Below are 57671 nucleotides of genomic sequence, written 5' to 3' on the forward strand. Positions count from 1 at the left end.
GCGATGAAACGGAACGCCGCCCGCTTCCCCTCCGATGGATGCATCGCCATGGATCAGGCAAATCGTGCGAACAGTGCAGCAGACTAAACCGAAAAGTCGGGCACGACGTCATCGAATGCCCTCTCAGGACACCAACCGTAAGGTCCGCGATGTGGCCGAAGCCCTTGTCAACCAGGCGGTGCGGAGAACTCGGGCGTGAGCACCGGACCAGCCGATCAAGAGAATGAGACGTTGCCGGCCCTTCCGGACCAGCGGTCCCAGAAACTGCGGGAGGCGCTACTCGGCCTCGCCGGCCTGCCCGACGATTCTCCGGCACTGCCGGACCAGCTGAGCACGATCGTCCGGCTGAGCTCGGAGGTGGTGGATCCGGTCGACTTCGCCTCGATCACCATGCTCGCGGTGGAGGGCCACCGTACCCACGCCTCCAGCAGTGAGGAGGCCGAGGCCGTCGACCTGGCCCAGTACGCGGAGGACGCCGGCCCCTGTCTGCTGGCACTGCGCTCGGGCGAGACGGTCGGCGTACCCGACATCGGCGGAGCGGTGGTCTGGCCCGGCTTCCGAGACGTGGCCTGGCGGCACGGGGTCCGGGCCTCGCTGTCCGTTCCGCTCTTCGCCGGCAGCGGCGTCCCGGTGGCCGGGCTGAACCTCTACGCCCGGGACGCCGCCAGCATGCGGCTTCTGATCCAGCGGGTCCAGTCCTGCTATCACGCCGGACCGACCCAGGTGCTGCCCCGGATGGACGCCGGTAGCGAGCAGTTTCTCGCGGGGCTCGCGGGCGCGCTGCTCAGCCGTGATCTCGTGCAACGGGCGCTCGGCCTGCTGATGGACCGGGACAACATCGCTCTTGGGTCGGCCTACCGGCGGCTGGTCGAGGCGACCGAAGCCGGCGCGCGTGTGACCGACACGGCGACCGCCATCCTGCGCCAGTACGCGAGCTGACGCGGACGGGCCGCCCCGCGGCGACGCGCGGGCTGCCGGTGGCATGGTGGGCGCGCGGTTACCCGCCTACGGCGGTGGCCCCGGTACGCAGCCCGAGACGGTCCACTGCGGCCGACACGAGCTGCTCCGGAGGCAGCGAGACGTCGAGCACCAGACCCGGCGGCTCGCCCGGTTCGAACCGTTCCAGGATGGCCAGCTGAGAGTCCAGGAGGCTCGCCGGCATGTAGTGCCCCGCGCGTCGGGCCATCCGCTCCCGGATGACCTCCGCCGTCCCGTCCAGGTGGACGAAGTCCACGCTCGGAGGTCCCTGCCGGAGCACGTCCCGGTAGGACCGCTTCAACGCCGAGCAGGCAAGCACCGTCGACACGCCCTCGGCGTCACGGGTGGCCATCCAGTCGGCGAGGGCGCGGAGCCAGGGCCAGCGGGCGGCGTCGTCGAGGGGTACCCCGGAGCGCATCCTCGCCACGTTGGCCTCGGAGTGGAACTCGTCGGCCTCGGCGAAGGTCAGCCCGGCGAGGTCGCTGATGCCCCGCGCCACCGTCGTCTTGCCCGCACCGGACACACCCATCACGACGACATGCCGGGGCGGCTGCCGGCGGCCGGACCCGGCGGCGGCACCCTGCTCACCAGTCATGGACGGTCCCGTCCTTGAGCCGGTTGAACGGCAGGTAGGCCGGCACGTACGGGAACCGCTCGGCGGCCTCCTCGTCGAGTTCGACGCCCAGGCCCGGCTGCTCGCCCGGGTGGAGGTAGCCGTCGGCGAACGTGAAGGACTGCCGGAACACCTCGTCGGTCAGGGCGCCGTGCTGCATGTACTCCTGGATGCCGAAGTTGTGGATGGCCAGGTCGAGGTGCAGGGCGGCGGCCATGCCGACCGGTGAGATGTCGGTCGGGCCGTGGATGCCGGACTTGATCTGGTACTGCGCGGCGAAGTCGAGCAGCTTGCGCATCGCGGTGATGCCGCCGGTGTGGGTGACGGCGGACCGGACGTAGTCGATCAGCTGTTCGCGGATGAGCGTCTGGTAGTCCCACACGGTGTTGAAGACCTCGCCGATCGCCAGCGGCGTGGTCGTGTGCTGGCGGACCAGGCGCAGGGCCTCCTGGTTCTCGGCGGGAGTGCAGTCCTCGAGCCAGAACAGGTCGTACGGCTCGAGGTCCTTGCCGAGCCGGGCGGCCTGGATCGGGGTCATCCGGTGGTGACCGTCGTGCAGCAGCGGAAGCTCGGCCCCGAACTCGTTGCGTACCGCCTCGAAGACGCCGGGCAGGTGACGCATGTAGGAACGGGTGTCCCAGTCCTCCTCGGCCGGCAGCGGCGTGCGCTGCGCCGGTTCGTAGTCGTACCGCTTGCCGTCGGCGCTGGGCTGCGCGGCGACCCCGTAGACGGCGTTGATGCCCGGCACGGACGTCTGGACCCGGATCGATCGGAACCCGAGTTCGAGATGGTGGCGGATCGAGTCGAACAGTTCCGGGACATCGCGCCCCGATGCGTGGCCGTACGCCATGATGCCGGTCCGCGACGCGCCGCCCAGCAGCTGGTAGAGCGGCATGCCGACGGCCTTGGCCTTGATGTCCCAGAGCGCGACGTCCACGGCCGCGATCGCCGCCATGGTCACCGGGCCGCGCCGCCAGTACGCGGAGCGGTACAGGAACTGCCAGGTGTCCTCGATGCGGTGCGGATCGCGACCGATCAACAGCGGCACGACATGGTCGCGCAGGTACGAGGCGACCGACAGTTCCCGCCCGTTGAGGGTGCCGTCGCCCAGGCCGGTGACCCCGTCGTCGGTGGTGATCTTCAGGGTGACGAAGTTGCGGTCCGGGCTGGAGACGATGACGTCCGCTGCGACGATCTTCACGGGGTGCCTTTCTCAGGTGCCGCGCTGGGCGGGTTTAGCGGATGGTGCTTCCGGTCTCGTGTCCGTCGAGAAGGGACAGTTCGGCACGGCGCGGCAGGCCCTCCCAGTCGCCGTGGCCGGCGACGGCGAAGGCGCCCACGGTGACCGCCCGGCGCAGGCGGCCGTCGAGGTCGAGCCCGTCGAGATGCCCGGAGAGGTAGCCGGCGCTGAACGCGTCACCGGCCCCGACCGTGTCCACAGCGGTCACCGGCACCGCCGCGACGTGCCGGACGCCCTCGCGGGTGTGGGCCCGGGCGCCGTCGGCCCCGAGCTTCACCAGGACGGTCCGCACGCCGCGCGCCAGCAGGCGCGCGACGGCGGTGGATTCGTCCGCCCCCGGCTCGTCGACGAGGTCCAGCTCGTCGGCGGAGGCGATGACCAGCGAGGCGTACGCGGCCAGTGGAGTGAGCGCCGTGCGGGCCGCTTCCCGGGTCCAGAGCCGGGCGCGGTAGTTGACGTCGAGGCAGACCAGCGTCCCGGACCGGGACGCGGCCTCGGCCGCCCAGGTGGTGGCCTCGCGTGCGGTGCCGGACAGCGCCGCGGTGATCCCGGTCAGATGCAGCACCCGGGCGCCCTCGGCGATCGGTGTGCGCACGTCGTCGACGCTCAGGGCGGACCCGGCCGAGCCGGCCCGGTGGTACCGCACCCGGGTCACGTCGGCGGTGCGCCGTTCCAGAAACATCAGCCCTGCGGGCCGGGCGGGGTCGGTGGTCACGCCGTCGACGCGTACGCCTTCGGCGCGCAGTTGCCGCAGCACGTACTCGCCCAGCTCGTCGTCGCTGACCCGACCGACCCAGGCGGCCCGGTGGCCGAGCCGGGCCAGACCGATCGCGACGTTCGACTCCGCGCCGGCCAGGTGCATGGTCAGGGCGCCCCCGGCTGCCAGCGGTCCCGCCGCCCGCAGCGACACCAGTGACTCGCCGAAGGTGAGCAGGTCGACTGCGGTCATGAGGCCGTCCGGCCGGTCGCCGCCGCCAGGTAGGCGCGCGCCCGGACCCGCAGCGCGTCGAGGTCGCCGCCGGACGCGGCATCGCCCACCAGCGGGCCGCCGACGCCGACGGCGATGGCCCCGGCAGCCAGGTAGGCGGGCATCTCGGCCAGGCCCACCCCGCCGACCGCGACGAGGGGAAGCTCCGGGAACGGGTCGCGCAGCGCCCTGAGGTACGCCGGGCCGCCGACCGAGGCGGGGAAGAGCTTCACCGCGGACGCCCCCATCCGGACCGCGGTGTACGCCTCGGTCGGGGTGAGCGCGCCGGCCGCGACCGGTAGCCCGCGGCGAACGGCCTCGGGGATCGACTCGACGACGGCCGGGGTGACGACGAAGTGCGCTCCGGCGGCGGCCACGTCGGCGACGTCGGCGGCGGTGAGCACCGTTCCCGCGCCGATCACGGCCCCGACGGGCGCGGCCGTCCGGATGGCCTCGATGGCGCGCAACGCTCCCGGCGTGGTCAGGGCCACCTCGACGATGCGTACGCCCTCCTGGAGCAGCGCCACGCCGGTGGCGATCGCGGCGGCCGTGTCGGTGCCGCGGATGATCCCCAGTACGCGGGCCGCGGCGAGTTCGCCGGTCAGGTCGAGGGTCATGCTCACCATTCCGCGTAGGAGCCGTCGGGGTGCCGGAAGGTGGGGCTGCGCCACACGTGCCCGCGCTTGTCCGCCGCCCGTACCGCCTGCTCGTCGATCTCGATGCCGAGCCCCGGCGCGGTGAGCCGCTCGATGTGCCCGTCGACGAAGAGCAGCGGCGTGGTCTCCACGACGTAGTCGAGCACCTCGGCGCCGAGGTTGTAGTGGATGCCGATGCTCTGTTCCTGGATCAGGTAGTTGGGTGTGGCGAAACCGATCTGCAGGCACGCCGCGAGGGCGATCGGCCCGAGCGGGCAGTGCGGGGCGAGCTGCACGTCGTAGACCTCGGCGAGCGCGGCGATCCGGCGTACCTCGGAGATCCCGCCGGCGTGCGAGAGGTCCGGCTGGGCGACCGCGATGCCGGCCTGGAAGACGGGCAGGAACTCCTGCCGGCTGTAGAGCCGCTCTCCGGTCGACACGGGCGTGGTCGTGGACCGCACGAAGTCGCCGATGAGGTGGGAGTTCTCCGGTACGACCGGCTCTTCGAGAAAGAGCGGCCGATACGGCTCGAGCAGCGGGGCGACGCGGCGGGCGTTGGCGAGGGTGAACCGGCCGTGGAAGTCGACGGCGACGTCACGCTCGTCGCCCAGCACCTCCCGGGCGGCGGCGACCCGCTGGACCACCCCGTCCAGCTCGGCGACCGACGCGATCGGGCTCATCCGCCCCGAGGCGTTCATCTTGACGGCGGTCAGCCCGGCCGCCACCTGCGCCGCGATGTGGTCGCGGACCTCGCTGGGCTCGTCGCCGCCGACCCAGCCGTAGACCCGGATGCGGTCCCGGACCGGGCCGCCGAGCAGCTGGTGCACCGGTGCCCCGTACCGCTTGCCGGCGATGTCCCACAGCGCCTGGTCCAGGCCGGACACGGCGCTGGCCAGGATCGGGCCGCCCCGGTAGAAGGAGCCCTTCGTCATGGTCTGCCAGTGGTCCTCGATCCGCAGCGCGTCCCGGCCAATCAGGAGTTCGCTGAGCTGCTCCACGGCCGTGCGGACGGTTTCGGAGCGGCCCTCGCAGGTCGCCTCGCCCCAGCCGACGATCCCGGATTCGGTCTCGACGCGGACGAAGAGCCAGCGGGGGGCGACCAGGAAGGTCTCGACCCGAGCGATTGTCGTCACGGTGTCCTCAGCCCTTCGTCGCGCCGGCGGTGAGGCCGGAGACGACGTACTTCTGCACGAACAGGGCGATCAGCATGATGGGCAGGGTGACGACGCTGGCCGCCGCCATGAGGCCACCCCAGTCGATGCTGGCGTAGCCGACGAAGTCGAAGATCGCGACGGGCAGGGTCTTGGTGTCGGCCCCGGAGAGCACGAGGGCGAACATGAAGTTGTTCCAGGAGAAGATGAAGGACAGGATGCCGGCGGTGGCCACGCCGGGTATCGACAGTGGCAGCGTGATCCGGCGGAACGCGCCGATGTGGGTCAACCCGTCGACGAGCGCCGCTTCCTCGAGTTCGATGGGGAGGCTGTCGAAGTAGCCCATCATGATGTAGACCACCAGCGGCAGCGACACGAACATGTGGCTCAGGATGAGCACGCTGAAGCCGCCGACCATCTTCAGGTTCGAGAAGACGTAGTACCAGGGCACCAGCAGGGAGACGCCGGGGATGACCCGCGCCATCAGCACCACGAGCGCGGACTTGCGCATGTTGAAGCGGCTCATCGAGTACGCCGCGGGCACGCCGAGGACGATGGAGAGCACGGTGGCCGCGAAGGCCACCCAGAGGCTGTTGCCGATGAACTGGACGTAGTTCGCCTGCTCCAGGACGTTCGCGTAGTTGTCCAGGGTGGGCGAGAAGACGAGCGCCTTGCCCGTGTCGTAGATGTCGACGTTCGTCTTGAACGACGCGGCGACCATCCAGATCAGCGGTGCGAGCAGCGCGATCACCACGACGGTGAGCGCCACCACGCGGAACGCCCGGTAGGCGGGGCGGGACTTCATCGCTGCGCCTCCTTCCTACGCGACGTCAGGGCCCACATCGATCCGATGATGATCAAGAAGAAGATGATGAGAACCGTCGATGAGATGCCGTACTCGTTGTAGTCGAAGCTCAGGCCGTAGGCGTACACGTTGAGTGTCTCGACCTCGTGGAACGAGCCGCCGCCGCGGCCCTTCGTGGCGTAGAGGATGTCGAAGGTCTTCAGCGCGTCGATGCCGCGCAGCAGGATCGCGACGATCACGGTCGGCATCACCAGCGGCAGGGTGACGTGCCGGAACCGCTGCCAGGTGCTGGCGCCGTCGATGCGCGCCGCCTCCTGGGGCTCGTCGGAGAGCGAGGTCAGGCCGGCGAGCAGGATCAGGACCACCATCGGCGTCCACTGCCAGACGTCGATGAAGATCGTCGTGGGCAGCGCCGAGTGCTGGCCGGCCAGCCACGGTTGGGGTCCGATGCCGACCCAGCCGAGGACCTGGTTCGCCAGGCCGATGTTCGGGTCGAAGATGAGCCGCCACATCATGCCGACCGCGACCGGGGTGGCGACCAGCGGCATCAGGATGGCGACCCGGACCCATTTCTGACCCCGGAACGGTCGCCACAGCAGCAGCGCGATCGCCATGCCGAGGACGACCTCGAACAGCAGCGCGACCACGGTGAACGCGGCGGTGCGGCCGACGGCGGGCCAGAACCGGTCGGTGTCCGAGAGCACCTCGACGTAGTTCTGGAAGCCCACGAACTCGGATTCCGCCCGGACCGAGCCTTCGGCGTCGGTGAGGCTGAGGTATCCGGTCCAGGCCAGCGGAAAGACGATCAGCGCGGCGACGAAGATCATGGCCGGCGCCGCGAAGAGCCACTTGCGATGGTCGTTGGCCCAGCGTGCCCACGCCGGCGTGTCCGGCGTCTCCGAGGCTCTGCGGGGCGATCGGGTGGGGGTGGTCACTGCTGCCATGAGATCTCCGGGGTGGGCGGACCGGGCGGGGGTGGCGGAGCCGGACGGTTCCGCCACCCCCGCGCCAGGCTTACTTGGCCTCGTCGTCCAGGAACTTCTGGAACGCCTCGTTGGCGGTGTCGGCCGCCGCCGCCGCGTCCTTGCCGGCGATGGCGTCGACGATCGGCTGGCCGACGATCTCCCGGGCCTGGGCGACCTTGTTGACCAGCGGGCGGTCGTGACCCACGCCGTCCTTGGTGCTGGCCGCGATGGCCTCGACGAGGTCCTTCGGGTACGTGGCGGTGCCCTCCGGGTTGGCCCAGACCGAGGTACGCGCGCCCGGCACGCCGGACTTCTGCTGCGCGAGCGTCTGCTCCTTGCTGGTCGCCCACTCGACGAACTTCCAGGCGTTGCTCTGGTTCTCGGAGTTGTCGTTGATGCCCAGCGCCCAGGAGGGGATGTTGTAGGGCTTCGAACCGGCGGGACCGGCCGGGAAGGGCGCGAAGCCGACAGTCTCGGAGACCTTCGACTTGGCCGGGTCGGTGGCGTTCTTGTAGAGCGAGTTGGCCTCGGTGTAGAACGCCGCCTTGCCCTGGGTGAAGATGGCCATCGCCTCGGGCCAGCTCATGTCGGTGCTGACGTTCGCCGGGCCGTGGTCCTTGAGGAGCCCGCCGTAGTAGGCGTACGCCTGCTTGGCCTGCTCGCTGTTGACGGCGGCCTTGCCGCTGCTGTCGACGAAGTCACCGCCGAAGCTGTAGAGGAAGCTGGAGAACTGGGTGACCGCCGGCGACTTGCCGGTACGCGCCACGAAGCCCGCGACGCTCGGGTCGGCGGCCTTGATCTTGGCGGCGGCGGCCTTGAGCTCGTCGAGGGTCTTCGGTGGGGCGGTCAGACCGGCCTTGCCCAGCAGGTCCTTGCGGTAGTAGAGGACCTCCTGCTCGGTGATGATCGGGACACCGACCGCCTTGCCCTCGTACGAGGTGGCCTCCACCGGGCCGGCCTGGAAGTCGCTGACGTCCCAGTCCTTGTTGGACTTCACCTCGTCGGACAGGTCGGCGAGGTACTTGTTCTTGGCGAACAGCTTCCCCTCCTGCAGGGGCCGATACATCATCACGTCGATGTCGCTGGAGCCGGCGTTCAGCTTGACGTTGTACTGGTCGGAGAGCTGGTCCTCGCCGAGTTGCGTGATCTCGACCTTCAGGCCGGTCTGCTTCTCGAACTCGGGCAGGGCCTGCTTGATGTTCTCCGTCCACACGTGGTTGGCCAGGGTCACCCGCACGGTCTTCGACGAGGCGCTGTCGTCCCCGCCGCCGCCGCACGCCGACAGGCCCATGGCGGCAACCACGGCCAGAGAAGTTCCCAATATCGATCGACGCCGCACGTCCATCTCTCCTTCTGTCGTGGTCGCCGCTTCAGGGGTGGAGCGCGACCTCGCTGTTAACGTCCGCTTAACGTCCGGATGCTAGGCCGATAAAGCGGATTTATTCAAGGGGTGATCTCCAACTGATATGCTCCAACGCGTGGACCGGTCCTCATCAGGGGTTGCAGCCATCCAGAAGAAGGCCCCTGCCGAGGCCGGGCTGCACGCACAAGTTCTCGACCACCTCGGCACCGCCATCTGCGGCGGCCAGCTGACGCCCGGCTCCGTCCTCAACATCGACGAGCTGGTCGACCGGTACGGCGTGTCCCGCTCGGTCGTCCGCGAGGTCCTGCGGGTGCTCGCCGCCATGGGGTTCATCGAGACCCGCCGCCGGGTCGGGGTGATGATCCGACCGACACGCGACTGGAACGTCTTCGACCCGCAGGTGATCCGTTGGCGACTGGCCTCGGACGGTCGGATGGCGCAGATGCGCTCGATCACCGAACTACGGACGGCCGTCGAGCCGCACGCCGCCTGGCTGGCCGCTCGCCGGGTCGACCACGACGAGGCGAGCGACCTCGTCGGGCTGGCGGCCAAGATGTGGGCCGCCGGCAAGGCCGGGGACGAGGAGCGCTTCCTCGACCTCGACATCGAGTTCCACCGGCGGGTGCTGGCCGCCTCGGGCAACGAGATGTTCGTCAAGCTGCAGGACCTGGTGGCGGAGGTGCTCACCGGCCGCCACCACTACGACCTGATGCCGCACTACCCGCACGAGCAGGCGCTTCAACTGCACGCCGACGTGGCGCAGGCGATCCAGCGCCGAGACGGCGACCGCGCCCGCGCCGCCATGGTGCAGATCATGGAGCAGGCGTTCGGCGAGATGAAGTCGATGTGGGAGCAGACCGGCGAACCAGGCCGGGGCTGAGCGGCGTTCAACCGAAACCGACGCGATCGGCCTCGCCGGGTCAGATCGGTGGCTTCAGCCGACCTCGGCCGCGGACACCGACTGCGACGCGGGGGCCACGAGCTGATCCCCGAGCGGGCTGCGGCGGTACAGCACGTGCCGTCCGTCGCGCGCGCGGCTGACCAGGCCTGTCGCGTGCAGCACCCGCAGGTGCTGTGAAACGGCGCTGGGCGTCACGGTGAGCCGGCGAGCGATCTCCACCGTCGGCAGCGGCTCGTCGAGGAGGCCCAGCAGTCGAGTTCTGGGCGCGCCGAGAAGCGACGTGAGGGCGGCCCCGTCGGCGGTCGGCGTCGGGGCCCACAGCGTCGCTACGCCACGGCAGGGGTATGCCAGCAGTGGCGGTTCCTCCGGACTGACCGGCGGGGCGGGCTTGTGGGCGAACACCGATGGCAGCAGCAGCAGTCCTCGGCCGGACACCACGACCCGGTGCCTGCCGATCATCTTGTCGATGTGCAGCACGCCGTCGTGCCACCGCAGGTTCGGGTGCATGTCGGCGAAGAGCAGGCGCGCGCCGCCTAGGGCCAGCTGCCGGGCGCGGTAGGTCATGTCGGCTTCGAGTACGAGTCGCATCTGTGGCCAGGTCGGCTTGATCGCTACGTCCCAGTAGCGCTGCAGAGCAGCACAGACGGCATCGCGAAGCGCGAGGGCAGGAGCGTCGTCGTCTGCGGCGATCTCCCGCAGGACGTCGGGAAGCCGGCCACGCGGGTACGCGGCCAACACGTCGCGGCGGACGATGCCCGGAGGCGTCCGGCGTACGATGGTCAGCTCTTCCTCGAATGTCGCGGCGAACCTCGTCGGCCGCGGCGTCAGGAAATCCGGAAGGGCGCGGTCCGGCCCGACCAGGGCCGTCAACAGCTCAGCGTCGAGGGCGTCGAGCCTGCCCAGAACCGATCTTCGCCACGGTAGGTGCAGCGCGTAGAGGCCGGGCTCGCGCAGTACCCGGAAACTCAGCACGGTCTCGTGGATCGGTGAGATTCCGAATCGGGTGTCCGCGAGGTCCTCGACGCCGAGTACAAAGCTGATCATTAAGCAATATGCTACATCGCTTGGCGGCCGACGGCCCGTGCCATGGACTCTCCGGCATGACACATCAGATCAACACGGCAGATCAGGCCAACCGAGGGCGTACGGCGATCGTCACGGGCGCGGCGCGAGGAATCGGAGCGGCGGTGGCCCGGCGCCTGGCGCGGGACGGCCTCGCGGTCGGGGTGATCGACCTGAGCGAGGAAGACTGCGCCGGCACCGTCGGAGCCATCACCGCCGACGGCGGAACAGCGGCTGCCTTCGCCGCCGACGTCGATGACGAGAACGCCGTGGCCACTGCCGTCACCCGGATCGCCGCAGAGTTGGGATCACCAACGGTGCTGATCAACAACGCTGGCATCGGCGGCCCCAACGTCGGCGTCGAGGAGACGAGCACTGAGCAGTGGGACGCGGTCACGGGAGTCAGTCTGCGGGGCGCCTTCTTCCTCACCCGGGCTGTGACCCCCTACATGACGGCGACCGGCTGGGGACGGATCGTCAGCATGTCGAGCATCTCCGCGCCCGGCGATGCCGGCCGCGTCGACTACACCAGCGCGAAGGCTGGCCTGATCGGCTTCACCAAGTCGCTCGCCCGCCAGCTCGGGCCGCACGGCGTGACCGCCAACGCCATCGCCCCGGGCTTCGTCGTCAGTGACATGACCAGGGTCGCGGCCCGGCGGCGCGGTCGCAGCTTCCAAGAGCATCAGCGGATCGTGGCGCAGTCCATCCCGGTCCGCCGGGTCGGCCAGCCGGAGGACATCGCGTATACCGCGTCGTTCCTCGTGAACCCCGAGGCGGGGTTCGTCAACGGCCAGGTCATCTACGTGGTCGGCGGAGCGGTGGACTGACGTGCCCGACGATTTCCAGGAGGCGGGTGCCGCATGAGCCGCCGGGTGGTCCTGCTGCTGGCCCTCACGTGCGGGGTGGCCGTCGGCAACATCTACTTCCCGCAGACGCTCAGTCCGTTGGTCGCGGCCGGCCTGCACGTCAGCCTCGACTCGGCCGCACTGGTCGTCACCGCGACGCAGTTCGGCTACGCTGCCGGGATCTTCCTGCTGGTGCCGCTGGGCGATCGACTCGCGCACGGGCCACTGATCGTCACGCTGCTCGCTCTCGCCGGGTTGGGACTGCTCGCCGCGGGCCTCGCTCCCTCGCTGCCGTCGCTCATCGGCACGAGCGCCCTCGTCGGCGTCACGACCGTGGTGGCGCCGATCGTTGGCCCGATGGCGGCCGGCCTCGTAGCCGACGACCAGCGTGGAGCGGTCAGCGGGACGTTGCTGAGCGGCTCGATCGCCGGCATGCTGCTGTCCCGCACTGTCGCAGGGACCGTCGGTGACTGGCTGGGCTGGCGCGGTCCCTACCTGGTAGCCGCGGCGGTCGTGCTGTTCGTCGCCGTGGTGATGGCCCGCGTACTGAAGACCACGCCTCCGCCGTCCGGGCACCGTTATCCGAGGCTGCTGGCCGAACCGCTGCGCTTGCTGCGTACCGAGCCGGACCTGCGCGGTTCCTGCTTCTATCAGGCGACGATATTCGCCGGTTTCTCGGCGGCCAGGACGGGCGTGGCACTGCTCCTGACCGGCCCGACGTACGGCCTGGGCGCACCGGCGGTCGCGGCGGCGGCCATGCCGATCCAACTGGTCGTGCAGAAGGTGAAGTCGTACGTGGCCGACCCCACGCAGTACGACCCGTCAGGTGGGCAGTTCGATCAGAGCCAGGTTCCGGTCCACCGCCGTCCACGCCTCCCGGGCTCCTAGGACCGGCTCGATGCGAGGAACGGTGTACCAGTTGGTGCCGATGCCGGTATGTAGCGGCACCGCCGACTCCAGCCCGGGTCCCAGCTCGTAGATGTTGTCGCCGAAGTTCGCCCCGGCGTAGACCCGGCCGCGGTGGGCGGCGACCTCCCCGTAGCCGCTGAGCTTGCCGGACCGCAGCACGGTGCCGGTGGTGAGGTCGTACGCGAGCCAGGTGCCGCTCGTGCGCTTGTAGAGCGCGTAGAGCACCCCGTTGAGCACCTCGACGTGTTGCATGCTGGGCTGGCCGGGCAGTGGCGCGAAGCGGTCGACCACCTCGCGGCGGTTGATGTCGAACACCGCCACCTGGGAGGTGGGCTCGGTGGGCGGCATGCCGTTGCCGCCCCAGGTGTCCCCGGCGATGTAGGCCAGATCCCCGTCCAACGCGATGGCGTTCAGCGCCTGGTTCGGCAGGATGTCGAGGCGTACGTCCATCTTCCCGGTCGCCGGGTCCAGGAGCGTGAGGGCGCCCTGCAAGCTGCCGTAGCGCGGGGCCGACGCGATCAGGACGAGGCCGGACGGCTTGTGGTGCACGACGTCCCAGGGCCGCTGCTGGTTGTTGCCGATCCTGCCGAAGCTGCGGACCCGACCGGTCCGAGGGTCCAGGTCGATGATCTCGCTGCTCGGGTACAGGGCGCTGATCATCCGGTTCCGCCACGCGACGATGTCCTTCGCCTCGCCCCCGACGGGATACCGGCGGCTGATGCCGCGGGCGGGTTCGTGCACGGTGATCGCGAAGTGCCCGCCGACGTAGACCGCGCCGTCGGGCGCGGCGCACATCGACTGGAGGAGTTCGGGGCCGGCCGCCCGCGGGTCGTCGGTCAGGTCGTCCTGCTCCACCGTGTTCTGTCCGGGCATGAGGATGGACACCCGGCCACTGCCGTTGGCGGCGAAGACGGTGCCGTCGGGGAGCAGCGCCACGCCACGTCCCTCGTCGCCTTCCGGGCTCTGCGCGATCTTGACCAACCGGTCGCCCTCCCGGCGGAGGATCGATCCGGTCAGCCGTCCGAGGGCGAGCAGCCCACCGTCTCCGGTGACGGTCAGCGAGTCGACCAGGTACTCCTCGTCGGCGGGCACCTCGACGTGGCCGGAGCCGTCTCGGGCGATGTCGTGGACCCCGAAGGCGGACGCGGCGTAGACCCGGCCGCCGCCCGTGGCCAGTGCACCGAGCCCCGCGTCGAGTGGGGTGCCGGCGGGCATGATGTCGAGCTTCGCCCCGGTGCTGCGGTCGATCCGGATGATGTGGGAGGGGATCGTGCCCGCGTACACGTAATTCTCGTCCGCGGCGAGCAGCCGGGCGTACTGGGATCCGGGGAAGGCGCGCCCGAGGTTGGTCAGCGCTCCGGTCGCCGGTTGCAGGGACCAGACCTCGCCACGGGGATAGGTGCCGAAGTAGACGACGCCGTCCGGTGCGGTGGTGGCGGCGAACACGATCGTGCCGGACGGGCCGATGGTGCCGAGGAGCCGGGCGGTCCGGGTTGCCGGGTCGTACTCGACGATGTCGCCGAACGAGTACGTGCCGATGTAGACCTTGCCGCCGGAGACGGTGCAGGCCCACCCGCCGTCGCCCCGTTCCAGCGGGACCACGTCGGTCACGGCGCGAGAGACGATGTCGTACGTGACCACCTTCGGCGGCGTCTGCCCACGGGTGACGAAGTACCCGGCGGTGCCGTCCACGGCCATGCCCACGATGGCCGCGCTCAGCGACGCCGGGCCGAACTGCCCCGGCTGACGCGGGCCGTTGGCCGCGGCCGGCAGTTCGCCGAGCACGCTGCCGCCCAGCGCGGACAGTGCCGCGAGTTGGATCACGTTACGTCGGTTGAGACGCGTCATGCGCATGGTCCTCTTCGGAGAGAGATGTCAGCGAGCGGCGATCGGTGAGCGTGCCTTCGGGTTCGGCGGCGGCCCGGGCGCGGGCAGGGGCCGACGGGAGGAGTGCCGCTCCGCCGGTGAGTGCGGCGGCCGGCAGGAGATGGCGACGAGCGACCATGGGCGCTGCCTTTCGGCCGGGACCGGAATTGCACAGAGTCTAGTACGGCAGTCGGCCGTCGGGACATGGTCAATGGGGAATTGATTGATGAGTTCGAGGGCCAGACCCAATGCGATCCGTAGCTACCGGCGGGGGGGCTCGGGCCGTTGACGTCGGTGGAGAGTAGGGCCTAAGGTCATTGCGGCCCCGCCCGATATGGGTTGCGAAGGGTCACACCAGCAACAGCTCACCGACACCCCGGGGGACCGCCCGCGGGGCCTCATCCAGATTCCGGTACTGACCGTCTCGGCTCGGCCGCCGGCTCCCCGGCGGTCGCTGGAAGAGAGGCAGGCGCTCATGACGAACCGCCGCACGTTGCTCCGCTCCGCCGTCGCCCTCACCGCCGCGCCGGCCCTGGCCATCGCCCGGACCGCGAACCCCGCGATCGCAGACGTCTCCACCGCCGACTCCGCCGCCGGGGTGGCCGTCGACCCCTTCGGCATCCCGCTGCGCGACGTGCTGCTCATCGGTGGCACCGTCGCCCCCGGCCCGACCGGAAAGCCGGTGCTCTGGTCCGCGGTGTCCGGGGAGCCCGCCCGGCTGGCCGCGATCGACCCGGCCACCGGCCGGACCGTCTCCGCCCAGGACCTCACCGGCGCCCCCGGCTCGTACGCGGTGGCCGCCGCACCCGACGGCACCGTCTACGTCGGCGCGTACAACACCGGGGACCTGTACCGCCGCCGGCCCGGCCCGGACAGCCCGGTCGAAAACCTCGGCCGTCCACTGCCGTCCGAGACGTACATCTGGCGGATCGCCGTGGACTACGCCGGAGTCGTCTTCGGCGGCACCTTTCCCGGCGCGCGGGTCTTCGCCCGTGACCCGGCCACCGGGACGACCCGCGACTACGGCCAGGTGCTTCCCGGCGCCCAGTACGTCCGGAGCCTCGCTGTCACCGCCGACAAGATCTACGCCGGCACCCAGCCGGACGCCCACCTGTTCGAAATCGACAAGGCCACCGGCGAGCGGCGCGAACTGCCGCTGCCCGACGGCCTCGGCGCCGGCATCGGCCAGACGGTGTACGACCTCAACGCCCACGACGGCCGCGTGTACGCGCGGTTCGGCTCGGCCACCATAGGCCGGCTCGGCGTGTACGACGTCGCCGCACGGCGGTGGACCGACCTGATCGACGACGTCGCCGGCCTGGACGTCTCCGCACCCGGCCCCGGCGGCCTGGTCTACCTCACCCGCGCCGGGCGGCTCACCGGCTACCACCCGGGCAAGCGGACGTTCACCGACACCCCGCTGGTCTTCCCCGGCCGGGTGGTCAACAACCGGGGCATCGGCTGGGTGAACCTCCGCGACCGTGACTGGCCGGGTCGCACGCTCGTCGGGCTGCTCTGGCGCGGCGACATGTTCCGCTGGAACCCGCTCACCGGGCGGGCCGACGTGGTGCCGACCGACGTGCCCGGCGCGCCGATCCCGATCGCGGCGCTGCACGTCGGCCCGACCGGCACCGTCTGGGTCGGTGGCTACCTCAACGGCGGCCTGGCCCGGGTGGACCCGGACACGGGCGTGTCGACCTTCCAGCGGTTCGCCCAGGTGGAGAGCGTGCTGGATTCCGGCAACCGGGTCTGGCTCGGGGCGTACCCGGACTCCCGGCTGTACCGGTACGACCCGGCCGCGCCATGGCACAGCCCCGAGTATTCGCCCGGCCCGCCCGGCAGCGCCGACAACCCGGCGAAGCTGCTCGACCTGAAAACCGCCGACCAGGTGCGGGCCCGGGCGCTGACCGACGCCGGCGACAAGGTCGCGTACGGCACCATGCCCAACACCACCCTCGGCGGCGTGCTGGCCATTGTGGACAAGGTCACCGGCGCGTCGCGCGTGCACGGGCCGGTGGTCACCGACCAGTCGATCGTCAGCCTCGTCCATGTCAACGGCCTGCTCGTCGGCGGCACCTCCATCTCCGGTGGGTACAGCGTGCCCCCGCCCATCCAGACCGAGGCGATGCTGTTCGGCTGGGACGTCGCCGGCGACGCCAAGACGTTCGAGTTCGTTCCGGTGCCGGGCGCGACGGCGATCCCCGCGCTGGCGGTGGACCGCACCGGGCTGCTCTGGGGCCTGGCCGGCGGCCAGCTCTTCGCCGTCGACCTGGCCACCCGCTCGGTCGTCCAGCGCCTCCAGCTCGCCCCGGGTGTCGCCGACAGCCGTGGCAAGATCGGCTACGACGCCCCGCGTCACCTGTTGTACGCGCTGGTGCGCGGCCAGCAGGTCGTGCAGGTGGACCTGGCCACCGGGGCCACCCGGCAGCTGCTGGAGCAGCAGGCGGAGTTCCTCGCCGTGCACCCGGACGGCCGGCTCTTCCTCGGCGACGGCGAGCACCTGCACCGGGTCACCGTGACCGGCTGACCGCCGCCCGGGCCGGCAGCGGAGGCCAGCGCCGACCGCCCGGGTGCATCAGCGCCGGCACGGACTGGAGCGGGCCGGCGATCCCCCTCGGGATCGCCGGCCCGCCGCCGTTCGCACCGGGTGCGGGGTCTACAGCTGGATGCGGACCAGGTTGCGGCCGCGCAGGGCGTACAGCGCCGAGCCGTCCGGGGCGGCGGCGAGCAGCGCCCCGCCGCCGTACCACTGGGCGTTCAGGCCGGTGACGAACGGGGTGACCGTCATCGTCGCCGGGTCCAGCTTCCAGACGTCCCTGCCGTTGGTGCCGTAGATCGTCGGGCCGACCTGCACCAGGGTGTTCTGCCCGGACGCGACCGTGGTGGTGGCCACCACCTGGCGGGTCCGCTGGTCGACGGCGAAGAGCACGCCGGTCTCGGTGAGGCCGAGGATCCGGTCGCCGGTGGCGACGAGTTCAACGATCTGCCTCGCGCCGGGGACCGGGGTGATCTCCCAGGTCTTCGTCCGGGTGGCCAGGTCGAAGCCGGCGAGCCGGGCCTCGGTGGCCCGGGGTGTGGTGCCGAGTCCGCCGTTGATGCTGCTGCCGAGGAACGCGGTGCCGTGCTTGACCGCCACCGACCGTATCGACTGGTCGGGGATGACGTCGCGGTGCACGTCCAGCGCACCGGACCGGGGGTCGTAGAAGGAGACGGCGCCGCCGTGGCGGCCGTACTCCGGTTCGGTGCCGACGGTGAGCAGCTTGTCGGCGGGGGACCAGGTCGCGTCGAGCGGCCGGTTCTGCTCGTGGCCGATCGTGGTCACCCGGCGCGGGTCGCCGTCGGGTGCCATCCGGAACAGGTACGCCAGCGTGTAGACCGACATCCAGATCTCACCGGCGACCGGGGTCATCGCCTTGGCCTCGCCGGGCAGGAACCGGCGGGTTGAGGTGCCGGCGACTAGGTCGTGCACCTGCACACCGGCCTTGCCGGAGACGTACACCCGGGGGCCGTCGGTGGCGATCGCCATGGCCAGTTCCGGCGCCGGCGGCATGCCGGCCTCGGTGAGGTCGACCCCGGTCAACGCGCCGGTGGTCAGGTCGTAGGTGACGACGGTGTTGGTGACCACGCCGCGCAGTTGGTCGCCGGTGATGAAGATCCGGCCGAAGGAGGCGCCGTCGTAGGGCACGGCCAGGGTGCTGAGCTGCCCGGTGTCCCGGTCGTACCGGCGCAGCGTGCCCGAGGGCCGGGTGCCGACGTAGACGTCGTTGCGGCCGGGGTCGATGGCGATCGCGGTGATGTAGCTGTCCGGTGTCTGCACGACCTCGTAGCGCGACGGGTCCGCGGTGTCGATCAGCAGCATGGTGCCGGTGGGGGAGAGGGCGGCGGCGAGGAGACCGTCGGACAGGGCGAGGGTGCCGACGAAGGTACGGTCGGCGAATTCCGGCGGCAGGATCTCCCGCTTCGCGCCGGTGGCCCGGTCGATGGCGATCAGGTGGGCGTGCGCGCCGACGCCGGCGTAGATGGTGGTCGCGTCGACGGCGATGCTGCGCACGTACTGCTCGCCGGGGACGGCGACGCCGTAGTCGCGGGTGGTGCCGGTGGCCGGGTCGTAGGAGAAGACCCGCCCGTTGGGATAGGTGCCGCCGTAGAGGACGCCGTCGGGCGCGGCGGCCAGGGCCCAGATGAATTGGTCGGGGGAGACGTCGGCGACCTTGGTGGCCGCGGTGCCGGTGGTGTCCACTCGGTACAGGTCGCCCGGGTCATAGGTGCCGACGTACAGGTCGGTGCCGACCGCCGCGGTGGCCCAGGCGCCACCGCCGGTCGGCAGTTCATAGCGTCGGTTCACCCGCTGCTCGGCCAGGTCGTAGCCACCCACCACGACCGGCGTCACACCGCCGGTGGCCGTGTAGATCGTGCCGTCGATCAGCTCAGAGCCGTTGACGGAGGTGACCTCGGAGGCGGGCCCGAGGTCGGTGATGGTGCCGGGCGGTGCTCCGGCGTGGACGGTTGCCGCCGGAATGGTCATCTCGGCGTGGGCGGATGCCGCCGGGACCGCCAGCACGGCGGCGGCCAGCGCAAGTGCCGCGATCAGCGCGGTACGTCGCAACACGACCTCCAGGACTCACAGTTTCGGTCAGGGCTGTAACCGCTCCAGCGGACCATGGTGAGCGTGACGCGTCGAGGCCCGGCGCCAAGTTTCGTCATCGAATGCAAGCATCGATTGAGAACGCTGGAATTCCGGGCGCCACCGTAATAGGGTGCCGGCATCGTGGATCGTTGCGGCCGCTACGTAGGCAGCACCTCGGACCACGGCCTCTTGGGTGGCGCTGATCCGCGACGAGGTGCACCGGGACAGCCACGGCGCGTTCGTCGCTCACGTCGCCTCGGTCACCGGCGGCCTGGTCCTCGCCGGACTGCTCGGCGGAGGCGAGAGGGACGCGATCGTCGCGGCGGCCGTGGCTGGAGCCTGCGTCCGCCCCGCCGGGCGCGTGTGGGTGGTGACGGGGGCGTCTTGATGAGGGCGGTGACGCTGACCCGCTTGCCGCCGCCCGCCAGGCAGCCGTGCGTGCCCGGGACGCGGGTGTGCCGGTGGCCATCGGGGGCGAAGGCGCTCATCGGCTTCCTTCGCTATTACGGGGCTGGATCGATCCGGTGCGACTCTCGTACGAACAGTAACGGTGTGACCTCGATACTCTTCGCCCCTAGTATCGGCCCGGACCGTAAGTTAGTGTACGGCGAACCTGACTCCCCCGGAAGGATGCGAGATGCGTGTTCGCAAGAGCCTGTCGGCCGTCGCGGTGGCGCTCGTCGCCGCACTCGCGGCCACGGGCTGTGGTGGCTCCGGCTCCGGTGACTCCGACAAGAACACCGTGACGATGTGGATATACCCGGTGATCGTCGACGAGGTGAAGCACCGCGCGCACTGGGACGAGACCGTCAAGGCGTTCCAGTCCGCCAACCCCGACATCGTGGTCAAGACCGAGATCTTCCCCTGGGCCAACCGGGACCAGGCGCTGGCCACCGCCATCGCCGGCAACAAGGGGCCCGACGTCGTCTACCTCATCCCCGACCAGCTGCCCAAGTACGCCCGCAACATCGAGCCGGTCGACGAGTACCTCGACGACGCGACCAAGAGCGACTACCACGAGAACGTGATGACGTCGGTGAGCATCGACGGCAAGATGATGGGCGCGCCGATCCTCACCAGCGCCGCCACCCCGATCTGCAACAAGAAGGTCTTCGCCGCCGTCGGCGAGACGACCTACCCCGCCAACTGGAACGACCTGCTCACCATGGCCCCGAAGTTCAAGGCCAAGGGCTACGACATCGCCGCGTACCCCGGTGACGCCAAGCAGACCTTGAACCAGACCTTCTACCCGCTGCTGTGGTCGGCCGGCGGTGACGTGTTCAGCCCGGACGGCAAGTCGGTCGCCTTCAACAGCGACGCCGGGAAGAAGGCGCTGACTCTCGTGAAGCAACTCGTCGACGGCGGTTACGTCGACAAGAGCCTGATCACCAACCTCCCGTCGATCGAGCAGACCCGCATCGGCCAGAACAAGGTCGCCTGCGTCTGGCACGCGCCGGTGGCGGAGGTCGAGCCCCTGTGGGGCAAGGAGAACATCCAGGCCGTTCCACACTTCACCGACGTCAAGCAGGTCGGCTACGGCACCGTGGGCTCCCTGTCGATGCTGAAGGGCGCCAAGAACAAGGAGGCGGCCGGTAAGTGGATCGCCTTCGCGACCAACGCCGAGAACACCAAGAAGTACGACCTGGCCTCCAACTTCTTCTCCCCGCGGAAGTCCACCGGCACGCTCTACGCCGGTGACCCGGTCCTCAACGTGCAGGAGCAGCAGGTGGTCACCAGCACCGTCGGCCCGCTGCACGAGAAGGCCCGGGACGTCCAGGGCGTCCTCTTCCCGGAGATCCAGGCCGCTCTGCTCGGCAAGAAGTCGGTGGAGCAGGCGCTCGACGACGCGGCGAAGGCCTCCGCTCCGCTGCTCGACTGATCCTGGCGCGGCTCGCGGTGGGCGTAACCTGCCCACCGCGAGCCGGCGAGAAAGGTTGTCAGATGGTTGCACTACCGGGGAGCCAGATCCGGCGGCCACGCCGGCCGGGGACCGAGGTCCGCCGCCCACGCCGGCCGTCCGCCCGCGAAGCCGGCACGGCCCTGTTGTTCGTCCTGCCGTTCCTGCTGCTCTTCGCCATCTTCCGGTTCGGGCCGGCGATCGCCGGGGTGATCCTCGGCTTCACCGACTACACCATCGGCGGTGAGACCAGCTGGACTGGCCTGGAGAACTTCCGCCGGCTCGTCGACGACCCGACTTTCTGGTCGGCGCTGCGCGTCACGGTCATCTTCACCGCGCTGTCCGTACCGCTGTCGATGCTGGCATCCCTCGGCATGGCGCTGCTGACCCGCCGCGCCTTCCGCGGCGCGAAGCTCTTTCGGTCCATCTTCTTCCTGCCCGTGGTGACCAGCCTGATCCTCGCCGGAGTGGTCTTCACCTGGGTCTTCGCCGACGGTGGACCGTGGTCGCGGGCGATGGGCGCGCTGGGCCTGCCCGCCGGCTCCTGGCTCGCCGACAGCGCGCTGGTGGTGCCGGCCCTGGTCCTGGTGTCGGTCTGGTCCCGCTTCGGCTACGGCATGCTCATCCTGCTCGCCCGGTTGCAGGACGTCCCGGCGGAGCTGGAGGAGGCGGCGCTGACCGACGGCGCCTCGGCCTGGCAGCGCTTTCGGTTTGTCACGCTGCCACAGCTGCGGCCCGCGCTGTTCTTCGTCGCCATCATCGAGACCACCGTGTCGTTCCAGGTCTTCGACATGATCTACGTGATGACCGGCGGTGGCCCCGTACGCTCCAGCTACAGCCTCGTCTACCTGCTCTACGACCAGGGGTTCAAGTACTTCGACCTGGGCTACGCCAGCGCGGTGGGGGTCGCCCTGTTCGTGATGACGATCGTCGTGGCGCTGATCCAGCGGCTGACCCTGGGGAGAGAAGAATGACCGACACGATCACGCCCCCAGGCACCGCCGCTCCGGCCACCGAAGCACCGGCGCGCGGCCGGCGCCCCTACCGCGGGCGTGCCGGCCGGGGCTGGGTGGTCGGGCGTACCGCGCTGCTGCTGGCCGGTGCCCTGCTCACTCTCTTCCCCTTCTACGCGATGGTCGTGCTGTCCTTCAAGCCGACCGGGCCGGTCACCTTCCCGGACAGCCTGCTGCCCTGGCCGTTCTCCACCGAGGCGTACGACCAGGTGATCGGCGCCAAGAGCGTGCTGCGTTGGATGGGAAACACGCTCGTCTACTCGGTGGTGTCGGTCGTCGGCGTGCTGCTGTTCGCCTCGATGGCCGGCTACGCCTTCGCAAAGAAGCGGTTCCCGGGCAAGGAGACGATGTTCTGGTCGTTCCTGGCGATGCTGATGGTGCCGTACCACGTCACGATGATCCCGACGTTCATCATCATCTCCGAGATGAACGGCGTGGACACGTACTGGGGCATGATCGTGCCGACGCTGGCCAACGCCCAGGCGGTCTTCCTCATGCGCCAGTTCATCGCGTCGCTGCCCGACTCGTTGTTCGAGGCGGCCCGCCTCGACGGCTGCTCCGAATGGCGGGTGTACGTCTCGATCGTGCTGCCGCTGATCAAGCCGATCCTGGCCACGCTGGGCGTCTTCGTCTTCCTCTGGCACTGGAACGACTTCCTGTGGCCGCTCATCGTCGGGCAGAGCCTCGACATGCGAACCCTCACCACCGGCATCGCCTCGCTGCAACAGGAGAACGTGCCGTTGAACATGCTGCTCGCCGGCTCGGTGGTGGCGTTCGTGCCGATCTTCATGGCCTACCTGATCGGCCAGCGGTACTTCCAGGAGGGCGTCTCCACCACGGGCATCAAGGGTTGAGCGTCATCGCCGTGGCGGCGACGCCGCACGTGCGCGAGCTGTTTCTCGACGCCGACACCTGGGCCGCGCTGCAGCGGCTGGGCGAGGTGCGGCTGCCCGCCGACGGCACCGACGTGGGCGACGAGGCCGTGCTCGCGGGACTGCTCGCCGACGCCGACGTCGTCGTCACCGGCTGGGGAACCGCCCCGCTGACGACCGCGGTGCTGGCCGCCGCGCCCCGGCTGCGGTTGCTCGCGCACACCGGGGCCAGCGTGAAACCGTTCGTCATCCCGGAGAGCTTCGCCCGCGGGGTACGCGTCACCCAGGCCGGCGACGCGATGGCGTACGCGGTGGGGGAGCAGGCTCTCGCGCTGACCCTCGCGCTGCTGCACCGGCTGCACCGGTTCGACCACGCGCTGCGCACCGGGGCCGACTGGGCGAGCGCGAAGGACGCCCCGCCCCGCCGGGAGCTGCGCGGGGCGACGGTCGGGGTGGTCGGCGCGTCCCGGACCGGCAGGGCCTACCTCGGCCTGGTGCGGGCGTTCGGCGCGCGGGTGCTCGTGGCCGATCCCTACCTGTCCGACGCGGAGGCCGTGACGCTCGGCGTCGAGCGGGTCAACGTCGACGAGTTGCTCGCCCGCAGCCTGGTGGTCTCCCTGCACGCTCCGGTGCTGCCGGGGACCGTCGGGATGATCGGGGCACGCGAGCTCGCCCTGCTGCCCGACGGGGCGCTGCTGGTCAACACCGCCCGCTCGGCGTTGGTGGACGAGGCCGCGCTGCTGGCCGCGCTGGGCACCGGCCGGATCGACGCCGCGTTGGACGTTTTCGACGCCGAGCCGCTGCCGGTCGACCATCCGCTCCGCCGGCTGCCGAACGTGCTGCTGACGCCGCACGAGGCGGCCGGGACGGTGGAGTCGCGGCGGCGGGCCGGCGCGATCGTGGTGGCCGAGATCGACCGTTTCCTCCGTGGCCGACCGCTGGCCCACGAGGTGCGGCCGGAGCAGTTCGACCGAACCGGCTGACCCGGGCTGACCTGCGCTGGCGCGGCCGGAGGCCGGAGAAGTAGCCTCTGCGCTCATGCGCATCGCTCTGGCCGGACTCGCCACCAGTCACCCGTACACCGATGCCCGCGCGCTGCGCGACCACGCGGACCTGGTGGTGTGGGAGCCCGATCCGCAGCGGCTGGCACGGTTCCGGGCCGAGCAGCCGGAGGTCGCCGTGGTCCCCGACCTGGCCGCGTTGCTGGCCACCCGCCCGGACGGCGTGGTCCTCACCGTCCCCACCCCGGAGGTGCCGGACGCGCTGGCCCAGGTGTTGGCCCGCGGGCTGCCTTGCTTCGTCAACAAGCCGGCCGCCGCGACCCTCGGGCAGCTCGACCGGTTGGAACGCGTCGTGCAGCGGGCGCCCGAACTCGTCCTCACCTCCTCGGTGCTGCGCTTCGCGCCCGACTTCGTTGCGTTCGACGTGCCGCGGGACGAGGTGCTGTCGGTCCGGGCCACGGTGCGGCACGACGTCGGCCTCTGGGCCACCGGCTACAACCCGTGGCAGGACGACCCGGCGGTGGGCGGCGGCACGCTGGTGATGATGGGGCTGCACGGCGTGGAGCTGCTGGTCGCGCTGCTCGGGCCGGCGGTACGGCTGGTCGGGGCCGCCGGCGCCGTACGCCGCCACCGGGGACTGCGCTCCGAGGACACCGGGCTGCTGGCGCTGCAGTGGGACGACGGGGTGCTCGGCGCGGTCGAGGTCCTCGGGGTCAGCGAGGGCGAGGCATACGAGGTGACCGTCCACACCGGCGGTGGAGAGCAGCGGGTGGTGCTGCGCGGCGGCCCGGACCAGCTCGGCTACCGGGCCACCATCGACGCGTTCCTGGGCATGGTCCGAGGTGGGCCGAGCCCGGTGCCGTGGGCGCAGACCCGGGCCGTGCTGGGCCTTCTCGCTGCGGCGCGCGCCACCGCCGGAAGCCGCTGAATACGAAGGGCAGACCGGCATGCCCGTCGGGCCGCGCCGGGCGACCCACCACCCCGGACACCTTGACGCTCCCGTGGCCGGAAGTTACGGTCATGACCGTTACTTCGGAAGGGGTGTGGTGGCATGCGGACGGTGGCGGACCTGGAGGAGCGACTCTCCCGCCCAAGGGACGTCCTGGTGGACGACCTGCGCAAGCTCGACGGTGACATCCTGATCCTCGGCGCGGGCGGCAAGCTGGGGCCGAGCCTGGTCCGGCTGGCGCTGCGGGGGGTCGCGGCTGCCGGCACCAGCGCGCGGGTCGTCGCCGTGTCGCGCTTCTCCGAGGCCGGGCTGGCCGACGCGCTGCGCGACGAGGGCGCCGAGGTGGTCGAGGCGGACGTCGCCGACGACGCCGCGCTGGCCGCGCTGCCCGACGCGGCGAACGTCGTCTTCCTGGTCGGCGCCAAGTTCGGCACCTCCGGTCGGGAGCACACCACCTGGGCCACCAACGCCTACCTGCCGGGCCGCGTCGCGCAGCGCTTCGCCGGGTCGCGCCTGGTGGCGCTGAGCACCGGCAACGTCTACCCGCTCGTGCCGGTGACCGCGGTCGGCTGCGTCGAGCAGACCCCCGTCCAGCCGGTCGGCGAGTACGCGATGTCCTGCCTGGGCCGCGAGCGCATCCTCACCCACTTCGCGCTGCGCGACGACACCCCGCTGGCCCTGATCCGGCTCAACTACGCCGTCGAGATGCGCTACGGCGTGCTGGTGGACATCGCCCGCGCGGTGCACGCCGGCCAGGCGGTGGACCTCACCATGGGACACGCCAACGTCGTCTGGCAGGGCTATGCCAACGAGGTCGTCCTGCGCGCCCTGCACCACACCGCCACACCGCCGTTCGTGCTGAACCTGACCGGGCCCGAGCTGGTGTCCGTCCGCCAAGTGGCCGCCGCGGTCGCCGCGCGGCTGCGCCGCGAGCCGGCCCTCGCCGGCACCGAGGCGCCGACCGCGCTGCTGTCCAACGCCCAGCTCTGCCACCGCCTGTTCGGCTACCCCGACATACCCCTCGCCGAGCTGATCGAGCTGACGGCGGACTGGGTCGCCGACGGCCAGCCCCTGCTCGACAAGCCGACCGGCTTCCAGCGCCGCGACGGCAAGTTCTAGGAGAGACGTGTTGACCGTATCGAGCACCCGGCAGGCCGCGGCCCTGACCCGGTTCCAGCGTGGGTGCGTCATCCCCGCCCACCCGCTCGCCCTGAACGCCGACCGCAAGCTCGACGATCGCCGGCAGCGGGCGTTGACCCGCTACTACCTCGCCTCCGGCGCGGGCGGCATCGCCGTCGGCGTGCACACCACCCAGTTCGCCATCCACGACCCGAAGGTGGGCCTGCTCGCCCCGGTGCTGGAACTGGCCGCCGAGACCGCGGCCGGCTCGGACGCGATCCTGGTCGCCGGGGCCTGCGGGGACACCTCGCAGGCCGTCGCCGAGACGGAGCTGGCGGCCTCGCTCGGCTACCACATGGTGCTGCTGTCGCCGTACGGGCCGCTGGACGAGGAGGCCCTCGTCGAGCGGGCCCGGGTGGTAGGCGAGGTGCTGCCGGTGATCGGCTTCTACCTGCAGCCGGCCGTCGGCGGCCGGGAGCTGTCCCGGGACTTCTGGGCCCGGCTGGCCACCCTCGATTCGGTGGTCGGGATCAAGGTGGCGCCGTTCGACCGCTACCGCACGCTCGACGTACTGCACGGCGTCTGCGCCGCCGGCCGCAACGGCGACCTCGCCCTCTACACCGGCAACGACGACCACATCCTGGCCGACCTGGTGGCGCCACACAGGATCATCGTTGACAGGCGGGCCGTGGAGGTCGAGTTCGTCGGCGGCCTGCTCGGTCAGTGGGCGGTCTGGGCGGGCACCGCGGTGACCCTGCTCGACGAGGCCCGGCGGGCGCGGGCCGGTGACGACCACGCGCTGCGCCGGCTGCTCACCCTGGACGGTCACCTGACCGACGCCAATGCCGCGATCTTCGACGCCGCCAACGGCTACCGCGGCTGCATTCCCGGCATCCACGAGGTGCTGCGCCGGCAGGGCCTGTTGGCCGGCCGGTGGTGCCTGGACCCGGACGAGGAGCTCTCGCCCGGGCAGCTGGCCGAACTCGACCGGGTGCACCGGGCCTACCCGCACCTGCGCGACGACGACTTCGTCGCCGAGCACCTGGACGAGTGGCTGTCCTGACGCGTCGGGGCGATCCGGTCCGCGCAACGGGGCGCGGGCCGGATCGCGTCAGAGGGTCAGTCGGTAGAGGGTCAACGGGCGGCCGCTGGTGCCGGAGGCGAGGTTGCCGGTGCGTTCGGCCAGGCCGGCCAGCTCCAGCCGGTGCAGCATCCGCCGGGCGGTGCGTTGCTGCACCCGCAGTTGGTCGGCCACCTCCCGGCTGGTCAGCGGATCGTCGCCGACCATCGTGCGCACCTCACGCAGCCGCAGCAGGGTGGGCACCGACAGGCCGACCCGCTGGGCGATGACGGCCAGGTTCACCTCCGACGGCAGCGGGGCCGGCGTGGTCGACTCGAGCACGATGTCGGTCTCGCCGCGCAGCGACAGCACCGCCGTGGTCGGGCCGACCCGGCGCGCCCGGCTCAGCGCCCGGCGGGCCAGGTTCTCCGCCTCGGCGGCGCTGCGTCCCAGGCCGAAACCGATCTGCACGGTCTCGTGCCGGTCGGCGAGGCGGCGCAGCATCGGCAGCGCGGTGAACCCGCCGGTGGCGTCGTGCAGCGGGCCGCGGGTGGTGACGATGAGATACGTGTCGGGGGCGAACCGCGCGAGCGTCCCGCCGAGCCCGGCCACCTCCTTGAGCAAGCCGTCGTCGCCCTGGGGGAGGTTGGCCAGCCCGAGCGCGATCTGGGCGTCCTCCTGGGCCTGGCTGCCGACCTGCAGCAGGAGCTGGCGCAGCGCGGTGCGGACCGAGTGGTTCGACGGGGCGAGGCGGAGTGCTGGCATCTCGTGGCGCAGCACCTCGTAGACCGAGCTGATGCAGGTGACCGCGACGTCCGCGCCGGCCTTGTGTTGCCGACGGTGGAACGAGATCACGTCGTCGGAGCTGAGGCCGCTGCGGTACGGCAGCGACCGGACCCGGCCCACGGGCAGGCCCGCCTCCTCGAAGGTGGTGGCGACGTCGGCGCCGGTGACGGTGTCGATCGACATCCGGGTGACATCGTGCCCGGAGCGCAACAGCCGTACGGCCGCCTGGAGCAGGGTCGCGCCGGTGTAGTCGACGAAGACCGCCGGGCGGTTGAGGGCGTTCCCCTCCCGAGCGAGGGTGTAGGGCACCACGCCGGTGAACAGCCATGCATCCACCTGCCCCACGTGCGCCTCCACGATCGCCGGAGCCTGCGACTCATGGTCGTAGTGCAGCCGACGGGCGGTGACGCCCGGCTGCTCCTCGCAGGTGGCGGCCACGTCATCGACCAGGTCGTGCGGACCGACGACCCCGATCCCGATGGTCACCGCTGCCTCCTGTCCGGGGTTGCATTGTTCGCAGCACAAGATTACGGTCAGGCCCGGTATTACTGTAGCCCCGGGAGGGTGCGTGTCGTCGTTTCCCACCATGGCCGACGCCAACGGCCGGACGATCGGCGCGGAGGAGTTGGCCGCGGTCAGCCGGGTGCTCCAGTCGGGCATGCTCAGCTCGGTCTGGGGCACGGAGGTCCGCGCCCTGGAGCGCGAGATGGCCGACCGCCATGGAGTGTCGCACGCCGTGGCCGCCAGTTCCGGAACCGCGGCCCTGCACCTGGCCGTCGCTGCCGTCGCACCGGATCCGGGCGACGAGATCATCACCTCTCCGATCAGCGACTTCGGCACGGTCGCGCCCATTCTCGCCCAGAACGCGGTGCCGGTGTTCGCCGACGTCGATCCGTACACCGGCAACCTGGATCCGGCGGCGGTCGCCGCCGCGATCGGGCCGCGGACCCGGGCGATCCTCGCGGTGCACCTGTTCGGCGCCGCCGCCGACCTGCGCGCCGTCGCCGACACCGCCGGCGTGCCCCTGATCGAGGACTGCGCCCAGGCCTGGCTCACCCGCTATCCGGACGGCACCCTCGCCGGTACGGCCGGTGCGATCGGCTGCTTCAGCCTGCAGCAGTGGAAGCACATCACCTGCGGCGACGGCGGTCTGGCCATCACCGACGATCCGGTGCTGGCCCGCCGGATGCGGCTCTTCGCCGACAAGGGCTGGCCGCGCGACGAGGCCCGCCGGCACGTCGGCCTCGGCCTGAACTACCGGATGACCGAACTCGCCGGCGCCGTCGCCCGGGCCCAGTTGGCGAAGCTGCCCGGGGTGCTCGCCGATCGGCGGCGCACCGCCCGGCGGTTGGCCGACGCGCTGGCCGACCTGCCCGGCGTACACGTGCCGGCGGACGTGGACGCGCACGCCTGGTGGCTGTTCCCGATCGTGCTGGACCCGCCGCTGACCAACCACGAGGTGGCCGGGAAACTCGCCGCCGCCGGGATACCCGCCCGCGCCGGCTACCTGGAACAACCACTGCACTGCGCCCCGGCGCTGACCGAGGCCCCCGTGTACGGCGCTTCCCGCTTCCCGCTCGCCGTGCCGCCGGCGGACCGGCTGCCGACCTACGGACCCGGAGCGTTCCCGGTCGCGGAGCGGCTGATCGAGCGGACCCTGCTGGTGGTGGACTGGAACGAGCGGTACACCGACGCGCACGTCGACGAGATTATCCAAGCTGTCCGCGCGGCGGTGACCTCGTGATCGCGCCGACCGCCGCCGTGCTGCGCGACCGGCTGCGCTGGCGGCTGATCGCCGCAACCGCCACTCCGGTGGACGCGACCGGGGCCGTCGACCCGGACGTGCTCGCCGGCTACCTGCGGGGGCTGGTCACCGACGGGGCGGACGCCCTGGCGGTGCTGGCGCACACCGGGCGCGGCCCGTACCACGACGAATCCACCCGCGACCTGGTCATCCGCTGCGCCGTCGACGCCGGTGTCCCAGTGATCGTCGGTGTGGGTGGCCGGCCGGGGGAGCGCACCGACGAGGTGTCCGCGCAGGCGGTGCGGGCTGCCGCCCTCGGTGCGGCCGGCCTGCTGGTCTTCCCGGTGGACGACGATCCCGTCGACCACCACGACGCGCTCTGGCGCGCCGCCGGGCTGCCGATGCTCGCCTTCGACCTCTACCTGCGGCCGTACCCTGAGCCCGCGCTGGCCGAGTTGTTGGAGCACCCCGGTGTCGCCGGGGTGAAGGTGGCCCGGCTGCACGACGCCCTCGCCTGCCAGGCAGCCCTGGCCGCCGCGCACCGGGCCGACCGGCTGGCGGTCACCGGCGAGGACCGCATGTTCGGGCCGTCGCTGATGTGGGGTGCCGAGGCGGCCCTGGTCGGCCTGGCCGCCGCCGCGGTCCCGGTCACCGCCCGGGCGCTGCGCGCCTACACCGACAAGCGGTACGACCAGTTCCTCACCGCCTCCGCCGACCTCGACCGGCTGGCCCAGGTCACCTTCACCGAACCGATGGAAGGGTACGTGCAGCGCATGCTCTGGATCGCCGCCGAGGAAGGCCGGATCCCGGCGAGCCACGCGGACGACCCACACGCCCCGGCGCTGCCCGACGGGGAACGGGACCGGGTGCTGCGCGTGGCCGGGTGCCGGTGAACGACAACCCGTTCGTAGCCGGCGACCTACCGCCGGTGACCCTGGACATCGACGTGCTCGTCGGCCGGTACGTCGACCGGCCCGGGCCCACCGGCGAGCCGGCGGTGGTCGCCGAGACGCTGGCCGCCAACGGCGTGGAGCGGGCAGCCGTGGCGAGCCTGCGCGCCGCCCTGTTCGACGTGCGCAGCGGCAACGAGGAGGTGGCCGCCCTCACCGGCCCTGGCGTGCTGCCGGTCGGCGGGCTGGACCTGCGCGACCCGCTCGGCGCCGAGCGGGAGGTCGTCCGGCTCGCCGAGCGCGGCTTCCGGGCCGTGCGGCTGTTCCCCGACGAGCAGCGCGTCGAGCCGGACTTCCCGTCCGTACGCAGCGTCGCCCGCGCGGCCACCGAGGCCGGCCTGGTCATCCTCACCGGCGGGGATGTCCGCCGCTTCTGGCGGCCGCTGCGCGGCGCGACCGTCGTCTTCCTCGACACGCACTTCTACCACCTGGGCGACTTCGTCGTGGTGGCCCGCGACGAGCCGGGCTTCCACACCTCCACCCGGCTGCTCAATTCGCCGGACGCGCTGGAGACCGTCGCCGCGCGCGTCGGCGTCGAGCGCCTGCTGTACGGCTCCCGTGCCCCGTTCTACGAACCCATCGTGCCGCGGCTGCGGTTGGCCCGGGCCGCGCTCGGCCCGTCCGGGGTCGAGGCGGTGACGGGCGGGAACGCCCGCCGGATCCTGGGGCTGGCCGGATGATCATCGACGTGCACGCCCACTGGGGCCCGTGGTTCTTCAGCATGGAGGTCGGCTCGGTCGCGACGAACCTCGCGGTGATGGACCGGTACGGCATCGACCTGGCCGTGGTCTCCGCCACCGAGGCGGTGATCTACGACGTCGCCGCCGGCAACCGGGCGCTGGCCCGGGTCCTGGAGAGCAGCGACCGGCTGCTCGGCTACCTGACGATCAACCCGCGCCGGCTGGACGACGCCGAACGGGACCTGCGCGAACTGCTGCCCACCGGTCGGTTCGTCGGCGTGAAGATCCACACCGACTACACCGGCTCGCCGCCGAACTCGGCGCAGACCCGGGCGGCCCTGGAAATGGCCGCCGCGCACGACCTGCCCGCCCTCGTGCACACCTGGGACACGACGCCGCTCGACCTGGCCCAGGCGGTCGCGGACATCCCCGGGGTGCGCGCCATCGCCGGCCACATGGGTGCGAACGGCTGGCGGCACGCCATCGAGGCTGCCAACGGGGTAGATCGGCTCTGGCTGGAGCCCTGCTTCTCGCACACCGAGGCGGGTCGCTTCGCTGCAGTGGCGGCGGCGGTGAACCCGCGCCGGCTACTCTTCGGCACCGACGCCACCCTGATCGATCCGGCCGCCGCGTACGGGGCGGTGCTCGCGGCCGACCTGCCGCCCGAACTGGCCGAGCGGGTCGCCTGGCGCAACGCCGCCGAACTGTTCCGGCTCGACCTGTCCTCCGACACGGTTCCACGAGTCGGCGGATGAGACAGCGGACCGCCGCCGGGGAGCATCTGCGAGGCGTAGTCGAGCGTCCGCCCTGCAACGCCTCGCGGCCGCCGGGGACTCACGGCAACGGCTGTGGCGGGCGTGGGCCCACGTACCGCGAGTCCGGCCGGATGATCTTCGAGTCCTCGGCCTGTTCCAGTACGTTCGCGCACCACCCGATGACCCGGCTGGTGGCGAAGGTCGGCGTGAACATCTCCCGGGGCAGCCCGCACAGGTGCATGACGACGCCCGCGTAGTACTCCACGTTGGTGTGCAGCTTTCGGCCGGGCTTCAGCTCCGCCAGCAGCGACAGCACCCGCTGCTCGACGGCCACGGCGAGGTCCACGAGCTGCCCGCCGAGGCATTGGGCGATCCCCTTGAGCATGCGGGAGCGCGGGTCTTCCGTCCGGTAGATCGGATGCCCGAACCCCATGATCCGCTCCCCGTTGAGGATGCGCGCGCGCAACCACGAGTCGGCCCGGTCGATGGAGCCGATGGCGTCGAGGGTGTCGAGGGCCCGGCTCGGAGCTCCGCCGTGCAGGGGGCCGGACAGCGCGCCGAGCGCGCCGCCGATGCAGGCGTGGATGTCCGCGCCGGTGGAGGCGATGACGCGGGCCGTGAAGGTCGACGCGTTGAAACCATGATCAACGGTCGCGATCAGGTAGCGCTCGACCGCCCGGGCGTGGAGCTCCGACGGCTCCGCACCGCTGATCATGTACAGGTAGTTCGCCGCGTGGGACAGGTCGTCGCGCGGCGCGATCGGCTCCAACCCCGCTCGCAGGCGGTACAACGCGGCCAGCAGGCTGGGCGTGAGGGCGCAGAGCGCCATGGCTTGCGCCCGCCGCTCGGCCGGCGGCGTGTCGTACAGCGGGCCGGCTCCGGCGGCGAGACCGGCGACGGCCAGCGCGGCGCGCAGCCCGCCCATCGGGTCCTGAGCAGTCGAGGCCGCGGCGATGCCAGGCAGCGCGGCGGCGACTGCGGGCGGGATGTGACGCAGCGGTGCGGCCTCCTCGTGCAGCGCCTTGGGCTCGGCGGGGAGGGAACCGTCGACGAGGAGCGCCCAGACGTCCTCGAGCGTCCGCCGTTCCGCCAGGTCGATGGCGGAGTACTGCCGGTAGTGGTAGAAGCCCTCGTCGCCGCGGACGTGGCCGATCGTGGTGTCGGTGACCACGACGCCGGCGAGTCCGCGCGGAACGGTGATGGTGTCAGCCATGCGGGCAGCGTCGCGCTGGCGGACGCGGCCGGTCAACATTGATCCAGTCCATGTGAGAGCATGGCCACATGTCGGGGGACCAACTGCTGACGACCGCCGAGGTGGCGCACCGCCTGCGCATCAAGCCGGAGACCATCTACGCGTACGTCAGCCGTGGGGTGCTCGACAGAGTCAAGGTTCCCGGCGAGCGGATCAGCCGCTTCCATCTGGCCGACGTGGAGCGGCTCGCCTCCCGTACACAGGCGACCCGGCCGGAACGTGATGTCGCCCCGGCGATGCGCACCGCCACCACCCTGATCGCGTACGGGCGGTTGCACTACCGGGGGCTGGACGCCGCCAAGCTCGCGCCGGTGACCCCGTTCGAGGAGGTCGCGAACTGGCTCTGGACGGGCGAGCGGCGCCGGGACGCCTTCGTGGCGTCCGCGGAAACCCGGGATCGGGCCGGGCAGGCCGCCGACCACCTGCCCGCCCAGGCCCGGCCCTTCGACCGGCTGCCGGTGATCGTGGCCGTCGCGGCCGCGACGGACCCGCTGCGCTTCGACCTGGCGCCGGCCACCGTCACGGCTCTCGCGCCCGCGCTGCTGTCCACCATGGTCGATGCTCTGCCCCTCGTGGGCGGGACACCGCCGGACGACGGTCTGGCAACCCGCCTGTGGTCCCGGTTGACCGGCACGCCGGCGTCCGCGGACGGCGTCCGGGCGCTCAACGCCGCACTCGTCCTGCTCGCCGACCATGACCTGGCCGCGTCGACCATCGCGGTACGCGTTGCGGCATCGACCCGCGCGAACCCCTACGCGGCGGTGCTCGCCGGTCTCGGTGCGCTGGACGGGCCGATGCACGGAGCGGTCGGCAGCAGCGTCTACCGGTTCATCGAGGCCGCGCTGCGCGACGGGGCGTCGGCCGCGATCGCCGAATGGCTGCGGACCGGCGGCCTGCCCGGCTTCGGGCACTCGTTGTATCCGGAGGGCGACCCGCGCGGGGCGGCCCTGCTCGATCTCGTCGCGCGGTTGCCGGTCGAGGGCGACCTGCGGCGAACCGTCGACGACCTGGTCACCACGGCCGCCCGGCGAGGCGCCCTGCCCAACGTCGACTTCGCCGTCGCCGCGTTGGCGCACGCGACTGGCATGGGGCCGGGCGCCGCGGAGGTGATCTTCGCAGTCGCCCGGACGGCGGGCTGGATCGCGCACGTCATCGAGGAGTACGCCCAGCCGAACAACCGGTTCCGGTGGAGCAGCGGCTACACCGGGCCAACCCCCGCGCCGGCGTGAACTCCGACTCACGGCGCGGGGCCACGGCAGCTGGACGCGACGGCCCCCGTCGCGGGCCGGGCGTAGCGACGGGACGACAAGGTTGATCCACTCTTCCGGCTGCGAACTACTTCCCGGGCAGCGGGAAGCGGGCGAGGTCCATGCCGAGCATCCCCCAGGTCGACCTGCCGTCCGGGGTGAAGTTGAAGGCCGGGTTGTTGTACCAGCCGCGTGGCACGTTGTCGTACAGGGTGGTCACCTCGCCGTCGGGGACGGTCGGCAGCTCGCAGATGTCGTTGGTCCAGTGCACCCAGGAGAAGACCCGGCCGTCAATCCCGTTGAACTGGCCGTATCCGCCGAGGTCACCCTCCATGACGATGGTGCGGGTGCTCAGGTCGTAGGCGAACCAGGCCCCGCGCGGGCGGCGGCCCATGGCGTAGAGCAGGTTGCCGACCACGTGCAGGCTCTCGTACGACTGCCAGTCCGGCTTGATCTCCTCGCGCCACAGCAGCTTGCGGCTGACGATGTCGACGGCGGCCACCTGCGCGGTCCGGCGGATCGGGCCGGTGGTGCCCTCGCCGTAGGTGTCGCCCGCGATGTACGCCGTGGTGCCCTGCACCACCACGTCCATCACGCTCTGCTCGGGCAGGAACTCCCGGTGCGCCTTGAAGGTGTTGTCGGACAGGTCGACGAAGGTCAGCGCGCCGGTGTGCTTAGTGGTCTGCGGGCTGGACGCCACGATCAGCTGGTTGCGGGGCCGGTCGACCTGGATCCTCTTGGTGCGCAGCTGCTCGTTGCCGAGCAGCCCCAGAGCGCTGACGGTGAAGCTGTCCGGGTCGATCGCCACGATCTGGGTGCTCGGGTAGAGGCCGGCGTACACGGTGCCGGCCTTCCCCTCGGCCATCGCCTTGACCTCGCCGTTGACGTCGAACCGGTGGCTGGTGCCGGCCTCCGGACGGTGCACCGTCATGGCGTAGTGGCCGCCCACCCAGATCGTGTTGCGGGTGTGCCGCATCATCGACTGGATCGTCTCCGGGTAGCCGAAGCCCCGGGTCGCGGTCTGCCACACGCTGGCCGTGCCGTTGGGCGTCGCCCGCCACACGTGCCCGAGGCCGCTCACGCCGAGCAGGGCGCCGCCGGGCAGCGGCGTGAGGAGCTGATTCTCCACGTCGGCGAGCGGCTTGCCGACCTTGACCAGGCCGTCCGCGGTCACCTCGTACAGGTTGGTGGTGAGCCGGGTCAGCGCGTACACCCTGCCGTCGCTGCCGACGGTCACCTGGTCGATGTAGCGGTCCTCGGCGGGGATGTCTCGGGAGATCCGTTCGGAGCCGTCGCGGCGGAAGGAGATGAGCTGCCGGCCGCTGGCGACGTAGATGACGCTGTCAGAAACCGTCATGTCCAGGATGCCGACCGGGGAGGCGCTGAGGTGCGCGGTCAAATCGGTCGGGGTGCCGCCGGCCTTCGGCCACATCAGCAGGGTGCCGGGCGCGGCTGAGCCGCCGTAGACGTACTCGTCGTCGACCGCGACGGCCGCCGCGTACTGGGAGGTTGAGATGCGGCCGTACGTCTCGATCGTGGCGTCGGCCAGCCGGACGCGCTTGACCGTGCAGTCGGGGTACGTGCCGAGGTAGAGGTGCTCGCCGTGCACGACCATGTCGTAGTACCAGGTGGTGCTGCTGCCGGCCCGCGCCCAGGCCACCAACTCCTTGGTCTGCGGGTCGAACCGGTAGACGTACGCGCTGCCGGCCGGACCGATGTAGACGTACCGGCCGTCGGCGGCGAGCTTCTGCCCACCATTGCTCGGGATGTCGAGGTCGTCAATGCTGCGCATCTCGCCGGTGGCGACGTCGAGCTCGCCCAGCCGCATCTTCGCCTCGGGGGTGTTGAACCGGGAGGTGATGAAGACGTTGTCGTCGATGACGGCGGCGCCGCGGACCGCGGCGGTCAAGGACGCCGGACCGAAACTGGTCGGGGTGAGTTCCTGATCGTCCTGCGCGAACGCCGGCGCCGCCAGCGGTCCGTGGCCCGCTGCCAGGGCTGCACCGGTGAGGCAGCTACCCGCGAGGAGCGATCGACGGCTGAGGGGCATCATTGTCTCCGTTCGTCCACGTCATTACGGCCCGGACCTTAATGATGGTCGACATGGGCCGTCAAGGGTCGGCGCGGCAGCCCGGCGCTCGCGGCGGGCCGGCGGCCGCCCGCCCGCCGACCCGTCACCTCTGGCCCTGGACGAGCCCCGCGTTCCCGATCGCCCGGACGGCCCTCGCACGCCCGCCATCCGGCCGAAGTGGGCGGGATCCATGGGCGGTTGCGGGGACCTACGCTGCCGTATTACGGTCCAGCCCCCAATGCGAATGCCATGGGGAGGGGTCATGCGACACACCGAATCGGCGGACCCGGGCACGGCATGATCGTCACGGTCACGCTGAATCCCGCGCTCGACATCACGCACACCGTCGCGTCGTTGGTGCCGCACAGCAGTCACCGGGTCACCGACGCCGGCGCCCAGGGAATCAACGTCGCCCGCGTCCTGCACACGCTCGGACTGCCCGCCGTCGCCGTGGCGTTCCGCGGCGGCCTCGCCGGCGCCGCCATCGCCGCCAACCTCGACAGCCACGGCATCGCCAACCGGTTGGTCGACATCGCGGGGGGAGAACCGGCGGACGTTCACCGTCGTCGACGTCGGCAGCGGCGACGCCACCATCTTCAACGAGGCCGGTCGGTGCCGGCGGTGTCCGGCGAAGAGTGGCACGCACTCAATGCACAGGTGCATCTGCTGCTTGCCGACGCGTTGGTGCTCGTCCTCTCCGGAAGCCTGCCACCGGGGCTGCCCGACACGGCGTACGCCCACCTGGCCGGCGCCGCCGCCCGGGCCGGGGTGCCGGTGATCCTGGACGCGTCCGGACCACCGCTGCGCGCCGGGGTCGCGGCGGGCCCGGACGTGGTCAAGCCGAACGCCACCGAACTCATCGAGGCCACCGGCATGCCCGACCCGCTCGCCGCCGCCGAAGCGCTCCGCACGGCGGGCGCGCGGGCGGTGGTGGCGTCCCTGGGGCCCGAGGGTCTGCTCGTGCTCGCACTCGTCAACGCGGGAACGATGCTCTGCACACCGATCGCCGGACGTCAGGTGGACCGTCGGGGACCGGACCCGGTGAACCTCGTCTGCATGCTCGTGGTCATCGTCTCGGCCGTCGTCCTCGGGTTCGGCAGCCTCGGCGGGACGACGGGCCTGGCTGCTCTGGTGCTGGGTACGTTGCTGCTCGATGTCGGGATGCAGTCCGGCATGGTCGCCAACCAGGTGCGGAACTACGCCCTGTGCCCGGAGGGGCGAAGCCGACGCAACACCGCCTACATGACGTGCGCCTATCTGGAGGGCGGCGTGGACTCCTGGCTCGGAGCCCGCGCCTACACCTACCTCGGACACCAGATTCGGATCTCCGCCGTGGTCGAGCGGTTGTCGATGTCGTGGCCGCGCGGGGTGGCGAGGAAGCGTGGAGATGACGGGTCAGGTGGTCGGGCGCAGCTCGGCGAGGAGCTTCTCCACCCGGCGGCGGATCTCGTCGCGGATCGGGCGCACCGACTCGACGCCCTGGCCGGCGGGGTCGTCGAGCTTCCAGTCCTCGTAGCGCTTGCCGGGGAAGACCGGGCAGGCGTCACCACAGCCCATAGTCACGATGACGTCCGAGGACTCCGACGTGGCGTACTCGAGGAGCTTCGGCGTCTGGTCGGTGATGTCGATGCCGACCTCCCACATGGCCTGCACGGCGGCGGGGTTGACCGTCTCGGCCGGGGCGGAGCCGGCGGAGCGGACCTCGACGGTGTCGCCGGCCAGGTGGCGCAGCCAGCCGGCGGCCATCTGGGAGCGGCCGGCGTTGTGCACACAGACGAACAGGACGCTGGGCTTGTCGGACATCAGGAGCCTCTCGAGGTGCGGGTCGCCGGGACGACCACCTGGTCGGCGGCCCGTCCGGCGTCGGGGTAGAGGGCGGCAACGAGCCCGATGCCGACGGCGAGGCCGATGAGCTGGGCGAGGACGAAGCCGGGAACGGAGGCGGGGGCGATGCCCGCGAAGGTGTCGGTGAATGCCCGACCGATCGTCACAGCCGGGTTAGCGAACGAGGTGGACGAGGTGAACCAGTACGCCGCACCGATGTAGGCGCCGACGGCGGCCGGGGCGACCGGCGCGCGACCGGAGCGGGCGAGGGCGAAGATCAGCAGGATCAGCCCGGCGGTGGCGACGACCTCACCGAGCCACAGGTGTCCCGCCGCGCGGTCCCTGCCGGCGAGGTCGACGGCGGCCAGGTCGAACATGAGGTTGGCGAGAACCGACCCGGCGATGGCCCCGAGGGTCTGGGCTGCGCTGTAACCGGCGAGGTCACGGCCGGTGAGGCCGGTGCCGGCGCGGCGGCCGAGGAACCAGTCCGCGGCGGACACGACCGGATTGAGGTGCGCCCCGGAGACCGGCCCGAAGATCAGGATCAGGACACCGAGGGCGAACGCGGTGGCGACCGAGTTCTCCAGCAGCTGGAGACCGACGTCGTCGGGGGAGAGGGTGGTGGCCATGATGCCGGAGCCGACCACGGCGGTGACCAGCAGAGCGGTGCCGGTGAACTCGGCCAGCAAACGCCGCCACAATGCGATGGTCATCGGTCTCTTCTCCTCGTGTCGCGTGCGCCGGCAGCGGCCTACGCAGCGGTGGTCGGCTCGACGGTGAGCAGCGCGGCGAGCTGGCGCAGGATGGCCGGCCGGGCCCGGTAGTACACCCACGTGCCCCGTCGCTCCGCGTCGACGAGCCCCGCCTCGCGCAGCGTCTTCAGGTGATGGGAAATCGTCGGGCCGGTCAGGTCGAACGCCGGCGTCAGGTCGCAGACGCACACCTCTCCGCCCTTCGCGGAGGCGATCATCGACATCAGCTGCAGCCGTACCGGGTCGCCGAGGGCCTTGAACGCAGGCGCGAGCACCGTGGCGGTCCCGGCCGGCACGCGCTGCTGCGCCAGCGAAGGACAGCAGGGCGTGTCAGCGCCCAGATCGCGGAGGGCGAGGGAGGCTTGCTTCGACATGCCTCTAGGTTGACGTACATCTAATCAATGTGCAACTGTCTGCTTCGACGGACGTCAAGACAGCCGCCTGGAGGGGAGGGAGAATGGTCACCACCGACTACCGGACCAACGACGCATGCGTCGGCTGCCTCACCTCCGCCGCGGACGTCGTCATGGGCCGACCCGCACCCAGCCCGAACGGAGCCTGCTGATGGCCGACATCTCCGTACGTCCCATGGTTGCCGGTGACGCCGAGCGGGTCCTGGCGATCTACCAGGCCGGACTCGACGCCGGCGACGCCAGCTTCGAGGTCACAGCGCCGACCTGGTCGGCGTTCGACGCCGCGCGGCTGACCGCGCACCGATTCGTCGCCGTCAGCGGCGACGGCGCCGTCCTCGGCTGGATCGCCGTCTCGCCAACCTCGACCCGCGCGGTCTACGCCGGCGTTGTCGAACACTCCGTCTACGTCGACCCGGCCGCCCACGGGCGCGGGATCGCCCGACTGCTCCTGGACGCGCTGATCGCCTCGACCGAAGCCGCCGGCATCTGGACGATCCAGTCCGGAGTCTTCCCGGAGAACACCGCCAGCCTGACCCTTCACGAGCGGGCCGGGTTCCGCGTCATCGGCGTTCGCGAGCGCGTCGGTCGCCAGCACGACCGCTGGCGGGACGTCGTCCTGCTGGAACGCCGCAGCCCCACCGTCACCTGACGAAGCCCGCCTCGAGCACCGGACCCTTCCATCCTTTTGATTCGACATCTTTCAAGACAGGAGTTACGTGATGAGCGCCCTGGACAGCCTGCCCATCGCAGTGATCGGTGCCGGACCGGTCGGTCTGGCCGCGGCGGCGCACCTGCACGAGCGTGACCTCCCCTGCATCGTCCTGGAAGCCGGCGAGACCGCCGGCGCGGCGGTGCGGCAGTGGGGGCACGTGCGGGTGTTCTCCCCGTGGCGCTACAACATCGACCCGGCCGCCCGCCGGATTCTGGACGAGGCGGGTTGGGTCGCCCCCGACCTGGAGGCCCTGCCGACCGGAGCGGAGTTGGTCGGCGAGTACCTCCGGCCTCTCGCGGAGCTGCCGCAGCTCAAGCCGTACGTACGCTACGGCGCGCGGGTCGAGGCGATCAGCCGCCTGGGCCTGGATCGGCTGCGCACCGCGGGCCGCGACAGCACGCCGTTCCTGATCCGCCTCGCTGACGGCGACGAGCTGCTGGCCCGTGCCGTCATCGACGCCTCCGGCACCTGGGGCACCCCGAACGTCCTCGGCGCGTCCGGCCTGCCCGCTCAGGGCGAGGCCGACGTGGCGGCGTACCTGGAGCACGCGCTGCCCGACGTGGTCGGCGCCCACCGGGACCGGTTCGCCGGCCGGCACACCCTGGTCGTGGGCGCCGGCCACTCCGCCGCCAACACCCTGCTCGCCCTCGCCGAGCTGGCTGCCGAGCAGCCGGGCACCGAGGTGACCTGGGCGATTCGCACCGCCTCACCGGCCCGTACCTACGGCGGCGGGGACGCCGACGCGCTGCCCGCGCGCGGTGCCCTCGGCTCCCGGCTGCGCGCCCACGTCGACGCCGGTCGGATCCGGCTGCTCACCGGCTTCTCCGTGCACGCCCTCACCCCCACCGACGGGCGGGTGACCGTCGTCGTGCGGCATGCCGACGGCAGCGAGGAGTCCGTCACGGTGGACCGGATCGTCGCCGCGACGGGCTTCCGCCCCGACCATTCGATCGCCGCCGAGCTGCGCCTCGACCTCGACCCGATCATGGGCGCCACCCGCGCCCTCGCGCCCCTGATCGACCCGAACGAGCACTCCTGCGGCACGGTGCCCCCGCACGGCGTGAACGAGCTCGCCCACCCGGAAACCGGCTACTACGCCGTCGGCATGAAGTCCTACGGCCGGGCACCGACGTTCCTCATGGCCACCGGCTACGAGCAGGTCCGCTCCGTCGTCGCCGCCCTCGCCGGCGACTGGGCCGCCGCCCACGACGTGCAACTCGACCTGCCCGAAACCGGCGTCTGCAACAGCAACCCCGCCGACTCCGCCACCGGCGACAGCTGCTGCGCACCGGCACCCACCGCCGAGCCGGCGGCGCGCGGACTCGCCACCGGCATCACCGGGGGCCTGCTGTCCGAACCCTTGAGCCTGATCGCCCTCGACACCGCCCCCGCTGACGGGCAGGCCGGCGGCTGCTGCGGCAGCTGATGCCCACCACGACGACGCGCGTCGGCCGCACAGCGGCAGGCCGCCGCACCAACCGCGACGTAGGATCGCCTTCTGCACCCGTCAGGTCTCGCCGCGTTCGTCGAGCTCAGGCTGACGCCGGCACGCCGGCTGTCCAGGGGGTCCGCGATGACCGCACACAACGCCGAGGTCAGCGGCGGCGAGCCCGATGACACCGACTACGACGAGACCTACCGCGACACCGCCAACTCGGGTGGGCCGCCCTGGGACATCGGCGGCCCGCAGCCGGCACTCGCGCAGGTGCTCGACGACGGGGTGAAGGGCCCCAAGGTGCTCGACGTCGGCTGCGGCACAGGCGATCTCGCGATCGCCCTCGCCCGCCGCGGCTACGAGGTGACGGCGGTCGACATCTCACGCGTGGCGATCGACATGGCCCGCGCCAAGGCCGCCAGCCAGGGCCTGACGGTGAACTTCGAGGTCCAGGATGCCACGGCCCTGTCGTTGCCGTCGGCACCGTTCGACTCGGTGTTCGACTCCGGCCTGCTCCACAGCCTCAACCGGCGAGGCGGTGGCGAGGTGGACGAGTACCTCGCGCTACTGCCGGGTCTCGCCGCGCCGGGCGCGACCGTCTTCGTGCTGGCGGTGTCACTGAAGGCGGGCCACGGCTGGGGTGTGACCGAGACCCTCCTGCGGGCGGGCTTCCCCGGGCCGGAGTGGGTCGACACGGAGGTCGAGGAGATCGACGTGGTCGCGGAGACAGGCGGCCGTCAGCTTCTCCTGGCCGGCTTCCTGCTCCGCACGGTCCGGGCACTCGGCACCTAGCCGGCGGCCCGCCCCACACCGCCTCCGTGGCCACAGTTGAGCCGCGTCAGTCCAGGCAGAACTCGTTGCCCTCGGGGTCGGTCATCACGATGAACCCGGCGTTCAGTGGGGGAGCGGGCTCGTCACGACGTACCCGCGTCGCTCCCAGCGCGACGAGCCGATCGCACTCGGTCTCCAGCGCCGCCATCCGCTCCTCTCCCTCCAGCCCGGGGGCCACACGGACGTCGAGGTGGACGCGATTCTTGGCGACCTTGTCCTCCGGCACCTGCTGGAAGAACAGCCGTGGGCCGTGCCCGTCCGGGTCCTCGATGGCCGACCTCGTGTTGCGCTGCTCCTCCGGTACGCCGATTCGCGCGAGGAAGTCGTCCCACGCGGCCAGCGGGTCGACGCCCTCGGGCAGGTCGACTCCGGGCGGGCCGGGGAGAACGTAGCCCAGTACGTCGCGCCAGAACGTCGACAGCGCCCGCGGGTCGTGGGCGTCGAAGGTGACCTGGATGTGCCGGCTCAACGGGTTGCTCCGTTCGTAGCGGGTCTCGTAGGTCGCGCAGCGGACAGACTCTCATCCCAGAGGGATGACGGCATTCCCCACGACCGTCGGGTGTGTACCTTGTAGAGGTCGAACGCGGCGATGGGGGGCCTGGTGACTGGCCGGAGCGGGGAACTGTCAGCGGCGGACCGGATCGACACCACGGTCGCGCACCCGGCTCGCAGGTACAACTACCTGTTGGGTGGCAAGGACAATTTCGCTGCTGACCGGGAGTCCGGTGACGCCCTCGCGGCCGCGATGCCCACCGTCCGGCTGGCCGCGGTCGAGAACCGGATGTTCCTGCAGCGGACGGTGCGTTTTCTGGCGCGACAGGGCGTCCGGCAGTTCCTCGACATCGGCACCGGGATTCCGACCGCCGACAACACCCACGAGGTCGCCCAGGCGATCGACCCGTCCGCCCGGGTCGTCTACGTCGACAACGACCCGATCGTCCTCGCCCACGCCCGGGCGCTGCTGAGCAGCACACCCGAGGGCCACACCGCCTACCTCGACGCCGACCTGCGTGAGCCGGAGCAGATCCTCGCCCACCCGGATCTGCGGACCACGTTGGACCTGTCCCAGCCTGTCGCGCTGATGCTGGTGGCGATCCTGCACTTCATCCGTGACGACGAAGACCCCGGGGGCATCCTCGCCCGGCTCGTCGCCGCGCTCCCGGCCGGCAGCTACGTGGTCGCCTCGCATGTCACCTGGGAGTACCTGCCGCCGGCCGTTACCGCGAAGCTCGAAGCCAGCAATCACGACGGACGGTTCCGCGCCCGGAGCACGGAGCAGTTCGCCGACCTGCTCGGTGGGTTGGAGCTCGTCGATCCGGGCATCGTGTCCGTGGCGCGGTGGCGCGCGGAGGACGCCCCGCAGCCCCGTCCATCCGTGCAGGACGTGTCCTTCAACGGCGCCGTCGCCCGCATCGTGCGACAGCCGGCAGCGGCGGGCTGATCGACTGCGGCGTGGCGCCCGCGCGGCCGCCCAGACCATGACCGGGTTCTAGGCTGATCGGACGTACATCGCGCGGGCAGGTGTCTGGCGCTGTGCGATGGGGGTCCAGCCGGGACGTCTGCCCTCGATCGTGAGTGTGGCCAGCAGCCCGGGGTGGTCGGTCGCCCCATGCATGCCTATCGACCGGCTGCAACAGATCGTGACGTCAGTTGTCGCCATGACGTGCTGTAGCGCGCCGTCGCCGATCCGCAGGTAGCCGGGTGGCACGCAGGACCGCACGTCCGGGAAGCGGTCGTGCCGGAGGTTGAGGTCGCCGCTCAGCACCGTGGGCGCGTACCCGTTGCTCCTGCGGATCGCTGGCACGACCGTGTCGAGCAGGTGACGGCACTGGGCGAGCGCGACGGTGATGCTGGTGGCCGCCAGGTGCGTGGTGCAGGCGTGCAGCGCGTGAGGGACGTGGACGCAGACCCAGGCTCGTTCCTCGGGGTCCGAGACGTCCTGGGTCGGGTAGATCCCGCTGCGGACCGTGTACGGGGTGGTCACCGCCCTGAGGTGGGTCAGTAGTCCGACGCCGTACGGCTCACCGTTGCGGCACTGGGTGACGGAGCCGCTGGGGCGGTCGCCGGCGGCCGTGAAGGCGGACACCACGGTGCCGCCGGTGTGGACATTCGCAAGCGCGTCCTCCAGCACGGTCACATCGTCCCGGCAGATCTCGTTGAGCGAGACCACATCGGGCATCTCCGCGTTGATCACCTCAGCCGCCGCGGTCACCGACCGACCCGTGTAGCAGCCGGCGCGGCCGCTGTTGCAGAGGTTCATCTGGAGCACCCGCAGGGCCGCGGACCGGGTCGTGGAGGCCGCCGATGAACCGGCCGGCACCGCGGCGGCGGCGATCAGGCACACGACGGCCAGTGCCCGGCGGACAGTCCGGTGCCAACGGTCAGTCATGCGCCGTCCACGGAATCCGACCAGGAGCGGGACCCGCAGCAGACGACGCCTCCAGGGATCGTGGGTGACGTCGACGGCTGGCTGCTCGGACACGCGGACTCCGGATGACGCGGGCGACAGTCTTCGGCGAGGTGCCAGCGATCTTACTGCGGGCCCATCGGCGGGAGCACCATGGTCGCGTGCGGGCCGTGTGGAGCGCAAAGCCCCACACGGCCCGGTGGTGTTCCGGCGGTCCGGGGGTGGGTCAGCGGCGTGGCTTCGGTGCGACGCGCGGCAGGACGTACGGCGGGCCGGCGAAGATCAGGTCGGACTTCAGCTCGTGGTACGCCCGCTTCGGCTGGTAGCTCTCGTCGTAGATGGTGGCCATGCCCTGCGGCGGCTCGGTGAACCAGCCCGGCACCCAGGAGTGCCTGTCGGTGAAACCCCAGACGGTGTATGACAGGCAGCTGCGTACGGCGAGGCAGGCCTTCATCAGCACGCTGAAGTTGGCGGCCGACGCCTGCAACCGGGGGTTGATCTCGGCCGAGTCGCCGGCCTGGACCGCCTCGGTCATCTCGCTGCGAACGTCGACCTCGGTGAACGCGGTGGCGACACCGAGTGTGGCGAACTTCTTCAGCGCGGCGGTCACCTGGAGGGTGTCGTAGTTGCCGTACTGGGTGCCCAGGTGGCCCTGGGAGCCGATGCCGTCGATCGGAACGCCCTGGGCGCGCAAACCCTTGACCATGTCGTAGACGAACTGCGGTTTGTCGTCGGCGGGGTTGCCGGAGCCGAACGCCTCGATGTTGTAGTCGTTGTAGAACAGCAGCGCCCTGGGGTCGGCGGCCCGCGCCCAGCGGAACGCGTCGGCGATGTAGCCGGGCCCGAGGTTCTGCGCCCAGAAGCCCTTGTAGTGCAGGGTCGACGGAGTGTCCCACGGGTCGCTGACCGCCTCGTTGACCACATCCCACTGCCAGATCTTGCCCTTGTAGCGGCTGACGACGGTGGTGATGTGCTTGCGCAGCAGCTCGCGCAGCTCCTGCTTGCTGATGGAGCCGTCGGCGACCCCGCTGGTCAGCCAGGTGGGCAGCTGGTTCTGCCAGACCAGCACGTGGCCGCGCACGCTCTGCTTGTTGCGCCTGGCGAACTCGACGAGTTGATCGGCCGCGGCCCAGTCGTACACGCCGCGGGTGGGCTCCAGGCTCTCCCACTTCATCGCGTTCTCGGCGGTGACCGAGGAGAACTCGGAGGCGGCGAGCCTGCGGTACTGCGGGTCGTTGGCGTCGTTGAGGGCCGCCATGTCCACCGCGGTGCCGACCTGGAGGCCGTGGCGCAGCCCGAGAACGGCCAGGCTCTGCGCGGTCGGATCGTACGGCCGGCTCGCGGTGGCGGGCACCGCGTTCAGTGCCGCGACGGTCGCGACCGCGACCGCGCCGACGCTGATCCACCGTCGTTGCTTCATCTGCCTTCCTTTCGGCACCAATCGATATCAATCGATCATCAAATGGAGGGTGCGGGCATGGTGCTGGTGAGCTGGGAGCGAGGTCGGTGCCGGGTGTCCGGAGGTCTCGGGCTGATCGAGGTGGCGCTGACAGCTCCTCCGAGCGGAGACCGGAAACCTGCTCGAAACGTTAAGCCGGGTCGATGGAGCCCGTCAAGCGCGAACACTTCCGGAAAACCATCCGGTGACCTGCGAAGCCCCGGTGCAGCTTGGTTCGAAACTTTCGAAGGTCGGCTGATCGTTGCGGTCGCCGGGCCTTTTCGGGCCGCACCCGAGCCTCGTTGCTGCGCGGGCGGCCCACCTGCCGCTCGCCGCGCCTGAGGCACCGTTCGCCGCACCGGGCCGACCGCTCCCGGCGACTGTGTCGTCGCTCAGGTCGCGGCCGCGAACCGCGAGAACTACAGTCGGCAGGAGCGCATCCAATCGATCACCACGCATGTCCTGGTGAGGAGCGAGCCGATGACCATTCCTGCGGACGTCGAGGTCACGGGCCCGATGCACCCCCGGTACGACGAGATCCTCACCCCGGAGGCGTTGGCCTTCCTCGCCGATCTGCACCGCGCCTTCGACCCGCGTCGCCGGGACCTGCTCGCCCTCCGACGGCAACGTGAGGCCGAGCTGGCCGACGGTGGGCTGCTGGACTTCCTGCCCGAGACCCGGGAGATCCGCGAGGCCGACTGGCGGGTCGCCGAGCCGGCACCCGGCCTGGTCGACCGCCGCGTCGAGATCACCGGCCCCACCGACGCGAAGATGACCATCAACGCCCTGAACTCCGGTGCGAAGGTGTGGCTGGCTGACCACGAGGACGCCAACACCCCGCTCTGGGAGAACGTCATCTCCGGTCAGCTCAACCTGCGCGACGCCATCGACGGCAAGCTCGCCTTCACATCCCCCGAGGGCAAGCAGTACGCGTTGCACGACGGCCAACTGGCCACGATCGTGGTACGGCCGCGTGGCTGGCACCTCACCGAGAAGCACATCCTCGTCGACGGTGAGCGCACCTCCGGCAGCCTGGTCGACTTCGGGCTCTACTTCTTCCACTGCGCCCGCCGGCAGCTCGACCGCGGCGCCGGGCCCTACTTCTACCTGCCCAAGATGGAGAGCCACCTCGAGGCGCGACTGTGGAACGAGGTCTTCCTGGCCGCTCAGGAGAGGCTCGGCATCCCGCGCGGCACCATCCGGGCCACCGTGCTGATCGAGACCTTCCCGGCCGCGTTCGAGATGGACGAGATCCTCTACGAGCTGCGGGAGCACTCCGCCGGGCTGAACGCCGGTCGGTGGGACTACATGTTCAGCGTGATCAAGAAGTTCCGCACCCGGGGCGCGGACTTCCTGCTGCCGGACCGGAACGCGGTGACGATGACCGTGCCGTTCATGCGGGCGTACACCGAACTGCTGGTACGGACCTGCCACCGACGCGGCGCGCACGCCATCGGCGGGATGGCCGCCTTCATCCCCAGTCGACGCGACCCGCAGGTCAACGAGACCGCCCTGGCGAAGGTCCGCGACGACAAGACCCGCGAGGCCGGCGACGGTTTCGACGGCTCCTGGGTGGCCCACCCCGACCTGGTGCCGATCTGTCGGGAGGTCTTCGACACGGTGCTCGGCGACCGGCCGAACCAGCTCGACCGCACCCGCGACGACGTGTGGGTCACCGCCGCCGACCTGCTCTCCGTGTACGCCACCCCGGGCCCGCACAGCGAGGCCGGGCTGCGCAACGCGGTCAGCGTGGGGGTGCAGTACCTGGCCAGTTGGCTGCGCGGCTCCGGCGCGGTGGCCATCTTCAACCTGATGGAGGACGCCGCCACCGCGGAGATCTCCCGCAGCCAGGTGTGGCAGTGGCTGCACAACGACCTGACCCTCGACGACACCGGCGCGCGGGTCACCCGGGAGCTGGTCGAGCGGATCGCCGACGAGGAGATCGCCAAGCTCCCCGGCGACCCGGGCGACTACGGCGCCGCCCGGACGCTGTTCATGGAGGTCGCCGTCGCCGACGACTTCGCCGACTTCCTCACCGTGCCGGCGTACGAACGGATGCCCTGACCGACGACCGACCCGACGCGCGGAGGTGGGCGATGAGCACAGCCAGAACGGACCTCGAAGCTCTCACCGCCGCCCTGCGGGCCGCCATCGGCGCGGATCGGGTGATCAGCGACCGACAGCAGCTGCGTACCTACGAGTGCGACGGGCTGGCCCAGTACAAGGTGGTTCCGGCCCTCGTCGCCCTCCCCGCCGACGCCGCGCAGTGCGCCTCCGTGGTCCGCGCCTGCGTCGCCGCCGACACCCCGTTCGTGGCCCGCGGCTCCGGCACCGGGCTGTCCGGAGGCGCGCTGCCGCACGCCGACGGCGTCCTGATCGTCACCTCGCAGATGCGGGAGATCCTGGAGGTCGCGCCGTCCGACGAGCGGGCGGTGGTGCAGCCTGGCGTGATCAACCTGGCGGTCACCCGGGCCGCCGCCCCGTACGGCTGGTACTACGCGCCCGACCCGTCCAGCCAGCAGATCTGCTCCATCGGCGGGAACGTGGCGGAGAACTCAGGCGGCGCCCACTGCCTGAAGTACGGCTTCACCACCAACCACGTCATCGGCGTCGAGCTGGTCACCCCGGACGGTGACCGGGTGCACCTCGGCGGCCGCGCGCCCGACGCCCCCGGCTACGACCTGCTCGGAGCGTTCGTCGGCTCCGAGGGCACCCTCGGCATCGCCACCGAGGTGACCGTGCGGCTGACCCGGTTGCCCGAGTCGGTGCGCACCCTGCTGGCCGCCTTCGAGAGCACCGACCAGGCCGGCGCGGCGACCTCGGCGATCATCGCGGCGGGGGTGGTGCCGGCGGCGGTGGAGATGATGGACACGCTCGCCATCTCCGCCGCCGAAGAGGCCGTGCACTGTGGCTATCCGGCCGGTGCCGGCGCGGTGCTCATCGTCGAGCTGGACGGGCCGGAACCGGAGGTGGAAGCCCAGTTCGACCAGGTCGTACGGCTCTGCCGGGACAACCGGGCGTTCGAGATTCGGATCGCCGCCGACGACGCCGAGCGGGCGCTGTTCTGGAAGGGCCGCAAGTCCGCGTTCGCCGCCGTCGGGCGGATCAGTCCCGACTACATCGTCCAGGACGGTGTCATCCCGCGCACCGCCCTGCCCGCGGTGCTGCGCCGCATCGGTGAGCTCTCCGCCGAACGCGGCATCCGGGTCGCCAACGTCTTTCACGCCGGCGACGGCAACCTGCACCCGCTCGTCCTCTTCGACGCGGCCGTCGACGGGCAGACCGAACGCGCCGAGGAGGTGTCCGGCGCGATCCTCGACCTCTGCGTGAGCCACGGTGGGTCGATCACCGGTGAGCACGGCGTCGGCATGGACAAGGCGAAGTACATGCCGCGCATGTTCACCGACGACGACCTGGACACCATGCAGTTGCTGCGCTGCGCGTTCGACCCGGCCGGTCTGGCGAATCCCGGCAAGGTCTTCCCGACGCCCCGGCTCTGCGGTGAGATCCCCGGTCGACGCAAGGGGGTCCATCCGGCGCAGGAGGCCGGCCTGGCGGAGGCGTTCTGATGCCCACCGACGCGATCCTCGACCGGCTCCGCGCCGCCGGAGAGTCCACGACCGACGGCCGGCGCCCGGACGGCTCCGAGTCGGTCCGGCCCGCCCGCGAGCACGACTCGATCGCCGGGGTGCCCGCGCGCTACGTCGCCACACCCCGCGACACCGCCGGGGCCGCGACCCTGCTGCGGACGGCCGCCGCCCTCGACCTCGCGGTGACGGTCCGCGGCGCCGCCACGAAGCAGTCGTGGGGAGGCCCACCCCGGCGACTCGACCTGATCCTCGACACCACCGCGCTGACCGGGGTGGTCGAGCACGCCGCCGGTGACCTCATCACCGTGGTGCGGGCCGGCACCCGCCTCGACGAGCTGGCCGCCACCCTGGCCGGCGCCCGCCAGCAGCTCGCCCTCGACGCGCCGATGCCCGGTGGCACCGTCGGCGGGGCGGTCGCCACCAACGCCAGCGGGCCGCGCCGGATGCTCTACGGCACCGTGCGCGACCTGATCATCGGGGTCACCATCGTCCGCGCCGACGGGGTGGTCGCGCACGCCGGCGGCAAGGTGGTCAAGAACGTCGCCGGCTACGACCTGGCCAAGCTGGTCACCGGCGCGTACGGCACGCTCGGGCTGATCACCGAGTGCGCGTTCCGGCTGCATCCGCTGCCGCCCGCGGTCGCGTACGTCACCCGCCGGACCGACGACCCCGCCGAGGCGGGTCGGCTCGCCGGCACCGTACGCACCGCGCAGCTCGTGCCCACCGCGCTCGAGGTGGACGCGCCGGCCGGCGGGGGAGCGACGGTGACGGTGCTGCTGGAGGGCACCGCGGCCGGGGTGACCGCCCGCGCGGAGGCGACCCGCCGGCTGCTCGGCGTCGACGCCACCGCGTGCGACGGGCCTCCGGACGGCTGGGGCCGGTACCCGTGGCGGGACGGCGACACCGGGCTGAAGCTGACCGCCGCGCTCTCCGGCGTACCCCGGCTGCTGGCCGAGGCCCGGGCGGCGGCCGACCGGCGCGGCCTGCCACTCGCGCTGCGCGGCTCGGCCGGCGTCGGGGTGCTCTACGCCGGGCTGCCCGGCACGGCCGATCCGGAACTGGTCGCCGGCCTGGTCGACGCGCTGCGGACGGCGAGCGCCGCCGTCGCCGGGCACGCCGTGGTGCTCACCGCGCCCCCGCCCGTGCGGGACCGGATCGACCTGTGGGGATCCGTCGACGGTCTGGCACTGATGCGCCGGGTCAAGGAGCGCTTCGACCCCGATGCCCGGCTTGCGCCCGGCCGATTCGTGCGAGGGATCTGATGTCCATTCCCCGGCAACCCGACCGCCCGGACCCGACCAGCGCCGGCCAGCCCCCGGCGGCCGGGCCGGCCGCGCCGCTCAGCTCGCCGGGCGGAACCCGCCCGGCCAGTGGGCCCCGTGACGTGCTCGGCCTGGCCGCCCAGCCGCCCGGCGAGGGCGCGTTCGACGCGCACCATCCGCCCGCCCCCGAGCTGGTCTCGGACTGTGTGCACTGCGGCTTCTGCCTGCCCACCTGCCCCACCTACGTGCTGTGGGGCGAGGAGATGGACTCGCCGCGCGGGCGGATCTACCTGATGAAGGAGGGCCTGGAGGGCGAGCCGCTGTCGGACTCCATGGTCACCCACTTCGACCAGTGCCTCGGCTGCATGTCCTGCGTCACCGCCTGCCCGTCCGGTGTCCGCTACGACCGCCTCATCGAGGACACCCGGCAGCAGGTCGAACGCCGGCACCACCGCGGGCCCCGGGAGCGGGCGCTGCGGGCGGCGATCTTCGCGATCTTCCCGTACCGACGGCGGCTGCGGCTGTTGCGCGGCCCCCTGCGCGCGTACCAGGCCAGCGGGGTGCGCCGCCTGGTCCAGCGGACCGGGCTGCTGCCCCGGTTGGCGCCCACCCTGGCGGCGCTAGAGTCCCTCGCTCCCCGGCTCCGCCGGCCGGCACGCCCACCGCAGCGGGTGCCCGCGGTCGGCCCCCGGAGGGCCGTGGTCGGCATGCTCACCGGCTGCGTACAGGGCGCGTTCTTTCCCGAGGTCAACGCCGCCACCGCCCGGGTGCTCGCCGCCGAGGGCTGCGACGTGGTGATCCTGCCCGACCGGCAGGGCTGCTGCGGTGCGCTGAGCGTGCACAACGGACGCGAGGCGGAGGCGCAGCGCTTCGCCCGCCGGATGCTCGACACGTTCGCCGCCGCCGGCATCGACTTCTTCGTGGTCAACGCAGCCGGCTGCGGCTCCACCCTCAAGGAGTACGGCGACCTGCTCCGGGACGATCCCCGCTACGCGGCGCTCGCCGCCGACTTCGCCAGCAAGGTGCGCGACCTGTCCGAACTCCTCGACGAGCTGGGCCCGGTCGCCACCCGGCACCCGCTGCCGGTGACCGTCGCCTACCACGACGCCTGCCACCTGGCCCACGCCCAGGGCGTCCGCGCCCAGCCCCGCCGGCTGCTGCGCGACATTCCCGGGCTGGAGCTGCGGGAGATCGCCGACCCGGAGATCTGCTGCGGATCGGCCGGGATCTGGAACGTGCTCCACCCCGGGCCGGCCGCCGAACTCGGCGACCGCAAGGCCCGCACCGTACTGGCCACCGGGGCGCGGCTGCTCGTCACCGCCAACCCCGGCTGCCTCATGCAGGTCGCAGCCGCGGTGACCCGCGCCGGCGGCGACATCGCGCTGGCCCACACCGCCCAGGTCCTCGACGCCTCCCTCCGCGCCCGACCGGTGGAGGAGCTGCAGTAGGGCCGAACTCACCCGCCACCGTCCCCGAGCGTCGAGGTGACCCATGTTCGACCAGTTCACAGTCGTCACCGATCCCGTCAGTGACTCCGTCGCACTCTCGGCCATCTTCGCTGTCCTGCCCCTGCTCACCCTCTTCCTCCTGCTCGGCGTGCTGAAGGTGAAGGCCTGGCTGGCCGGGCTGATCTCGCTCGCGGTCGCGCTGGTGGTGGCGATCGCCGTCTACGCCATGCCCGTCGGGCAGGCCGTGCTCTCGGCCACCGAGGGCGCCGCCTTCGGCTTCTTCCCGATCCTGTGGATCGTCCTCAACGCCATCTGGGTCTACAACCTGACGGTCGAGAGCGGACACTTCGACGTGCTGCGTCGCTCGTTCGAACGGGTCAGTCCGGACATGCGGATCCAGGCGATCATCATCGCGTTCTGCTTCGGCGCGCTGCTGGAGGCGCTGGCCGGCTTCGGCACCCCGGTCGCCATCACCGTGGTGATGCTGATGGCGCTCGGCTTCCGTCCGATCCACGCCGCCTCGGTGGCGCTGCTGGCCAACACGGCGCCGGTGGCGTTCGGCGCGCTCGCCACCCCGGTCGTCACCCTGGCCACGGTCACCAGTGGGGTCAACGACGACTCCCGGCTCACCGTGGACACCCTCGGCGCGATGATCGGCCGGCAGACCCCGATCCTCGCGGTGGTCGTACCGCTGCTGCTGGTGGCCCTGGTGGACGGCCGGCGCGGTATCCGGCAGACCTGGCCCGCCGCACTGGTCGCCGGCGTGACCTTCGGCCTGGCACAGTTCGTCGCCGCGAACTACATCTCCGTGCCGCTGACCGACATCGTCGCCGCTCTGGTCTCGGCCGCCGCCGTCGTGCTGCTGATCCGCGTCTGGCGCCCGGTCACCCCCGCCGATCTGGGCCGCGAGCCGGACACGGCGAGCGTGCCCGCCGCCCGCGAGCCCGCCGAGGCCGAACTCGCCGACCCCGGCGCCGTCCGCGCCACCGCCGGCCGCCGCTCCGGTACGACCACCGCCGCCGCACCGTCGCTCGACGGCCCCGGCGGCGAGCCCCCGCCGGGCGACCCGCTGGTTTCCCCCGACAGTCCCGGGGAGCACCGGGACCCGCCTGACGGCGGCCCGCACCGATCGGACGCCCCCCGGCTCGCCGACACTCCCGCGGAGGTGGTCCGCGCGTACGCGCCCTACCTGATCATCATCGCGATCTTCTCCATCGCCAATTTCGGGCCGGTGAAGGACGCCCTGGCGAAGGAGCCGTGGACGGTGAAGTTCGGCTGGCCGGGCCTGGACATCCTCGGCGGCAACGGCAACCCGCTGTCGTCTGTCACGTTCACCCTCAACTGGCTGCCCGCCGCCGGCACGCTGATGATCCTGGCCGGGGTGCTCACCGCGTTGGTGCTGCGGGTCTCCGCCGGCCGGGCGCTGCGAGCCTACGGGCGCACCTACGTCGAGCTGCGGTACGCCATCGTCACCGTCATGGCGGTGCTCGCCCTGGCGTACGTGATGAACCAGTCCGGGCAGACCAACACCCTCGGCGCGTTCCTGGCCGCCGCCGGTGGGGCGTTCGTCTTCCTCTCGGCGATCCTCGGCTGGATCGGCGTGGCGGTGACCGGGTCGGACACCTCGGCCAACGCGTTGTTCGGGGCGTTGCAGGTGGAGACGGCGGCCCGCGCCGGGCTGGACCCGGTGCTGCTGGCGGCCGCCAACTCCTCCGGTGGGGTGCTGGGCAAGATGATCAGCCCCCAGAACCTGGCCATCGCCGCCGCCGCGGTCGGCATGGCCGGCCGGGAGGGGGAGATCTTCCGCAAGGTGTTCGGCTGGAGCCTGCTCCTGCTGCTGTTCATGTGTGTGCTGGTCGCGCTCCAGGGTTCGCCGGTCCTCGGCTGGATGGTGCCCTGATCCCGCTCGACGGTGGGGCCGTCCCCTCGCGGGGGCGGCCCCACCGACCAGTTAGGGCAGACGGGACTCGATCGCGTCGATGATGCGCGGACGCAGTTCGGCGGCGCGGACCACCGCGTCCACCGAGCCGACCTCGACGGCACGCTGGATGTTGTGCACACGGTCGAACTCCGTGGCCACCTCGCCGAGCTTCTCCGCGCGCACCGAGGAGCGCAACTCGTCGAGCTCCGCCGTCAGCGCGGCGCGTTCGGTGCCGGCCACGGCCGCGACCCGGGCCTCCAACGCCCGCACGCGCGGGTCGGCCGCCGTGCGTGCGTTGACGTCGCCGGCGAACACCACCGCGGCGGCGGGAGCCCCACCGAGCACCGAGGCGAACGAGCCTTCCAACGCGAGGACGGTCATGTTCGGGTTCAGCGCCTTCGAGAACACCACGAACGCGCCACCGTGGTACCGCGAGATTACGCAGAAGACGATGGGCCCGCGGAAGTTGACGATCGCCCGGCCGATCTCGGCGCCGTACTCCAGCTGCAGCTTGCGCATCGACTCCGGTGAGCCGTCGAAGCCCGACAGGTTCGCGAGCACCACCAGTGGCCGGTTGCCGCTGGCCGCGTTGATCGCCCGCGCGGCCTTCTTCGACGACCGCGGGAACAGCGTGCCCGCGGTGTAGGTGTCCGGGCCGTCGGTGGGCGGGAAGCCGCGCCGTGGCACCGATCGCGACTCGATGCCGAGCAGGCACACCGGGATGCCGCCGAGGTGCACGTCCTGCACCACCGCGGTCTCCGCGTCGGCCATGCCCGCCCAGCGTTCCAGCACCGGGTGGTCCTGGTCGGAGAGCGCCCGCATCACCGTACGGATGTCGAACGGCTTCTTGCGGTCCGGGTTGGACTCGGCGGAGAAGATCTCGCCGACGGTGTTGAACGCGCTGCCCGCCACGTCGTGCGGGAAGGCGGAGATGTCGCGGTCCACGGGGTCGGTGGTGGTCGCCCGCCGGGGCGCGTCCTCGCCGGGCGCGACGTACGTGTGGTCGTAGTGCGACATCAACACGTCCCGTGCGGCGGTCAGGTTCGGAGCCCAGTACTGCGCCTGCCCGTTCGGCCCCATCACCCGGTCGTAGCCGCCGATACCGAAGTTGTCCTCGGCGGACACACCACCGGAGAAGTCCAGCGACTGCTTGCCGGTGAGCACCATCGCCGACTCCGGCGTCATCACCAGGACGCCCTTGGTGTGCATGAGCATCGTCGCCTCGGCGTTCCAGTACGGCTGCGCGCCGACGTTGATGCCCGCGACGACGATGTTGATCTCACCTCCGGCCTGGGTGAACTCGACGATCCGCTTGAGCGCCGCGGCCACCCAGTCCATGTTCTCCGTGCCCGAGGTCATGGAGATCCGGGCCCCGGCGGACAGCGCCCACCACTCCAGCGGCACCCCCATCCGCTCGGCCAGGTCCAGCGCGGCGATCACGCGCCGGCACTCCGGCTCGGACAGGGCGCCCAGCGACTTGGTCGGATCACCGAGCAACACGACCCGGGTGACACCCTGCGGATGCCGCACGGTCGGCGTGGTGACCACCCCGGCGACGATCGCGGCGCCGTTGCGCCCCTTCGGCCGGTCCACCGGCACCAGCGCGTGCTCGTCGTCGAGGTCGTGCTCGACGAAGTCACCGAGCCGGCCGGTCAGCTCGTACGGGTACACCGTGTTGCGGCTGCTCGCGCGCAGCACCTTCAACCGGTATTCGTCGAGCGGTTCGACCGGCTCCACCGGCGGCGCGCCGATGACCAGCTCGGCGCCGCCCGCGGTGTCGAAGGAGATCCGCACGGCGATCTTGGTCAGCGCGCCGGTCCGCCGGTCGCGCTGCCGTGCGATGAACAGGATCTCCTCCAGCCCGGCGCCCACGGTCGTCGGGCGCACGCGCCCGGCGATCATCTCCATCTCCTCGCGGGTCAGCTCACTCGGCGGCCAGACGTAGATCACGATCCGGTTGGTGTTGAAGCGCGTCTTCGACGGTCGCCGCGACTGGGCGCGGCGGATCGAGTCGAGGCAGGCGGCGACCGCGTCCTCGGTCGTCGGCAGGGCGACCAGCCGGCCGTCGTGCTCGCGCAGTTCGGTCAGGTCACGCACCTGCGCGAACGCGACGAGGCGCTCGTCCGACCGGTTCTCCCGCGCCACGGCCTGGAAGAGGTAGACCTCCTCGTCCGACGACGGCAGCCGGGTCAGGTCGAACTGGTGCAGCCGCTCCAGCTGCATCCGCTGCGCGATGTACGGGTGCAGCCCGCGGATGAGCCGGTCCTCGGTCATCCCCTCGCCGGACGGGCGGAAGGTGAAGTGGTGGTGCATCACCGCTCCGCCGCGACCCGCGACGGTGGTGGTGAGCCGACGGACCCCGGGCGGCAGCGGGTGCGCGGTGATGACCTCGAGCAGCGCCACCGCCATCGCGTCGAAGTCCTCCGGCTGGTTCTCCCAGCCGAGGTAGATGTCGGCGTCAACGGCGTCCTCGCCACTCGCCAGCTCGGCGAGCCCGCGCAGCGCGCCGCCGAGCGCGTCGAAGCTCACCGCGGCGGAGACGACGCTCGAGTCCGCGCGCTCGGCGACCACGAACGCGCAGCCCGCGACCTCGCTGGTGCGCACGCTGGTGAGCGCCTTGTTGCCGTAGTACCGCCGGGTCAGCACCTCCAGCATCACCGCGTTGTCGAGGTGATCACGGACGAGCCGCTGCCCGAGCAGCCGCACCAGTGGCTCGGTGCTGCGGACCATCTCCGCGATGCGCTCGGGGCGGTCCGCCGCGTCCGGGTGCGCGTCCAGGTGACGCAGGTGCCCACGGACCTCGGCGTAGACGCGGGCGCGGTTGCGGCGCAGCAGCGGCTGGGCGAACCAGGCGAACACCACGCCTCGGGCGAGGTCGGCGACCGCGGGGAAGCGGACCTGGGTCGCCGCCACCAGCCGCTCCAGCGCGAGACCGGCGGGCTCGCGCAGCGTCTCGTCCGGCGGGGTCTCCCGCAGCCAGGCGCGCAGCAGCGTCGCGACGACCGTGGCGTCGGCGGCCGCGCGTTGCTGGGCGAGGAAGATCCGGAACACGGCGGCTTCGAGTTCCGGGGAGCGCTCCAGGTCGGTGACGCCGTAGTGCCCGAGTGCCTTCGCGAGCTTGGCCTGGAAGGAGTCCGGCAGAGCGGCCCGCTCGACGTCGAGGCTCTGCAGGTAGGTGTGGAAGTACTCGCGGGCGCTGCGCACGTGCGCGCCGCCGTCCTCACCCGTCGGTCGGTTACGGCTCAGTTCGGTGAGGTCGGCGAACACCTCGACGAGGTCGAGTTCCTCGGCCAGCGGCCGGTGGCCCGCCTCGGT

The 57671-nt window shown here is 71.6% G+C and carries 48 protein-coding genes and 1 pseudogene (1 of these 49 running past the window's edge); 28 read left to right on the forward strand and 21 right to left on the reverse strand.

Features of this window, described 5'->3' with window-relative positions; genetic code table 11:
* The first annotated feature begins 195 nt into the window (after positions 1-195).
* Positions 196-939 (forward strand): GAF and ANTAR domain-containing protein, encoded by a 744-nt coding sequence (locus tag KBX63_RS30065; protein WP_210917092.1) that lies wholly within the window; start codon positions 196-198, stop codon positions 937-939.
* A 58-nt stretch (positions 940-997) separates the two neighbouring features.
* Here KBX63_RS30065 and KBX63_RS30070 read toward each other — a convergent pair whose 3' ends face one another.
* The 8 genes from KBX63_RS30070 to KBX63_RS30105 all read right to left on the reverse strand — a co-directional run bounded on the left by KBX63_RS30070 (position 998) and on the right by KBX63_RS30105 (position 8645).
* Positions 998-1573, reverse strand: coding sequence for a gluconokinase (locus tag KBX63_RS30070; protein WP_210917094.1), 576 nt, complete (start codon positions 1571-1573; stop codon positions 998-1000).
* Positions 1563-2792: a D-mannonate dehydratase ManD gene (gene manD / locus KBX63_RS30075; RefSeq protein WP_210917097.1), complete on the reverse strand. Its 1230-nt coding sequence runs from the start codon at positions 2790-2792 to the stop codon at positions 1563-1565. The genes KBX63_RS30070 and manD overlap by 11 nt, the downstream gene beginning before the upstream one ends.
* Before the next feature lie 34 nt (positions 2793-2826).
* Positions 2827-3780 (reverse strand): sugar kinase, encoded by a 954-nt coding sequence (locus tag KBX63_RS30080; protein ID WP_210917099.1) that lies wholly within the window; start codon positions 3778-3780, stop codon positions 2827-2829.
* The gene (locus tag KBX63_RS30085) at positions 3777-4415 is read right to left on the reverse strand and encodes a bifunctional 4-hydroxy-2-oxoglutarate aldolase/2-dehydro-3-deoxy-phosphogluconate aldolase (RefSeq protein WP_247663657.1); all 639 of its coding nucleotides are present in this window, start codon (positions 4413-4415) and stop codon (positions 3777-3779) included. The genes KBX63_RS30080 and KBX63_RS30085 overlap by 4 nt, the downstream gene beginning before the upstream one ends.
* Before the next feature lie 2 nt (positions 4416-4417).
* A complete protein-coding gene (dgoD, locus tag KBX63_RS30090) occupies positions 4418-5566 on the reverse strand; it encodes a galactonate dehydratase (RefSeq protein WP_074311477.1) in 1149 nt (382 codons plus the stop codon).
* 7 nt (positions 5567-5573) lie between these two features.
* Positions 5574-6389, reverse strand: a complete 816-nt coding sequence (locus KBX63_RS30095; RefSeq protein ID WP_210917105.1) for a carbohydrate ABC transporter permease — start codon at positions 6387-6389, stop codon at positions 5574-5576.
* Positions 6386-7333 (reverse strand): carbohydrate ABC transporter permease, encoded by a 948-nt coding sequence (locus KBX63_RS30100; RefSeq protein ID WP_210917107.1) that lies wholly within the window; start codon positions 7331-7333, stop codon positions 6386-6388. The genes KBX63_RS30095 and KBX63_RS30100 overlap by 4 nt, the downstream gene beginning before the upstream one ends.
* 70 nt (positions 7334-7403) lie before the next feature.
* Positions 7404-8645: a sugar ABC transporter substrate-binding protein gene (locus KBX63_RS30105; protein WP_247663658.1), complete on the reverse strand. Its 1242-nt coding sequence runs from the start codon at positions 8643-8645 to the stop codon at positions 7404-7406.
* A 187-nt stretch (positions 8646-8832) separates the two neighbouring features.
* Here KBX63_RS30105 and KBX63_RS30110 point away from each other — a divergent pair, with 187 nt between their 5' ends.
* Entirely contained in the window at positions 8833-9597 is a 765-nt protein-coding gene (locus tag KBX63_RS30110) for a FadR/GntR family transcriptional regulator (protein ID WP_307871889.1), read from the forward strand.
* Between the two features lie 54 nt (positions 9598-9651).
* On the opposite strand, the gene KBX63_RS30115 is transcribed toward KBX63_RS30110, so the two are convergent.
* Complete coding sequence (locus tag KBX63_RS30115; protein WP_210917112.1) at positions 9652-10662, reverse strand: helix-turn-helix transcriptional regulator; 1011 nt, start codon at positions 10660-10662, stop codon at positions 9652-9654.
* A gap of 56 nt (positions 10663-10718) precedes the next feature.
* Between KBX63_RS30115 and KBX63_RS30120 the strand changes: the two genes are divergently transcribed.
* Positions 10719-11507 (forward strand): SDR family NAD(P)-dependent oxidoreductase, encoded by a 789-nt coding sequence (locus KBX63_RS30120; RefSeq protein ID WP_210917113.1) that lies wholly within the window; start codon positions 10719-10721, stop codon positions 11505-11507.
* A gap of 33 nt (positions 11508-11540) precedes the next feature.
* A complete protein-coding gene (locus KBX63_RS30125; RefSeq protein WP_210917114.1) occupies positions 11541-12413 on the forward strand; it encodes an MFS transporter in 873 nt (290 codons plus the stop codon).
* On the opposite strand, the gene KBX63_RS30130 is transcribed toward KBX63_RS30125, so the two are convergent.
* Entirely contained in the window at positions 12348-14282 is a 1935-nt protein-coding gene (locus KBX63_RS30130) for a PQQ-like beta-propeller repeat protein (RefSeq protein WP_210917115.1), read from the reverse strand. The two genes, KBX63_RS30125 and KBX63_RS30130, sit on opposite strands and share 66 nt — an antisense overlap.
* Before the next feature lie 493 nt (positions 14283-14775).
* Here KBX63_RS30130 and KBX63_RS30135 point away from each other — a divergent pair, with 493 nt between their 5' ends.
* Positions 14776-16827: a hypothetical protein gene (locus KBX63_RS30135; protein ID WP_210917117.1), complete on the forward strand. Its 2052-nt coding sequence runs from the start codon at positions 14776-14778 to the stop codon at positions 16825-16827.
* A gap of 129 nt (positions 16828-16956) precedes the next feature.
* On the opposite strand, the gene KBX63_RS30140 is transcribed toward KBX63_RS30135, so the two are convergent.
* The gene (locus KBX63_RS30140) at positions 16957-18906 is read right to left on the reverse strand and encodes a hypothetical protein (protein WP_210917119.1); all 1950 of its coding nucleotides are present in this window, start codon (positions 18904-18906) and stop codon (positions 16957-16959) included.
* Positions 18907-19120: 214 nt separating this feature from the next.
* Between KBX63_RS30140 and KBX63_RS30145 the strand changes: the two genes are divergently transcribed.
* The 8 genes from KBX63_RS30145 to KBX63_RS30180 all read left to right on the forward strand — a co-directional run bounded on the left by KBX63_RS30145 (position 19121) and on the right by KBX63_RS30180 (position 26841).
* The gene (locus KBX63_RS30145; protein WP_210917122.1) at positions 19121-19315 is read left to right on the forward strand and encodes a hypothetical protein; all 195 of its coding nucleotides are present in this window, start codon (positions 19121-19123) and stop codon (positions 19313-19315) included.
* Positions 19316-19564: 249 nt separating this feature from the next.
* The gene (locus KBX63_RS30150; protein WP_210917123.1) at positions 19565-20806 is read left to right on the forward strand and encodes a sugar ABC transporter substrate-binding protein; all 1242 of its coding nucleotides are present in this window, start codon (positions 19565-19567) and stop codon (positions 20804-20806) included.
* A 62-nt stretch (positions 20807-20868) separates the two neighbouring features.
* Positions 20869-21798: a carbohydrate ABC transporter permease gene (locus KBX63_RS30155; protein WP_210917124.1), complete on the forward strand. Its 930-nt coding sequence runs from the start codon at positions 20869-20871 to the stop codon at positions 21796-21798.
* Complete coding sequence (locus KBX63_RS30160; RefSeq protein WP_210917125.1) at positions 21795-22691, forward strand: carbohydrate ABC transporter permease; 897 nt, start codon at positions 21795-21797, stop codon at positions 22689-22691. Before KBX63_RS30155 ends, KBX63_RS30160 begins: the two co-directional genes overlap by 4 nt.
* The gene (locus KBX63_RS30165) at positions 22688-23692 is read left to right on the forward strand and encodes a hydroxyacid dehydrogenase (protein WP_210917126.1); all 1005 of its coding nucleotides are present in this window, start codon (positions 22688-22690) and stop codon (positions 23690-23692) included. Before KBX63_RS30160 ends, KBX63_RS30165 begins: the two co-directional genes overlap by 4 nt.
* Positions 23693-23747: 55 nt before the next feature.
* Positions 23748-24638, forward strand: coding sequence for a Gfo/Idh/MocA family protein (locus KBX63_RS30170; RefSeq protein WP_210917129.1), 891 nt, complete (start codon positions 23748-23750; stop codon positions 24636-24638).
* Between the two features lie 123 nt (positions 24639-24761).
* Entirely contained in the window at positions 24762-25778 is a 1017-nt protein-coding gene (locus tag KBX63_RS30175; RefSeq protein WP_210917132.1) for an NAD(P)-dependent oxidoreductase, read from the forward strand.
* Positions 25779-25788: 10 nt separating this feature from the next.
* Positions 25789-26841, forward strand: coding sequence for a dihydrodipicolinate synthase family protein (locus KBX63_RS30180; protein ID WP_210917134.1), 1053 nt, complete (start codon positions 25789-25791; stop codon positions 26839-26841).
* 48 nt (positions 26842-26889) lie between these two features.
* Here the strand turns inward: KBX63_RS30180 and KBX63_RS30185 are convergent, their stop codons facing one another.
* Positions 26890-28110: a hypothetical protein gene (locus KBX63_RS30185; RefSeq protein ID WP_210917136.1), complete on the reverse strand. Its 1221-nt coding sequence runs from the start codon at positions 28108-28110 to the stop codon at positions 26890-26892.
* Positions 28111-28192: 82 nt separating this feature from the next.
* Between KBX63_RS30185 and KBX63_RS30190 the strand changes: the two genes are divergently transcribed.
* From KBX63_RS30190 to KBX63_RS30205, 4 genes are read left to right on the forward strand one after another with little or no spacing between them, the layout of a single operon-like run.
* Positions 28193-29368 carry a DegT/DnrJ/EryC1/StrS aminotransferase family protein gene (locus KBX63_RS30190; protein WP_210917139.1) on the forward strand — a complete coding sequence of 392 codons (1176 nt, stop codon included), beginning with the start codon at positions 28193-28195 and terminating at the stop codon, positions 29366-29368.
* A complete protein-coding gene (locus KBX63_RS30195) occupies positions 29365-30261 on the forward strand; it encodes a dihydrodipicolinate synthase family protein (protein ID WP_210917142.1) in 897 nt (298 codons plus the stop codon). Before KBX63_RS30190 ends, KBX63_RS30195 begins: the two co-directional genes overlap by 4 nt.
* Positions 30252-30998: an amidohydrolase family protein gene (locus KBX63_RS30200; RefSeq protein ID WP_210917145.1), complete on the forward strand. Its 747-nt coding sequence runs from the start codon at positions 30252-30254 to the stop codon at positions 30996-30998. The genes KBX63_RS30195 and KBX63_RS30200 overlap by 10 nt, the downstream gene beginning before the upstream one ends.
* The gene (locus tag KBX63_RS30205) at positions 30995-31753 is read left to right on the forward strand and encodes an amidohydrolase family protein (protein WP_210917147.1); all 759 of its coding nucleotides are present in this window, start codon (positions 30995-30997) and stop codon (positions 31751-31753) included. The genes KBX63_RS30200 and KBX63_RS30205 overlap by 4 nt, the downstream gene beginning before the upstream one ends.
* 79 nt (positions 31754-31832) lie before the next feature.
* Here KBX63_RS30205 and KBX63_RS30210 read toward each other — a convergent pair whose 3' ends face one another.
* Complete coding sequence (locus KBX63_RS30210) at positions 31833-32966, reverse strand: citrate synthase (protein WP_210917150.1); 1134 nt, start codon at positions 32964-32966, stop codon at positions 31833-31835.
* A gap of 68 nt (positions 32967-33034) precedes the next feature.
* On the opposite strand from KBX63_RS30210, the gene KBX63_RS30215 reads away from it, so the two are divergent.
* On the forward strand, positions 33035-34234 hold the full coding sequence (locus KBX63_RS30215) for a citrate synthase (protein ID WP_210917152.1): 1200 nt from the start codon (positions 33035-33037) through the stop codon (positions 34232-34234).
* Positions 34235-34340: 106 nt separating this feature from the next.
* On the opposite strand, the gene KBX63_RS30220 is transcribed toward KBX63_RS30215, so the two are convergent.
* The gene (locus KBX63_RS30220; protein WP_210917153.1) at positions 34341-36302 is read right to left on the reverse strand and encodes a hypothetical protein; all 1962 of its coding nucleotides are present in this window, start codon (positions 36300-36302) and stop codon (positions 34341-34343) included.
* Between the two features lie 318 nt (positions 36303-36620).
* On the opposite strand from KBX63_RS30220, the pseudogene KBX63_RS35680 reads away from it, so the two are divergent.
* Positions 36621-37334 (forward strand): annotated as a pseudogene (locus tag KBX63_RS35680) (PfkB family carbohydrate kinase); the annotation flags it as partial.
* A gap of 384 nt (positions 37335-37718) precedes the next feature.
* Here KBX63_RS35680 and KBX63_RS30225 read toward each other — a convergent pair.
* Genes KBX63_RS30225 through KBX63_RS30235 form a run of 3 tightly spaced genes read right to left on the reverse strand, consistent with a single transcriptional unit; the run spans position 37719 to position 39273 of the window.
* Positions 37719-38126 (reverse strand): arsenate reductase ArsC, encoded by a 408-nt coding sequence (locus tag KBX63_RS30225; protein WP_210917177.1) that lies wholly within the window; start codon positions 38124-38126, stop codon positions 37719-37721.
* Positions 38126-38860, reverse strand: coding sequence for an MIP/aquaporin family protein (locus tag KBX63_RS30230; protein WP_210917154.1), 735 nt, complete (start codon positions 38858-38860; stop codon positions 38126-38128). Before KBX63_RS30230 ends, KBX63_RS30225 begins: the two co-directional genes overlap by 1 nt.
* Before the next feature lie 38 nt (positions 38861-38898).
* Entirely contained in the window at positions 38899-39273 is a 375-nt protein-coding gene (locus KBX63_RS30235) for a metalloregulator ArsR/SmtB family transcription factor (protein WP_210917155.1), read from the reverse strand.
* Positions 39274-39463: 190 nt separating this feature from the next.
* On the opposite strand from KBX63_RS30235, the gene KBX63_RS30240 reads away from it, so the two are divergent.
* From KBX63_RS30240 to KBX63_RS30250, 3 genes are all read left to right on the forward strand, one after another.
* On the forward strand, positions 39464-39961 hold the full coding sequence (locus KBX63_RS30240; RefSeq protein ID WP_210917156.1) for a GNAT family N-acetyltransferase: 498 nt from the start codon (positions 39464-39466) through the stop codon (positions 39959-39961).
* A 70-nt stretch (positions 39962-40031) separates the two neighbouring features.
* Positions 40032-41450, forward strand: a complete 1419-nt coding sequence (locus tag KBX63_RS30245) for an NAD(P)-binding domain-containing protein (RefSeq protein ID WP_210917157.1) — start codon at positions 40032-40034, stop codon at positions 41448-41450.
* 147 nt (positions 41451-41597) lie between these two features.
* Positions 41598-42251, forward strand: coding sequence for a bifunctional 2-polyprenyl-6-hydroxyphenol methylase/3-demethylubiquinol 3-O-methyltransferase UbiG (locus KBX63_RS30250; protein WP_210917160.1), 654 nt, complete (start codon positions 41598-41600; stop codon positions 42249-42251).
* 46 nt (positions 42252-42297) lie between these two features.
* Here KBX63_RS30250 and KBX63_RS30255 read toward each other — a convergent pair whose 3' ends face one another.
* A complete protein-coding gene (locus KBX63_RS30255) occupies positions 42298-42759 on the reverse strand; it encodes a VOC family protein (RefSeq protein ID WP_210917163.1) in 462 nt (153 codons plus the stop codon).
* A gap of 132 nt (positions 42760-42891) precedes the next feature.
* Here KBX63_RS30255 and KBX63_RS30260 point away from each other — a divergent pair, with 132 nt between their 5' ends.
* On the forward strand, positions 42892-43731 hold the full coding sequence (locus KBX63_RS30260) for an SAM-dependent methyltransferase (RefSeq protein WP_307871890.1): 840 nt from the start codon (positions 42892-42894) through the stop codon (positions 43729-43731).
* Positions 43732-43779: 48 nt separating this feature from the next.
* Here KBX63_RS30260 and KBX63_RS30265 read toward each other — a convergent pair whose 3' ends face one another.
* Together KBX63_RS30265 and KBX63_RS30270 are read right to left on the reverse strand one after the other, a co-directional pair.
* The gene (locus KBX63_RS30265; RefSeq protein ID WP_247663659.1) at positions 43780-44679 is read right to left on the reverse strand and encodes an endonuclease/exonuclease/phosphatase family protein; all 900 of its coding nucleotides are present in this window, start codon (positions 44677-44679) and stop codon (positions 43780-43782) included.
* 244 nt (positions 44680-44923) lie between these two features.
* Positions 44924-46117, reverse strand: a complete 1194-nt coding sequence (locus KBX63_RS30270) for an endo-1,4-beta-xylanase (protein ID WP_210917169.1) — start codon at positions 46115-46117, stop codon at positions 44924-44926.
* Between the two features lie 498 nt (positions 46118-46615).
* On the opposite strand from KBX63_RS30270, the gene aceB reads away from it, so the two are divergent.
* The 5 genes from aceB to KBX63_RS30295 are packed head-to-tail and all read left to right on the forward strand — an operon-like array spanning position 46616 to position 54335.
* On the forward strand, positions 46616-48199 hold the full coding sequence (gene aceB, locus KBX63_RS30275; protein ID WP_210917170.1) for a malate synthase A: 1584 nt from the start codon (positions 46616-46618) through the stop codon (positions 48197-48199).
* Positions 48200-48231: 32 nt separating this feature from the next.
* Positions 48232-49704 carry an FAD-linked oxidase C-terminal domain-containing protein gene (locus KBX63_RS30280; RefSeq protein ID WP_210917171.1) on the forward strand — a complete coding sequence of 491 codons (1473 nt, stop codon included), beginning with the start codon at positions 48232-48234 and terminating at the stop codon, positions 49702-49704.
* Positions 49704-50987: an FAD-binding oxidoreductase gene (locus KBX63_RS30285; RefSeq protein WP_210917172.1), complete on the forward strand. Its 1284-nt coding sequence runs from the start codon at positions 49704-49706 to the stop codon at positions 50985-50987. Before KBX63_RS30280 ends, KBX63_RS30285 begins: the two co-directional genes overlap by 1 nt.
* Entirely contained in the window at positions 50987-52435 is a 1449-nt protein-coding gene (locus KBX63_RS30290) for a (Fe-S)-binding protein (RefSeq protein WP_210917173.1), read from the forward strand. The genes KBX63_RS30285 and KBX63_RS30290 overlap by 1 nt, the downstream gene beginning before the upstream one ends.
* 43 nt (positions 52436-52478) lie before the next feature.
* On the forward strand, positions 52479-54335 hold the full coding sequence (locus KBX63_RS30295; RefSeq protein ID WP_210917175.1) for an L-lactate permease: 1857 nt from the start codon (positions 52479-52481) through the stop codon (positions 54333-54335).
* Between the two features lie 51 nt (positions 54336-54386).
* On the opposite strand, the gene KBX63_RS30300 is transcribed toward KBX63_RS30295, so the two are convergent.
* Positions 54387-57671, reverse strand: partial view of a carboxyl transferase domain-containing protein gene (locus KBX63_RS30300; protein WP_210917176.1) — the 3' portion only. The gene runs 2175 nt beyond the window's last position; only the last 3285 of its 5460 coding nucleotides appear in the window; its start codon lies beyond the right edge, outside the window; its stop codon occupies positions 54387-54389.

The organism is Micromonospora sp. U21, assembly GCF_018070045.1.
Lineage (GTDB): Bacteria > Actinomycetota > Actinomycetes > Mycobacteriales > Micromonosporaceae > Micromonospora.

Excerpts from the sequence above, each read along its gene's own strand:
- KBX63_RS30070 (WP_210917094.1), bottom strand. The coding sequence starts at position 1,573 with ATGACTGGTGAGCAGGGTGCCGCCGCCGGGTCCGGCCGCCGGCAGCCG.
- KBX63_RS30080 (WP_210917099.1), bottom strand. The coding sequence starts at position 3,780 with ATGACCGCAGTCGACCTGCTCACCTTCGGCGAGTCACTGGTGTCGCTG.
- KBX63_RS30085 (WP_247663657.1), bottom strand. The coding sequence starts at position 4,415 with ATGACCCTCGACCTGACCGGCGAACTCGCCGCGGCCCGCGTACTGGGG.
- KBX63_RS30095 (WP_210917105.1), bottom strand. The coding sequence starts at position 6,389 with ATGAAGTCCCGCCCCGCCTACCGGGCGTTCCGCGTGGTGGCGCTCACC.
- KBX63_RS30100 (WP_210917107.1), bottom strand. The coding sequence starts at position 7,333 with ATGGCAGCAGTGACCACCCCCACCCGATCGCCCCGCAGAGCCTCGGAG.
- KBX63_RS30105 (WP_247663658.1), bottom strand. The coding sequence starts at position 8,645 with ATGGGCCTGTCGGCGTGCGGCGGCGGCGGGGACGACAGCGCCTCGTCG.
- KBX63_RS30115 (WP_210917112.1), bottom strand. The coding sequence starts at position 10,662 with ATGATCAGCTTTGTACTCGGCGTCGAGGACCTCGCGGACACCCGATTC.
- KBX63_RS30120 (WP_210917113.1), top strand. The coding sequence starts at position 10,719 with ATGACACATCAGATCAACACGGCAGATCAGGCCAACCGAGGGCGTACG.
- KBX63_RS30125 (WP_210917114.1), top strand. The coding sequence starts at position 11,541 with ATGAGCCGCCGGGTGGTCCTGCTGCTGGCCCTCACGTGCGGGGTGGCC.
- KBX63_RS30130 (WP_210917115.1), bottom strand. The coding sequence starts at position 14,282 with ATGACGCGTCTCAACCGACGTAACGTGATCCAACTCGCGGCACTGTCC.
- KBX63_RS30135 (WP_210917117.1), top strand. The coding sequence starts at position 14,776 with ATGACGAACCGCCGCACGTTGCTCCGCTCCGCCGTCGCCCTCACCGCC.
- KBX63_RS30150 (WP_210917123.1), top strand. The coding sequence starts at position 19,565 with ATGCGTGTTCGCAAGAGCCTGTCGGCCGTCGCGGTGGCGCTCGTCGCC.
- KBX63_RS30155 (WP_210917124.1), top strand. The coding sequence starts at position 20,869 with ATGGTTGCACTACCGGGGAGCCAGATCCGGCGGCCACGCCGGCCGGGG.
- KBX63_RS30160 (WP_210917125.1), top strand. The coding sequence starts at position 21,795 with ATGACCGACACGATCACGCCCCCAGGCACCGCCGCTCCGGCCACCGAA.
- KBX63_RS30170 (WP_210917129.1), top strand. The coding sequence starts at position 23,748 with ATGCGCATCGCTCTGGCCGGACTCGCCACCAGTCACCCGTACACCGAT.
- KBX63_RS30175 (WP_210917132.1), top strand. The coding sequence starts at position 24,762 with ATGCGGACGGTGGCGGACCTGGAGGAGCGACTCTCCCGCCCAAGGGAC.
- KBX63_RS30205 (WP_210917147.1), top strand. The coding sequence starts at position 30,995 with ATGATCATCGACGTGCACGCCCACTGGGGCCCGTGGTTCTTCAGCATG.
- KBX63_RS30210 (WP_210917150.1), bottom strand. The coding sequence starts at position 32,966 with ATGGCTGACACCATCACCGTTCCGCGCGGACTCGCCGGCGTCGTGGTC.
- KBX63_RS30215 (WP_210917152.1), top strand. The coding sequence starts at position 33,035 with ATGTCGGGGGACCAACTGCTGACGACCGCCGAGGTGGCGCACCGCCTG.
- KBX63_RS30220 (WP_210917153.1), bottom strand. The coding sequence starts at position 36,302 with ATGCCCCTCAGCCGTCGATCGCTCCTCGCGGGTAGCTGCCTCACCGGT.
- KBX63_RS30225 (WP_210917177.1), bottom strand. The coding sequence starts at position 38,126 with ATGTCCGACAAGCCCAGCGTCCTGTTCGTCTGTGTGCACAACGCCGGC.
- KBX63_RS30230 (WP_210917154.1), bottom strand. The coding sequence starts at position 38,860 with ATGACCATCGCATTGTGGCGGCGTTTGCTGGCCGAGTTCACCGGCACC.
- KBX63_RS30235 (WP_210917155.1), bottom strand. The coding sequence starts at position 39,273 with ATGTCGAAGCAAGCCTCCCTCGCCCTCCGCGATCTGGGCGCTGACACG.
- KBX63_RS30240 (WP_210917156.1), top strand. The coding sequence starts at position 39,464 with ATGGCCGACATCTCCGTACGTCCCATGGTTGCCGGTGACGCCGAGCGG.
- KBX63_RS30245 (WP_210917157.1), top strand. The coding sequence starts at position 40,032 with ATGAGCGCCCTGGACAGCCTGCCCATCGCAGTGATCGGTGCCGGACCG.
- KBX63_RS30250 (WP_210917160.1), top strand. The coding sequence starts at position 41,598 with ATGACCGCACACAACGCCGAGGTCAGCGGCGGCGAGCCCGATGACACC.
- KBX63_RS30265 (WP_247663659.1), bottom strand. The coding sequence starts at position 44,679 with ATGACTGACCGTTGGCACCGGACTGTCCGCCGGGCACTGGCCGTCGTG.
- KBX63_RS30270 (WP_210917169.1), bottom strand. The coding sequence starts at position 46,117 with ATGAAGCAACGACGGTGGATCAGCGTCGGCGCGGTCGCGGTCGCGACC.
- aceB (WP_210917170.1), top strand. The coding sequence starts at position 46,616 with ATGACCATTCCTGCGGACGTCGAGGTCACGGGCCCGATGCACCCCCGG.
- KBX63_RS30280 (WP_210917171.1), top strand. The coding sequence starts at position 48,232 with ATGAGCACAGCCAGAACGGACCTCGAAGCTCTCACCGCCGCCCTGCGG.
- KBX63_RS30285 (WP_210917172.1), top strand. The coding sequence starts at position 49,704 with ATGCCCACCGACGCGATCCTCGACCGGCTCCGCGCCGCCGGAGAGTCC.
- KBX63_RS30290 (WP_210917173.1), top strand. The coding sequence starts at position 50,987 with ATGTCCATTCCCCGGCAACCCGACCGCCCGGACCCGACCAGCGCCGGC.
- KBX63_RS30295 (WP_210917175.1), top strand. The coding sequence starts at position 52,479 with ATGTTCGACCAGTTCACAGTCGTCACCGATCCCGTCAGTGACTCCGTC.